This is a genomic window from Roseofilum capinflatum BLCC-M114 (genome assembly GCF_030068505.1).
Lineage (GTDB): Bacteria > Cyanobacteriota > Cyanobacteriia > Cyanobacteriales > Desertifilaceae > Roseofilum > Roseofilum capinflatum.
The window spans coordinates 63,336-121,006 of the sequence record NZ_JAQOSO010000102.1 but is presented as its reverse complement, the minus strand read 5'-3'; the positions used below and the strand labels follow the sequence as shown (position 1 = coordinate 121,006).

At 48.3% G+C, this 57,671-nt stretch carries 40 protein-coding genes (1 of these 40 only partly in view); 25 read left to right on the top strand and 15 right to left on the bottom strand.

What is annotated here, in order from left to right; translation table 11 throughout:
- Positions 1-181, bottom strand: partial view of an ammonium transporter gene (locus PMG25_RS20060; RefSeq protein WP_283768673.1) — the 5' portion only. Its footprint begins 1,376 nt before the window's first position; 181 of the gene's 1,557 nt are visible here — the first part of the coding sequence; it begins with the start codon at positions 179-181; its stop codon lies beyond the left edge, outside the window.
- A 260-nt stretch (positions 182-441) separates the two neighbouring features.
- Positions 442-960, bottom strand: a complete 519-nt coding sequence (gene purE, locus PMG25_RS20055; RefSeq protein WP_283768672.1) for a 5-(carboxyamino)imidazole ribonucleotide mutase — start codon at positions 958-960, stop codon at positions 442-444.
- A 63-nt stretch (positions 961-1,023) separates the two neighbouring features.
- On the opposite strand from purE, the gene PMG25_RS20050 reads away from it, so the two are divergent.
- The gene (locus tag PMG25_RS20050) at positions 1,024-2,022 is read left to right on the top strand and encodes an ROK family protein (RefSeq protein ID WP_283768671.1); all 999 of its coding nucleotides are present in this window, start codon (positions 1,024-1,026) and stop codon (positions 2,020-2,022) included.
- A 119-nt stretch (positions 2,023-2,141) separates the two neighbouring features.
- Here the strand turns inward: PMG25_RS20050 and PMG25_RS20045 are convergent, their stop codons facing one another.
- Positions 2,142-3,068, bottom strand: coding sequence for an NAD-dependent epimerase/dehydratase family protein (locus tag PMG25_RS20045; protein WP_283768670.1), 927 nt, complete (start codon positions 3,066-3,068; stop codon positions 2,142-2,144).
- A gap of 65 nt (positions 3,069-3,133) precedes the next feature.
- Complete coding sequence (locus PMG25_RS20040; protein WP_283768669.1) at positions 3,134-4,012, bottom strand: MBL fold metallo-hydrolase; 879 nt, start codon at positions 4,010-4,012, stop codon at positions 3,134-3,136.
- A 365-nt stretch (positions 4,013-4,377) separates the two neighbouring features.
- On the opposite strand from PMG25_RS20040, the gene PMG25_RS20035 reads away from it, so the two are divergent.
- The 7 genes from PMG25_RS20035 to PMG25_RS20005 all read left to right on the top strand — a co-directional run bounded on the left by PMG25_RS20035 (position 4,378) and on the right by PMG25_RS20005 (position 24,294).
- Complete coding sequence (locus PMG25_RS20035) at positions 4,378-14,595, top strand: DUF4114 domain-containing protein (protein ID WP_283768668.1); 10,218 nt, start codon at positions 4,378-4,380, stop codon at positions 14,593-14,595.
- Between the two features lie 290 nt (positions 14,596-14,885).
- On the top strand, positions 14,886-18,611 hold the full coding sequence (locus PMG25_RS20030; protein WP_283768667.1) for an RHS repeat domain-containing protein: 3,726 nt from the start codon (positions 14,886-14,888) through the stop codon (positions 18,609-18,611).
- 13 nt (positions 18,612-18,624) lie between these two features.
- A complete protein-coding gene (locus PMG25_RS20025; protein ID WP_430540980.1) occupies positions 18,625-19,062 on the top strand; it encodes an endonuclease domain-containing protein in 438 nt (145 codons plus the stop codon).
- A gap of 314 nt (positions 19,063-19,376) precedes the next feature.
- Positions 19,377-20,144, top strand: a complete 768-nt coding sequence (locus PMG25_RS20020; RefSeq protein ID WP_283768665.1) for a PEP-CTERM sorting domain-containing protein — start codon at positions 19,377-19,379, stop codon at positions 20,142-20,144.
- Between the two features lie 194 nt (positions 20,145-20,338).
- Positions 20,339-20,758 carry a retroviral-like aspartic protease family protein gene (locus PMG25_RS20015; protein WP_283768664.1) on the top strand — a complete coding sequence of 140 codons (420 nt, stop codon included), beginning with the start codon at positions 20,339-20,341 and terminating at the stop codon, positions 20,756-20,758.
- Positions 20,759-20,779: 21 nt separating this feature from the next.
- The gene (locus tag PMG25_RS20010) at positions 20,780-21,838 is read left to right on the top strand and encodes a GNAT family N-acetyltransferase (RefSeq protein ID WP_283768663.1); all 1,059 of its coding nucleotides are present in this window, start codon (positions 20,780-20,782) and stop codon (positions 21,836-21,838) included.
- Positions 21,839-21,942: 104 nt separating this feature from the next.
- The gene (locus tag PMG25_RS20005) at positions 21,943-24,294 is read left to right on the top strand and encodes a phosphodiester glycosidase family protein (protein ID WP_283768662.1); all 2,352 of its coding nucleotides are present in this window, start codon (positions 21,943-21,945) and stop codon (positions 24,292-24,294) included.
- Positions 24,295-24,308: 14 nt separating this feature from the next.
- On the opposite strand, the gene PMG25_RS20000 is transcribed toward PMG25_RS20005, so the two are convergent.
- The 4 genes from PMG25_RS20000 to PMG25_RS19985 all read right to left on the bottom strand — a co-directional run bounded on the left by PMG25_RS20000 (position 24,309) and on the right by PMG25_RS19985 (position 29,847).
- The gene (locus PMG25_RS20000; RefSeq protein WP_283768661.1) at positions 24,309-24,881 is read right to left on the bottom strand and encodes a TIGR04376 family protein; all 573 of its coding nucleotides are present in this window, start codon (positions 24,879-24,881) and stop codon (positions 24,309-24,311) included.
- An 82-nt stretch (positions 24,882-24,963) separates the two neighbouring features.
- Entirely contained in the window at positions 24,964-26,031 is a 1,068-nt protein-coding gene (locus PMG25_RS19995) for a hypothetical protein (protein ID WP_283768660.1), read from the bottom strand.
- Positions 26,032-26,429: 398 nt separating this feature from the next.
- Positions 26,430-28,430 carry an ATP-binding protein gene (locus PMG25_RS19990; RefSeq protein WP_283768659.1) on the bottom strand — a complete coding sequence of 667 codons (2,001 nt, stop codon included), beginning with the start codon at positions 28,428-28,430 and terminating at the stop codon, positions 26,430-26,432.
- Positions 28,431-28,542: 112 nt separating this feature from the next.
- Complete coding sequence (locus PMG25_RS19985; protein WP_283768658.1) at positions 28,543-29,847, bottom strand: Pvc16 family protein; 1,305 nt, start codon at positions 29,845-29,847, stop codon at positions 28,543-28,545.
- A gap of 375 nt (positions 29,848-30,222) precedes the next feature.
- Between PMG25_RS19985 and PMG25_RS19980 the strand changes: the two genes are divergently transcribed.
- The 7 genes from PMG25_RS19980 (at position 30,223) to PMG25_RS19950 (ending at position 35,128) form a co-directional block, all read left to right on the top strand.
- Positions 30,223-31,929, top strand: coding sequence for a phage tail sheath family protein (locus PMG25_RS19980; RefSeq protein WP_283768657.1), 1,707 nt, complete (start codon positions 30,223-30,225; stop codon positions 31,927-31,929).
- Between the two features lie 229 nt (positions 31,930-32,158).
- Positions 32,159-32,659, top strand: a complete 501-nt coding sequence (locus PMG25_RS19975; protein WP_283768656.1) for a phage tail protein — start codon at positions 32,159-32,161, stop codon at positions 32,657-32,659.
- A 393-nt stretch (positions 32,660-33,052) separates the two neighbouring features.
- Positions 33,053-33,553: a phage tail protein gene (locus tag PMG25_RS19970; protein WP_283768655.1), complete on the top strand. Its 501-nt coding sequence runs from the start codon at positions 33,053-33,055 to the stop codon at positions 33,551-33,553.
- 92 nt (positions 33,554-33,645) lie between these two features.
- A complete protein-coding gene (locus tag PMG25_RS19965) occupies positions 33,646-34,164 on the top strand; it encodes a phage tail protein (protein WP_283768654.1) in 519 nt (172 codons plus the stop codon).
- A gap of 190 nt (positions 34,165-34,354) precedes the next feature.
- Positions 34,355-34,660, top strand: coding sequence for a hypothetical protein (locus PMG25_RS19960; protein WP_283768653.1), 306 nt, complete (start codon positions 34,355-34,357; stop codon positions 34,658-34,660).
- Complete coding sequence (locus PMG25_RS19955) at positions 34,653-34,982, top strand: hypothetical protein (RefSeq protein ID WP_283768652.1); 330 nt, start codon at positions 34,653-34,655, stop codon at positions 34,980-34,982. The genes PMG25_RS19960 and PMG25_RS19955 overlap by 8 nt, the downstream gene beginning before the upstream one ends.
- On the top strand, positions 34,970-35,128 hold the full coding sequence (locus PMG25_RS19950) for a DUF6760 family protein (protein WP_347178887.1): 159 nt from the start codon (positions 34,970-34,972) through the stop codon (positions 35,126-35,128). The genes PMG25_RS19955 and PMG25_RS19950 overlap by 13 nt, the downstream gene beginning before the upstream one ends.
- A 35-nt stretch (positions 35,129-35,163) precedes the next feature.
- Here PMG25_RS19950 and fabI read toward each other — a convergent pair whose 3' ends face one another.
- On the bottom strand, positions 35,164-35,940 hold the full coding sequence (fabI, locus tag PMG25_RS19945; protein WP_347178886.1) for an enoyl-ACP reductase FabI: 777 nt from the start codon (positions 35,938-35,940) through the stop codon (positions 35,164-35,166).
- A gap of 340 nt (positions 35,941-36,280) precedes the next feature.
- Between fabI and ntcA the strand changes: the two genes are divergently transcribed.
- Positions 36,281-36,952, top strand: a complete 672-nt coding sequence (gene ntcA / locus PMG25_RS19940; protein WP_283768649.1) for a global nitrogen regulator NtcA — start codon at positions 36,281-36,283, stop codon at positions 36,950-36,952.
- Positions 36,953-37,040: 88 nt separating this feature from the next.
- Positions 37,041-38,546, top strand: coding sequence for a DUF3084 domain-containing protein (locus PMG25_RS19935; RefSeq protein WP_283768648.1), 1,506 nt, complete (start codon positions 37,041-37,043; stop codon positions 38,544-38,546).
- 3 nt (positions 38,547-38,549) lie between these two features.
- Here the strand turns inward: PMG25_RS19935 and PMG25_RS19930 are convergent, their stop codons facing one another.
- A complete protein-coding gene (locus PMG25_RS19930; protein ID WP_283768647.1) occupies positions 38,550-39,233 on the bottom strand; it encodes a GvpL/GvpF family gas vesicle protein in 684 nt (227 codons plus the stop codon).
- A 25-nt stretch (positions 39,234-39,258) separates the two neighbouring features.
- Entirely contained in the window at positions 39,259-40,671 is a 1,413-nt protein-coding gene (locus PMG25_RS19925; protein WP_283768646.1) for an amidase, read from the bottom strand.
- A gap of 309 nt (positions 40,672-40,980) precedes the next feature.
- Between PMG25_RS19925 and PMG25_RS19920 the strand changes: the two genes are divergently transcribed.
- Positions 40,981-41,565: a DUF3038 domain-containing protein gene (locus PMG25_RS19920; protein ID WP_283768645.1), complete on the top strand. Its 585-nt coding sequence runs from the start codon at positions 40,981-40,983 to the stop codon at positions 41,563-41,565.
- A 46-nt stretch (positions 41,566-41,611) separates the two neighbouring features.
- Complete coding sequence (locus PMG25_RS19915) at positions 41,612-42,961, top strand: DUF4335 domain-containing protein (protein WP_283768644.1); 1,350 nt, start codon at positions 41,612-41,614, stop codon at positions 42,959-42,961.
- A 121-nt stretch (positions 42,962-43,082) separates the two neighbouring features.
- On the opposite strand, the gene psbC is transcribed toward PMG25_RS19915, so the two are convergent.
- Together psbC and psbD are read right to left on the bottom strand one after the other, a co-directional pair.
- Positions 43,083-44,444 (bottom strand): photosystem II reaction center protein CP43, encoded by a 1,362-nt coding sequence (gene psbC / locus PMG25_RS19910; protein ID WP_347178885.1) that lies wholly within the window; start codon positions 44,442-44,444, stop codon positions 43,083-43,085.
- A gap of 134 nt (positions 44,445-44,578) precedes the next feature.
- Positions 44,579-45,637 carry a photosystem II D2 protein (photosystem q(a) protein) gene (gene psbD / locus PMG25_RS19905; RefSeq protein WP_283765204.1) on the bottom strand — a complete coding sequence of 353 codons (1,059 nt, stop codon included), beginning with the start codon at positions 45,635-45,637 and terminating at the stop codon, positions 44,579-44,581.
- A gap of 462 nt (positions 45,638-46,099) precedes the next feature.
- Here psbD and PMG25_RS19900 point away from each other — a divergent pair, with 462 nt between their 5' ends.
- The 4 genes from PMG25_RS19900 (at position 46,100) to PMG25_RS19885 (ending at position 49,743) form a co-directional block, all read left to right on the top strand.
- Entirely contained in the window at positions 46,100-46,672 is a 573-nt protein-coding gene (locus tag PMG25_RS19900; RefSeq protein WP_283768642.1) for a photosystem I assembly protein Ycf4, read from the top strand.
- 63 nt (positions 46,673-46,735) lie between these two features.
- The gene (locus PMG25_RS19895) at positions 46,736-47,461 is read left to right on the top strand and encodes a peptidylprolyl isomerase (RefSeq protein WP_283768641.1); all 726 of its coding nucleotides are present in this window, start codon (positions 46,736-46,738) and stop codon (positions 47,459-47,461) included.
- Between the two features lie 53 nt (positions 47,462-47,514).
- Positions 47,515-49,122 carry a flavin monoamine oxidase family protein gene (locus tag PMG25_RS19890; RefSeq protein ID WP_283768640.1) on the top strand — a complete coding sequence of 536 codons (1,608 nt, stop codon included), beginning with the start codon at positions 47,515-47,517 and terminating at the stop codon, positions 49,120-49,122.
- A gap of 147 nt (positions 49,123-49,269) precedes the next feature.
- Positions 49,270-49,743: a macro domain-containing protein gene (locus PMG25_RS19885; RefSeq protein ID WP_283768639.1), complete on the top strand. Its 474-nt coding sequence runs from the start codon at positions 49,270-49,272 to the stop codon at positions 49,741-49,743.
- A 50-nt stretch (positions 49,744-49,793) separates the two neighbouring features.
- Here PMG25_RS19885 and PMG25_RS19880 read toward each other — a convergent pair whose 3' ends face one another.
- Positions 49,794-50,339, bottom strand: coding sequence for a 2OG-Fe(II) oxygenase (locus PMG25_RS19880; protein ID WP_283768638.1), 546 nt, complete (start codon positions 50,337-50,339; stop codon positions 49,794-49,796).
- 141 nt (positions 50,340-50,480) lie between these two features.
- On the opposite strand from PMG25_RS19880, the gene grrM reads away from it, so the two are divergent.
- The gene (gene grrM, locus PMG25_RS19875; protein WP_283768637.1) at positions 50,481-51,635 is read left to right on the top strand and encodes a cyclophane-forming radical SAM/SPASM peptide maturase GrrM/OscB; all 1,155 of its coding nucleotides are present in this window, start codon (positions 50,481-50,483) and stop codon (positions 51,633-51,635) included.
- Positions 51,628-52,383: a class I SAM-dependent methyltransferase gene (locus PMG25_RS19870; protein WP_283768636.1), complete on the top strand. Its 756-nt coding sequence runs from the start codon at positions 51,628-51,630 to the stop codon at positions 52,381-52,383. The genes grrM and PMG25_RS19870 overlap by 8 nt, the downstream gene beginning before the upstream one ends.
- Here PMG25_RS19870 and PMG25_RS19865 read toward each other — a convergent pair.
- Positions 52,380-57,623 carry an Ig-like domain-containing protein gene (locus PMG25_RS19865; protein ID WP_283768635.1) on the bottom strand — a complete coding sequence of 1,748 codons (5,244 nt, stop codon included), beginning with the start codon at positions 57,621-57,623 and terminating at the stop codon, positions 52,380-52,382. The genes PMG25_RS19870 and PMG25_RS19865 overlap by 4 nt on opposite strands.
- Positions 57,624-57,671: the final 48 nt, after the last annotated feature.

The following is a 57,671-nucleotide window of genomic DNA, read 5'->3' as shown; positions in this document are numbered from 1 at the left end:
CCACAATAATGGCTGATAGGGGAATACAGGCGATCCAATTTAGAGCATTACGACCCAACAACAGGCGTAGGGCACTCAGTTGGGGCTGTTGCCTCCAGGACTTATTAGCCCAGAAGTTTGGGAGATTTTTCGGACTCCCTCCGATATCAAGGCGTTGAGTTTTCAATGATTGTCTTTCCATGAATTTCTTGATCTGAGAATTACCGCACGAAATTGGAGATGCAGCTTACTCATTGAGTAGGGGACGACAAATAGCCTTCCAGCTTTTCATAGAACCAGTCCAATGAAGATGAAGTCAAACTCAATGCCGATTTTAAGGTTTACTTAAGCTTGGCTACTCCTTGAATTGGTTCCGTAAATACGATAGATAGATTGCATCAATTCTGATGGGTTTATTCTGTATTACAGAATACTTTTTTCCAATTCAATTGAAAATTTATGTTACTTATTTTCTAAGTAATCTTCATATCCGAGTCGTTCTAATTGGGTTTGTTTCTCAATTACGGATTGATTAAGCTGGTGGCGATAGGCTTGAATCTTTTGCAGTAAGTGGGGTTGGTGGGTGGCTAAAATTTGGATGGCCAACAGTCCGGCATTCTGAGCGTTGCCGATCGCCACGGTGGCCACGGGAATGCCCCTGGGCATCTGAACAATGGAGTAGAGGGAGTCGAGTCCTTGCAGATGACGGGAGGCTACTGGTACACCAATGACCGGTAAAGGCGTTAATGAAGCCACCATTCCCGGCAAATGGGCCGCCCCTCCTGCCCCAGCAATAATTACCTTAATGCCCCGTTCGTGGGCTTGTTGGGCATAGGTAACCATCCGTTCGGGAGTGCGATGGGCGGAGACAATGGCTACTTCTGCGGGCACTTGAAAGTCTTCGCAGACGGCGATCGCCGCTTTCATCGTCGGCAGATCGGAATCACTGCCCATAATAATACCAACCAGAGGATCGGACATAAGCGTAGAGTCTTAAGATTCAGGATTTGATACGATGCAATATAGCGCTTAACGGAGGTCAAAATGAGCATTTATTTGGGCATCGACATTGGAGCAAGTACCGTAAAACTGGGATTATGGGATTCTGAAAACGGGGTGATTGGCGATCGCCTAGACAACCCTAGCCGCGCCTCCGAAGGCCCCGATGCCACCGTCAACGTGATTCAAGCGGCTGCTAAAGAAATCTTCAAAGTCAATAACATTAATTCAGATGAGGTTAAGGCGATCGGAGCATGTTGCCCCACGCCCATCGACCCTTCAGGCATGTGCGTTTATCCCACCAACATTGATCGCTCCTGGCAAGGCGTAAACGTCAAACAGAAACTCTCCGATACCTTCAACCTACCCACACTCCTCCTCAACGATGGCGATGCCGCCGCCTACCGAGAATACACCGTCAGAGAAGCCCAAAATAAAGCCTCCTCCTCCATGGCTCAGTTTATTACCGGAACTGGCTTAGGAGGAGCCTTAATCATCAACGGTAAAGTCATTTCCGCTCCTGGAGTCGCCGCCGAACTCGGTCATATCGTCACAGATACCAGCGAAAATGCCGACCTTTGTGGATGTGGAGCAACAGGATGTGCTGAAACCAGAGCCTCCTTACTCGGCCTCAGAAACATGGTCAAACACCGACAAGCCAAAGGCAACGTACCTGAAGCACTTCAAGGCGACCCCATGGAAGTCGCCAAAATCCTCCGCGAACTCGGTCAGTCCGACAACCCCCTACAAGATGTTACTGACATCTGGCATGAATACTTTACCAATCTCGGTAGAGCTGCCCGAAGCGTCCTCAATATTGTCGGCTGCGACCTGATTGTGATTTCCGGTGGAGCGCAAGAAAGACGCAATACCGCATCCGATTCTTCCTATGAACGATTTAAATCCGATGCCATTGGTTGGATTCGCCATGAAATTGACCACACCTTCCCCCATCTGAAAAACACCAGAGTCGAATGGTCAATTGATACCCTATCCGACAGCGCCGCCTATGGTGCAGCACAATACAGCGCTACCCACTGGTAATCGGTAATCGACATTGGTCACAAGCAATCCCCGTAGGGTGGGCAGGATAAAGCTTGTATATCTTCGGAAATATGGCTTATGTTCCTGCCCACCCTATCCGCTCATTTAGGTTTGCTATATTACAAAATTTGGTCATCTAGGGAAAAGTCCACCTCTAGTTTATCTTTACCTTGAGCCAGATAATCGGTTTCAAAGGAATCTTTTAATCCAGACACTAGGTCATATTTGGGCTGCCAATGGAGTTCAGTTTTGGCTTTGTGAATATCGGCGAAAAAGTGCTGAGAGCGCATGGGGAAGGCTTTGCGTTTGCCGAAGTCAAATTGTTTGGGATCGTAATGAACAATTTGGATATCTTCAGCAGATTTTCCACAGGCGATCGCACAAGCTTGGGCTAATCCATCAAAGGTGACGTAGCGATCGCCAGAAACATTATAAATTTGACCGATTGCCTGGGAATTGCCCAAAACCGCCATCATCGCTTGGGCTAAGTCGTAACAATGACCCAATTGGGTAATGGCATTCCCTGAACCGGGGATGGGAAGGGGGCGATCGCGCACAATGCGGTCAAAGAACCAAGCTTCTAAAGGATTATAATTCAACGGGCCGTAAATATAGGTGGGGCGAATAGAGGTAAACGGCAGTTGCTTTTCACTCAAGTATTTTTCCGTTTCAAACTTTCCTTTATGGCGGCTTTTCGGGTCTACCGGATCGCCTTCAATATGGGGCATTTGCTCCGATTTTAAGTAGACTCCAGCCGAACTCATATAGATAAAATGTTTCACCTTACCCGCGAATAAGTCCGCCAGGGGTTGAGTATCGCTCAGTTCCCGCCCATTATTGTCAAAAATGGCATCAAATTCTTCACCCGCAAGCTTATCTTGGATTTGGGCCTTATCCGTGCGATCGCCATGAATTTGAGTCACCCCTGCAACGGGAGCCGGTTTATTGCCTCGATTAAATAAGACCACTTCATGACCTTGGGCAACCAATAATTTTGTTAAATACACGCCAATAAACCGCGTGCCACCCATCACCAAAACTCGCATAGCGTTTCCTTGTTTTTACAGACTGTTTTTTAGATTCTAAGTTCTAGTTTATCATCACCTATTGCCTAGGGCGAAGTGCTGGCCATCCATTGCACGCACTTTTGAAGTTCAGCCTGCATCACCTCCACAGGAGCATGATAGCGGCGACCATGGCCGGGTAAAACCCACTCAAAGCGGTAAGCCGTGAGTTTTTTCATGGATTTGCGTAATTCTTCCCAGGAATACCAACAATGGCGACGAAAGGCAATGAGTTGTTGTAAAGAATATGACCAAGCCACATGATCGCCGCTAAACAGAAATTGATGGCGGTAGAGTAGCACGGTGTGTCCTTTGGTGTGACCGGGAACGGGGATAATCAGGAGATGGGGAGCGAGTTCGATCGGCTCTGTGCCTGTTAAGGGCTGTTCAATGCCTTGGGTGTCATCCGTGATATCATCTTCATGCAACAGGCGATCGCAGCCAAAGCGATCGTGGAATTTCTGGTGATCCGCCACATCATCCTTGTGGGTTAAATATAGCCAGCGTATCCCTCCCATGGCTTCAATTCGTTTCACTAGAGGGGGAGTGAACCGGGGAGAGTCTACCAAAATATTGCCGTCTGGATGCTGGATGAAATAACTCACTGCACCGAATGAGGATTCAGAATGATAGCCACAATGGTAGACATTATCGGCGATCGGTATCGGAAAAGTCTCTTGAGCGGCTTTAATATCTTGGGGTTTCTCCACCGTCCCAATAGAAGCAGTGGGACAAGCAAGCAGTGCTTGTAAGGCGTTTTGGCGATCGCCCCAATTCTCCGGTTGATGGTACACAGCCGATTGTCCATTATCGCGATAGAAGACTTGCGGAGCCATCCACCGACAGGTATCACAGTCAATACAAGTGCGATCGACAAAAAAATCTCCAGCTACATTTTCGGGTCTGCGTTCAGTTTGGGTTGCCATAATCTTTGAGTTCCTGAGTGCGTTTTGCTCATTGCATCTATTCCTAGCCTAGCAATCCCTTTTTCTTAATAGCACACAGTTATGCTATAAAAGTTACTTTGTTTTTTCCGAGATGTCACCACACAAGTATCTAGATTGCCAATTTTCGCGGATATAAATCCATAAAAATACGAGTTTTTAACGACTGCTTGTATATTTATTTTTACAAAAAAATCAAAAACACTAAAATTATTCTCCTGAAAAATGTAAAGTTTTATTACAAAATCCGCGATTTTGCATAAAATCGCCCCAAAAAAACTGAGTACCTTATAGAAGCCTCAGTAACTCTGCGGATTCTCTGTTTGTTCTGCATCAGGAGAAAACCCATGTCGCTGTTCGACCGATTGAGAAAAAAAAGCCCCAAGGATCGTTATCCCCAGGACTCTCAAACCTTTATTCTGGAACCGATTTTAACGCCGAGTGGCTTAGTTGATGGTTTTGAGGAAACCCCCGATCCCCTTCCCCTAGAGGGTTTAGAGGACTTTGAGGAATTGGAAACCCCGATAGAGGAGGTAGAGCCATCTGAACTCCCGGTTTCAGATGGAGAAGATTTAGGCGATTTAGAAGAGTTAGAAGAGCTGGAATTTATTTATGATTCAGAGCCTGAAGATATAGAAGAGGAGTTCAGTGAATCGGTAGACAGTGAAACCACGGAAACAGATACGGAAACACCAACACAAGTATCGTCGATTAAGGAGATTGAACAACCAGAACGTTTAGCTCGTGAGTCTGAGGAGGTTTCAGGGGATGGTCAAGAAGACGCAAAAACCGTCACCGAATCCCAAGAAGGGTTAGAGGCTGAGTCTGACGATCGCCAAGAAGAAGGGGAGGAAGAGGCAGAAACCCTTGAAGAGCAGACAGATCTAGAGCTTGTAGAAACTTCCAGTGTTGAACCCTCTTCCGAGCATTCAGGAGTGTTTACCGTAGGTGAGACGGGAAAAGTCAGCGTCAATTTCCTGTTTGATGGTGGCAAATATGAGGGAGAGGTTGGACTGTTTAGTTTAGCCAATATGGAGGAGCTAGAACCGGGTTCCGAGGCGTTTATCCAGGAAGCAACTGAGCGGGTAACCAGTGATTCTGAACGCGGTCATATTCTGATTTCCGATAGTACAGAAGGCGCTAAATTTAGCGGTCAGATGTATGAATCCCGCGATTGGAATCAGGGCGAGTATCAAGGGGTGAAAACCTTTGAGATGGAAGCAGGAGGAGAATATGGGTTGGTGGTTTCTCCGGATGGGGGGATTTCTGACGCGGCTGAAGAAGGTAGCCCTCTATACTTTTCTACCCATCCAGAGCATCAGGAACGGATCGCAGATATTACGGGACATGGACGAGCATTTGCCATTGAAGACTGGAAAGATGGAGACAGGAACGATCTCATTTTTCAGCTCACTGGAGCGACGGGAGATTTACCAGAGTTAGATGAAGTTATTGATTCCGAATTGGATTGGCGGGAAACCGAAACGGGTGAAGAAATTCTCGATCATCTCAATCAGGAATTTCATTCCGGAGTCTTCACCGTTGGCGAGTCGGGAGAAGTTGAAATTGACTTCCTCTTTGATGGCGGCAAATATCAAGGCGAGGTTTCCATTTTTAGCTTAGAGGGAATGGAAGAATTTGACCTGGACTCGAAGGAATTTATTGAAGAAGCCGCGCGTCGCAGTTTGTCCAATTCCACTGAAGGTCATATTGTCATTGTCGATAAGATTGAAGGGGCTAAGTTTGAAGGCCGTTTAGGAGAGCGATCTGACCACAGTGACGGGCAATATTTGGGCGTGAAAACTCTACAGATGAATGCTGGCGATCGCTTTGGCGTTATGCTAGTTCCCAACTCCTCGGTTAAGCATGTCTTTGAACGTCCCGATATTGAAGGATCGGCGCGTCCCCTATTCTCCATGGCAACCGCGAATCCTGATGACGGATTTCATGTGGGACAAATTGCCGATGTTACCGGAGAAGGCAAAACGTTTGTGATGGAAGATATCCGGCTAGATAAAGGCAAATCGGACGAAGATTACAATGATATTATCTTCCAGATTCGGGGCGCAACCGCCGAAGTCATTCAGATGGATGAATTAATCGATCCAGAGAATGATTGGCGAGAGTCAGAACTGGGACAAAAGATTGTTAACTATGCCTTGGAACAACCCCAATCTCCTGAAGTTTTTGCTCCCATTGCCGATATTGTTTTAACGTCAGGACATCCAGCACAAACCGTTAATCTTTCGCAAGTTTTTCAAGATGCCGATAGCACCAACTTAACCTATACGGTAGTTGAGGGCAATAGCGATACTGTTTCGGTCACTGTAAATAACCAAACTCTCCAGGTCAATCAAGGAGAAAAAACCGGAATTCATAATGTTGCTATTCGCGCCACAGATGAGTTGGGTAATTCAGCGATTCATTCCATGAAAGTGGTTACCAGTACCTTAACTCCAGAAGAGATTAATTCACTCAACACCACTTTAGGTCAACTCCAAAGCGCCATGAACTTAAATCCCCAGGATATTACCGTGGGATTAAGTAGTCCGGCAGGGGAGCGAGCCGTAGTTCAACTTTCTGGTATTGTCAATAGTCATCCGGGGTTAAGCGATATTTTTGCCGAGCCGCACTTCCTGCCTCAAATTGGCATTACTCCGGCGAATGTTGCCACCATGCAACAGTTTATGTTTGGTGAGGATTTAGCCTTAGATTTGAATCTAGATAATCCGGAAACTCCTGCCATTGAGACGTTAGCTGATGCTTTAAGCGATAGTGGCAACCCGAATTTAGACCTGTATCAAATCAATGGCGATCGCCTGGCAGCAGAATTAGCAAACCCAGAAGAAGCTACCCTGGTTACTCTCACTCCAGAAGGGGAGATTTTACCGGTAGAAGCTGAAGCGGAATCTGGCGATACTCTCACTGATGAATCTCCTGGAGAAACTGAAACGGAATCGGTTGATAATCCAGAGAATGAATTACCGGTAGACTCGGAATATATCTCAGAAGAAGAACCGGAAGAAAGCCAAGCAGAAGCTTTAGCCGAGTTCCTCGAAGAAGATGTAGAAACATCCCAGAAAATTTTGGACAGTGTGGCAGAATTAACCGCAGAAATTGAAGCCCAAACGGAAATTGATCCGGAAACTGAAGAGCCGGTTAATCCTCCACAGATTACCTCAGAGCAATTGCGGGAACATTTGATTGAAACCGTAGAGGTTGAAGTTGCGGATAAATTTATCAACTGGTGGGATAGTGCTACGGAAGAGACTGAGGATCTGTTAACGGAGGAAACCGTAGGAGAAGCTCTGGAAATTGAGCGAGAGCGCTTGCGGCAAGAACAAGGCTTAACTCAGGATTTGATTGACAACAGCGAGGGTTATTCTGACTTGCTGACGGCGGAAGTTAGCGAAACGGAATTACCCGATTATGATGTGGTTACCGAGCGGAGTCGAGGTGCGGATAATACGATTGAAATTCCTCAACCGGAAACCTTAGCCACTCGGTTAAGAAATGCGCCTCCTACACCCGTGGCAGTGATCGATCATGGATTTCATGGAGATGAAACAGTTGACGCTTTAACTTCGGTAAATCCTTTGGCTGAAGTTAAGCGCATGAATGCCAATAATTGGGTTGCTCGGTTAATTAAATTTGTGGATCAAGTGCAAGAGTCTGGCGAAAATCGTGGCATTGTTAACCTGAGTTTCGATTTAACCCAAATTGATGATGAGGGACGGGTAACGACTCGTTATGAACTGACTCCGGATGAGCAAATTGCGATTCAATATGCCTTGGAAAATAATGTTTTGTTGGTTGCTTCTGCTGGAAATACGGGCGGCGAAATGTCGGCTTTGGGGCGTGCTGCTCAACAGTTTGATAATATTATTACGGTGGGTGCGATTGATGTTTGGGGGAATCCAACGGACTATTCTGCCAGTGGAGAAGGTTTAACCTTGGTGGCTCCCGGTGGAGAGTTTGAAGGGGATCATAATGCCTTTGTGGGAACCTCAAAATCAGCCGCTTATGCGTCGGGTGCGGCATCTTTGGCTTGGGCAATTAATCCGGAGTTGAACTATCAACAAATCAAGCAGGTTTTGGTGCAAACGGCGGTAGATTTGCAGGCTCCGGGTTGGGATGCACAAACGGGTGCGGGGTTGCTGAATGTGGAGGAAGCAGTGCGGATGGCAGCGACGTTGCAAGCAACGACGTTGCGGAGTAAGGGTAAGCTGGAGATTACGAAGTTTGCCGGTGAAGATAGGGTAAAAGCGGCACTGCGGTTAGCGTCTCCGGAAACTCAAGCGGCGATCGCCCAACTCTTGCAGCAAAAACAAACTCTGGAAGCGCAACAGACGAGCAATACCAAGCTCTCGAAGCTCGAAAAGCAGGTGAAACAGAACACCCAAACGGCGCTGACGGAGTACCAGCAGATTACCACGGAAGCCGCCACCAAGGGCGCTCAGGCGCAGCAGGTGGCGACAGCACTGGAGTTAGCGCTGCAACATCAGGCGATCGAGCAAGGGCAAGTGGATGAGTTTACCGCCAATATTGAGCGGTTAACCCAGGAAATTGAGACGTTAAAGCAGCAGAAAACTGCCCTGGAGGACGAGTATGGGGTAAAAGAGCAGGAATTTGGCGATCGCATTCAGCAAGCCACTCAAGTGTTGCAGGAAGCACAAGGCGACTACAAGGCTGAAGTTGGCAACAGTCAAGCCCCTATTTCTGCCCAACAATTGCAAGGTGCAGCCATCTTTTATCGGCAAAAATCGGGTGAATTATCCCAAGCCATTCAGCAATATCAAAGTTTTGCTAATGCCGAAACCATTCTCAAGGATAAATATCTCTATCCTGCTCATTTAGCCCAACAAACTCGCGCAATTGTCGATCAACTGGCAGCCGCCTTAGATGCCCAAGCCGCCCGGTTAACCGATCCTAATAGTACAGAAGAGCAGGTAAAAGCAGGCTATCAAACCATTGCTAATCTCAGCGAACAAGTCCGGCAAAAGAGCCAAATGAGTGCCGACTGGCATCATGACGAGTTGCAGCAATTTAAGAACACCACTGGGTTGACAGGATTAATCAGTGGTGCATCGCGAGAAGATCATATTCGCCAGCGAGATTTGTTTGAAAAATTGGTCAGCCAAGCCTCAACTAATCATCAATCCTCCTCCTATTGGGGTGGTTTACCCAACGTGGCAGCAGATGCCATGGCGAGGGAAGTCGAAGCTCGTGAAATGCAATTGAAAGCCGAGCAAGATTTATGGGAATTGACTCAGGCAGACTCCGAGAAAGATATCGCCTTTGTTGAACTGAAATTACAGCAAGCGGAGGCAGAATTAGCCAAGTTTGAGACTAAACAAGCTGAAGCCGAAAACCTCGCTAGTCAAACCGAGCAGCGTGTCAAAGACTTGCAAGACGAATTAGAAACGTTGCAGGATAACTGGGCAACTGTCCAAAGTCAGTGGGAAGAGTATCTCGCGATTAACCGCGCCTTTTTACCGGCTGAAACCCAAAAGCTGATTGTGGAAAATCGCTTGCAAGATTTGCAGGATGAACAATTGCGTTTAGAGCAGTTGAAGACGGATATTCAGCAAGAGTTAGTCCAGAATAACTCGGAAGACTTACAAGCTCAGTTAGAGGAAGTCAATCGTTATCTAGAGGAACTGGAACAAGAGCAACTTTTGGCATCAGTTTATCAAACCAGTCTTGAATCCTCTATTTCCGGTTCTGGGGAAGTCAATACGCTGATTAATCGCCCCCAAGATTTGCAGGATAATTATGAGCAAGCTTGGGATAACTGGCAAGTGGCAATGGCTGCACAAAATTTAGCTGCAAGTGCTTTAGAAACCACCCAAACCTCTAATTTAGATGAGCGAGAAGTATTGACTCAGTTACGAGATGAACAGCAACTAAAACAAGCTGAATTAGATGAGGTGCTTTTACAGAAACAGCAACTCGAAGCCGAGCAACTCAAAGCACACCAAGACTTAGAGTTTACCACTGTCCAAATCCGCACTCAAGAATTATTGCTAGAAAGCTTAACCGCACGGGATCTAGCCTTAGCCGATGGAGAAGGATTTTACAACGATTTAGCGGGGGGATATCAGGATAAACTCTGGTATTGGAACGATCGCACCCAACAATATCAGTATAATGGCGCTGAAGCCACTTCTCATCAGCAATCATTGCAACATGCCTCCTTCTTAGCTGGAGAGCGCAACCGGGTATTTTCCCAGATGAATGAAGCGCGGCAACGGATTACCGAATTGCAACAACTTCAGGCACAACAAGCGGCGCAGAGAGACCAACTTTTGGCACAATCTGCACCCATTGAGAGTCAAATTCAAGGATTACAAACTGAATTGGCAGATTTGGATGCTGATATTGTGCCTTTAGCGGCGATCGTCGATCCATTAGTCGAACAAGAAGTTGAGCAACAAACGGCGTTAACAGAAGCCAGCAATAGCACAGATTCTGCCTTATCTGAATTTGTGCAAATGGCATCCGCCCAAGTTTCAGCTTACGAGCGCTTGCTACAAGTAGGAATCTTGCTCACCCCGGAAAATAAAGACTATTTTGCCACCGAAATTCAACCCCAAGTTGAAGCTTACATTGCCCAGTTGCGCCAGCAGGAACAAGCATTAGTGGCTGAAGGACTGAACTTAGGTTTGGATGAAGCAGCGAATAGCTTAGAAGAGCAACTGGAAAATGCCAAGCAAGCACTGATTCCCATTGACTTGAAGCAGCAACTCGATATTGCCCAAAAGTTGGACACTTACGAGACGAGAGTCGAAGCTTTAGAAGCACTTTTGGCTTCTGAAGATGCAGCCGATAAAGCGATTCAAGAAGATACTGTTGATGCCTATCAGCAGCTTGCAGATACGGTAGAGCAAGACTTACAGAAAGCGCTAACCCATTGGACAAGCCATTTTAAGGAAGCGGCTCAGTTCACTAAAGATTTAGTTAAAGAGCAGCGCAGGCTATCCCAAAAAGCAGACAACTTGGTGGATAAAATTACCACTGAGTTTGCCAATCCCCATGGCGAATACTATCGCAGTGAAACCGAGTTGCAGGAAGCGCTATCCATTTTATCGGTTGGCGTACAACGGGAAGGAGAACTGGAGCGAACTACCACACAAATGGCTCAAGATCTTGAGCGCTTGCAGGCACAGTTAGCACAAGATGAACAATTTTGGAACAAGATTGCGCCCATTGTGGCTGAGTATGGCATTGACTCCAAGCAGAAATTGCAAGAGTTGCTCAATGCGACGACTGCCGGTTCCCAGAATTATCAAAATCTGTTGGCACAAGCGAAGGCAAATTACTCTCAGTATTCAAATTCTGGGCATGTGGCTCTGCAACAAGCCAATTGGAATGAAGAGCAAGCGAAAATTCAATGGGATTTGAGTCGGAAAAATGGCCCCTATTGGTATGAAGATCGCTGGGTTTGTCGCAGGAATTTTTGGGGTAAAAAGAAATGTGGTTGGGAAACTATCACCCACATTGACTACCACTGGATCGCCTGGGAAAATCATGAAAATACGGGCAAAGCTTTGCGGCAAAAAGCCTTAAGTGACTTAACCGAAGCGCAGAGATGGCATCAAGAAATCCAGCGCTTAGAACCCTTAGCGCAAGCGTGGACAGAAGCTCATGCTGCGGCTAAAGATGCGGAGTTTGCGGTGACGGGAACGGAGAATTTTATTGCTGAGTTGCAAGCGGGACGGGAAAATATTGCCGATACGCAAGCACAGGCGGATCTGCTGAATTCTCTGCTGCCCATTTTGCAACAACAGTTACAGGATGCGGAGCGCAGTACGGATGTGGCTCGGTTGACGGTAGAGCAAGCATGGGATGAGTACGATCCGGCGGCACAAGACTACCGACAAGCCGTGGCTGAGGTGCTGGAAACTCAGGGAGAATGGGAACAACAGGCACTGCAAGCGAGCGATCGCCTCTCGAACATCGAAGCCTGGATCGATCGCGAAAGCCTTGCTCTAGGTACGGAGTTAACCCAGGTATTGGCGCTCAAACAGCAGCTAGAAAACCAACAGGATGCACTGGAAAACCGCATACTGGCAGCCACCGGAACGGAACTTACCGAGTTATCCGCAAAACTTGCCGATCTGCGATCGTCTCTCACTCAAGTCTCAAATAAAGCGGCTGTTCTCACCGCCCAACAGACGGCGCTGACGCAGAAACGCACCCTGGTGACTGCCCAGCATGAGGTGATTTCCGCCGAGCGCAACCTGCTCAATGCCTACCTCAAGAGTCCGGATGCAGATACGGATACCTTGCAACAACAGCTACTCGATGCACGGGCGGCTCTGGCGGAAGCTCAGGAGTTAGCCGAGCAAGCGGAAGCCAATAGCAAGGTGTTAACGACTCCGTTGCAAGAGTTACAACAGGATTTGCTGGCATACAATGATACTCATCTGCAAGCGGCGCGGGAGGCACAGGCACAGTTATCCCAGCTCTTGCAAGCGACGGAAGCCAATGCTAACTATACCTTGCAGGCTGCCCAGCAACAGCAGCGCGTCAACGATCTGGAGTTCCAGATTATCACCCGACTGCAAGAGGCAACGGCTGCCGGAAGTCAGGAAGCGAAGCATTTGCTGGATGTGGCTCAGTATCATAATTTGGCGACGGCTGCGGAAATTTACTTCCGTGACTATTCGGATTTGGCGAGCGATCGCGGCAGTAAATACGGATCGGCAGGAACCGATAATGATGTGGTTTTGGCACGGCAGTATCAGCAGGAAATGCTCTACTATCAGGGTTTGGAGGCACAAGCCCGCAACCAGGCAAACCACTTTAAGGCAGCAAAAGATGCGGCTCAAAGCCAGTTAGCGACTCTGGAAAACCAGCAAAATGCGGCTGCTGCGGAGTTAGCCCGGTTGAATGATGCCATTCTCCAGTCGAATCAGAGTATTGCCTTACACCAACAGGAATTGGCGATCGCCGAAGCGCGAGTAGAAGAGCTGGATCGCTTGCGCCAACAAACGGAAGATACGTTTATCCAGTTGGTGCGCTTAGAGCAGCTTAATCTGGCTCAAGCCCAGTTAGAGCAACAGTTTGCCGAGCAGCGTCAGCAGCAGATCGATACGGCGGTTGCAGATCGGCAGGAGCGTGATCGCCTGGAACTAGAGCGCCAGCGTCTCGAAGTCCAGTATCAGATCGAACAACTGAAACAAAAACAAGCGGATCTCGACTTGCACCAGGCACTCAACCAAGCGCGTCTCGATCTGGGCGAACCGGAACTCAAGCGCCCCCATAACCCGGCACAGTTGCAACAACTGACGCAACTGCAAGCGACTCTTGCGGCACTGCAAGGGCAAACCGCTACTCTGCCTCCAGACATCGACATTCTGTTAACCGAGGTGCAAGCGGAGATTGACGTAGCTCTGAAGGCTGAAGAAGCTGAAGCCATTCAGCCAACGCTGCTGGAGGCGATGAAAGTCCTCGTCGATCAGGCGGATCTTCATCAAGCGGAAATTGCCAAACTAGAGCAACAGGACTTACAAGACCGGATCTTGTTGCAAAGGGCACAAACGGACTTGCAGGGGGCGAGTCAGCAACTCTTGGAGGAACTGGAGCGATCGCAAAAACTCCAAGGGGAACGGGAAATCATCAATCCCCTGTACACCGAAGCCCTCACCAAAGTTGCCTATGCCGAGCAAGCGGTAGCCATGTCAGAAGAGATGGCACGCAACGCCAAAGATGCCCTCCAGCAAATTATTGACCAGCGCATTGCCCAACGCAAAGCCCGCAAGAAAGCCTTCTGGGGCGAACTCTTGGGCATGGTTTCCGGCATTGTCGGGCTACTGGGCACGATTCTCAGCTTTACCCCCCTCGCCCCCTTGGGCATCGCGCTCACGGCTGCCAGCGCCGGAATTAACGCGATTTGGGCGGCGGTTAACGGTGACTGGGCTGGGGCAATTTTCAGCGCGGTGATGGCTGGGGTGAATGCGCTCACGGCAGGTGCGGGGACGGTGTTCACCAGCATCAGTCAACAAACCGTACAGACGTTGCAAGTTCTGCAAAGCGTAGCTAATGGCGCGTTTAACGGATTCCGCTCCATTCAGTCCGGTGACAGTATCATGGGCTTCCTGCAAATTCTCGGTAGCGTCGCCAGTGGGGTTGTCGGTGGCTTGCAAGGAGCGATCGGTGCGGCGACAACCATGGCTGAGAAGATGTTGGTGCAAGTATTCAACAGCTTAAAAACGATTCCCCAAGCGATTTATGGCGGCATTAAATCCATTGAAAGTGGCGAATTGTTGGGTGGTATTCAAAGCTTGTTTAATGCGGCTGTCAGCTTGGGACAAAATTTCGCTGGAGTCTTCAATGATGTGGCGGCGGAAGCGTTTGAATATTTGGGCAAAGCTGGCAATACGGCGTTTGCCATTGGTAGTGCAATTGAGGAGGGAGGTATGACTTCTTGGCTTTCATCGATTAACAGTGTTTTGAATATTTGGGGGGATGATATTAAGGCGGCCATTGATGGCACTTGGGAACTGCCGAAGTTCCTGGGAAGTTTCGATCTCGGATCTAAGAGTGCTTGCAGTAATTAGATCCCCCCTTGCCCCCCCTTAGAAAGGGGGGAATAAAAAAGTCCCCCTTTCTAAGGGGGATTTAGGGGGATCTCCTCCTACCGGGAAAGGGCAAGATCCCCCCTAGCCCCCCTTGATAAGGGGGGAACAAGAAAAGCCCTCTGAATCAGGGGGGAATTAGAACCAGAAAAGTCCCCCTTTCTAAGGGGAATTTAGGGAGATCTCCTCCTACCGGAAAAGGCAAGATCCCCTCCTCTTAAGAAGGGGGGAACAAGACAAAAGTACACCATTCACACCATTACGAGGTTATTATGATTCCTGTTTCTTCTGTTGAAATCCAAACTCAAATTCTCGGTGCAGCGATCGCAATCATCGGTACAAACTTGAGCCTGCATTACAGCAGCGATCGCGCTCTTGGTCGCCAAGCCGCGTATACTCTCGATATTCCCTTGACGGGGAACGCTATACCGGAAGATTTGAAGCGGATTTTACTAGAAATTGAGTTCTTGGGAGACACTTCTCGTCAGTTCTTCAAACCTGAACCTTCCCAGCGCCATCAGTTTACTTGGAATGGCTGCGATGCTGAGGGGAATAAACGGACTGGAAAGCATCCGGCGACGGTACGCACGAGTCATATTTTCAAAGCGCCGAAGTTGCCTCACGTGCAAGAAAATACGACAACTTTAGGCGTTTGGGAGGCCAAAACAGTGGGGTTAGGTGGATGGACATTTAATGTTCATCACTATTACGATCGCGTCGGTAAGGTACTCTATTTGGGTAATGGAGAGCGCCGCACTGATGTTACAGCCATTTCCTCTGCTATACAGTACAGTATCGATCCCCCTAAATCCCCCTTGGAAAGGGGGACTCTCGCTAATGCCCCCCTTAAAAAGGGGGGTTGGGGGGATCTCAACGTACCTGATAACGGGTTTGCCATCCCTAGCGAGAGTGGGGGGTTATTGTATCTGTTTGATGAAAAAGGGACTCACCTGCAAACCGTGAATACCCTAACTCGTCAGGTGGTCTATCGCTTTGAGTATACGGAATCGGGATTATTGTCGGCGATCGCCAACACCCACGGTAAACAAGTCTCCATTAAACGGGATGAGCAAGGCAATCCAGTGGAAATCGTCTCGGAATATGGGGATTCCACTGCTTTATGTTTGAACTCTGACGGTTATTTGAATGCGATCGCCAATCCTGCGGGAGCCGTGTCTCAATTTGATTATACCCCCCTGGGACTGCTGACCCAGTTCAGCGATCCCAATGGTAATCTCTATCAGTTCGAGTATGACGATCTCGGTCTTTTGAGGAGTTATAACGAACCAGATGGTAGCTTCTTTATCTTGGAGAGAACCTTAACCGACCAAGGGTTTAAAGTCTCTCGCATTACCACCACTGGCAGGGAATCTACTTATCTCACTGAATCTCTGATTGGCGGAGGCGAGCGGCAAATTAATCAAGGATGCGGGGGTACGGGAGCGATCGTGGCAATTACGGATAAAAATGGTAATGAAACCATCACCTATCCCGACGGCACAATCCTCATCGAAGAAAAGCAAACCGATCCTCGCTTTGGTGACCTCGCTCCCCTGAGCAAACAGACGACATTTAAGACTCCGAGTGGTCGTGTGGCCACAGTTTCCAGTTCTCGCACGGTGGAATTGAGCAATCCTGATGATCCCTTGAGCATCCAAACCCTGACGGATACGGTAGAGTTTAACGGTCGTATTTCGACTACCACTTATGATGCGGTTAACCGCAAAATTTATTACAAATCTGCGGCCGGACGGCAAAGCGTTCTCACGTTAGACGAACAAGGACGGACGATCCAGAGCGAAATTCCTGGATTAGAACCCGTGCGGTTTAGTTATGGCGATCGCGGCCAACTCCTGTCTGTACAGCAAGGTGACCAGACTCTCCTCAGTTATCAATATGACCACAAGGGGCGGTTGTCGAGTCTCTGCAATGCGGAAGGCAATACCGTCCGCTATGTCTACGATGAAGCAGGACGGATTGTCGAGAGTATTCTGCCCAGTGGGAAAACCAATCGATTTGGCTATGATGCCAATGGTAATCTTACGGAGATTATTGTGCCCAGTGGCGCGGTGCATCGGTTGCAGTATAACGCGGTGAATGCAGAGGATGGGTATGTTCCGCCTGCGGTTTCGATCCCCTCCAACCTCCCCTTAACAAGGGGAAGCTATACCGAAAATTCCCCCCTTTCTAAGGGGGGTCAGGGGGGATCTCACTCCCACAACGAAGCCAAAAACGATCGCCTCAATTCCGAAAACCAGGGGGGAGCATATGCCAATACCTATGACTCCGAGCAGCAACTGACGAGTTCTCGGCTGCCGAGCGATCGCACCATTACCAGTCAATATAGCGATCGCGGATACTTGGAGCAAGCCAGCTATCCCGAAGCCACCATTGATGTGATTTATGAGCAAGACTCGGAGCGGGTGGCCAAGTTGGTACGCAGGCCTACCGATAACCGTCCCGCCCAGGAACTGTCCTTTAGCTATGATGATGGTTTAGTCAAAGAAATGACCTGGCGCGGTGTAGCGAATGGGTGCTATCGCTATCGTTACGACGAAGAGTTTCACCTGGTAGGAATGCAACTCGATGACCAACCAGAGATCCTCATGGAACGGGATGCGGATGGGTTGCTGATGCGACAAGGACGGTTGCAGATACACCGGGATGAGGCGACAGGTGCGCCGACTCGGATGACGGATGGTCGGATGGTGATCGATGTTGACTACGATACATTGGGTCGAGTTGTGTCTCGAACTCACCAAGTGAATGGGCGGGTCATTTATCAGTTACAGCTCAAATATGACGTGCTGAGTCGCATTATTGAGAAACAAGAAACGGTTGTTGGGAAAACCCAAACTCACCACTATACTTATGATGCTGACGGTCAACTCATTATCGTTCATCGGGATGGCGAACTGGTCGAGAACTATGTCTACGATGCCAACGGTAACCGGACTGAATGGCAACTTGGAACTGAACAGCATACCGCCAGTTATGACGCTCAAGACCGTTTAATTGAGTTAGACGGAACCCCCTATGAATTTGATGCCGATGGCTTCTTAATTCAGCGCGGCAATATGACGCTCAACTACAGCACGACTGGTGAACTCCTAGAAGTCAGTTGGCCGGATAAACCCGCGATTCAATACGCCTATGATAGTATGAATCGTCGCGTCGCACGGACAGATGAGAAGGGAACTGAGCAATATCTGTATGGCAATCTCGATCATCCCTTTCAGGTAACGGCAGTCCGCGATCGTTCTGGGGAGATTAGTGTTTATGAGTATGATGAATTTGGTTCCATGTTTGCGATCGAGCGGTCTGGTAGTTTGTACTATGTTGCTACCGATCAGTTAGGTACACCGCGAGTTGTTTCTGATATCAATGGTGAAGCGTTAAAGATTTTGGAGTACAAAAGCTTTGGTCACCAGCTTGGAGATAGTAATCTTGCTTTTGATTTGCCGATTAACTTTGCTGGTGGATTGAGAGAAGTTGATACAGATTTTGTGCGCTTTGGTTTCCGAGATTATGATTCTATAGCAAGTAAGTGGACTGCTAAAGACCCAATTGGGTTTGCTGCAAGAGAAGAAAATTTATATAGATATTCTATCAACGATCCCATCAATTCTCTTGATCCATCTGGTTTAGATCCTATTAATCCACTTGGCGGCCCTAATCCAGGAAATTATAAGAATTACAATCCACGGAATCAGCATAAAAAATGTGGCGATAAGAAAGTCAATCCGATTGAAAAGATCAAACCACCTAGACCCGCTCAAGATCAGCTAGATCGACAAAAGCCCCCATTTGCAAGACACAAAAGTGTTATGGATAAGATCAATCAGTTTTTAAAAATTTGGGGCAAAAAAGGATGGCCACCCATACGCAAATGGGGCTCTAGATTAGCTATAGGTGTAATACTTGCGGATGATGTTGTTGGAGTATGGGAAGATGAATGGTTAATACCAATTTTGTATCCGTATGCCAGTGAAGATTAGAGATATAGGGGAGATTGTGACCTTCAAACCGAACAACTGCCACTTACCATACAACCCAAAAATCACGTCCATTGCCAAACAAATGCGGCAAAATCCAACTCCCGCAGAACGGCAACTCTGGACATTCTTGCGAACCTTTCCCCGGCGATTTTTACGACAGCGCCCCATTGACAATTTCATCGTTGATTTTTATTGCGCGTCCTTAAAACTCGTCATCGAAGTTGATGGAGATAGTCATTACACTGAACAAGGTAAAGCGTCCGATGCCGAACGAACTCAAATCTTGCAAGGATATGGCTTAACCGTCATCCGATTTACCAACGAACAAGTGTTAACTAACTTTGAAGGAGTCTGCACCCAGCTACTAAGTTTTGTTTCTCAATCTCCCCCCTTGTTAAGGGGGGCAGGGGGGGATCTAACCGCTAACAGCGAAGGGAAAAACCTTCAATAATCTCTACTCAGGAATATCCTTAATAGAGATGATATTAGTGAGTTTCCTGGCATTTGATCCCCCCAACCCCCCTTAATAAGGGGGGCTATATAGGAAAAAATCTCCCCCCTTGTTAAGGGGGGCAGGGGGGGATCTAACCGTTAACAGCGAAGGGAAAAACCTTCAATAATCTCTACTCAGGAATATCCTTAATAGAGATGATATTAGTGAGTTTCCTGGCATTTGATCCCCCCAACCCCCCTTAATAAGGGGGGCTAGATCAGAAACATTCTCCCCCCTTTCCCCATCAACCTTTAACCTTGAGGAATCATCCCATGAACATCATCAAAACCCTATCCATCCTTCTTTTTGGCAATACCATCCTCGGTATTGCCTCCCCAGCGCAAGCTTGGATCTATAAATATCCATCTTCACCAGATTTCAACCCCCCAGAAGATTTGATTGATAATGTACTCAATCAAATTGCACAATCATCAGGTATATCTGTTTCTGCATTAGAAATCGTAGGGGCAGAATATGTGACTTGGACTAATGCATGTATGGGTTTTAGAGGAAATCTGCCTTTACCTGTATGTAGTTTTAAAAAGATAGCACCAAGTGGTTGGATTACTACAATACAAAGCAGTCAACAACGGTGGTCTTATCACAAGTCAAGATTAGCCCAACATTACCAGTGGAACGTTAATCCAGATACTCAAAACTGGGTTTACTCCATGACTGACTTCAGCTATTCGCCTTTTAATCCCATCATCTGGGATTTTGAAGACGAGAACTATCCCTTTTTCAATCCTTCCTCTGTTCAAGCACTCCAGTACACCACCGTGAATGAGTCCTTCACCATTGATGTCAAACCAGACAGCAATATCTTTAATCCTGGAGCCACTCAAGGATTAAGGTTGGGTATCGATATCCCAGAAGTGTTCAATCCTGAAAACTACAGACGGAGCGTCAGCTACCAAGTGGAAGTTCTAGCGGACTCCACTCCCCAACCCGTCCCTGAACCGGGGACTGTTGGAACTCTCGCCTTTCTGGGACTTTTGGGATTAAAAGCGATAGGTTCTCGCAAGCGTAAAGACGTTTAAAGAGAGAGCCGAGAAACCGGGTTTCTCAATCAAGATTTTGGTTGAGAGCCAAAAATTATCGCAGAAACCCGGTTTCTTTATTGGGGGCGATCGCCTCTAAAAATCTGAAATTATTGTAATATTTTGTACCTTTACAAAAACAGAGTGTAAAATAAAAAGAGTTAACCCTAATCAACTCGATTAATCACAATACAATGGGAAAAGTATTTACCAACCTCACCGTCACTAATCGCGCCGACGAAATTTTAGCAGAAGCTGGAGTAATTGCTGAAGCTCAAATCCGGTCAATTACCCTGAAAAATGTACTCGTCGATACTGGAGCGACAACCTTATGCTTGCCAGAAGAGGCGATCGCCCAACTCGGACTCAAACTCCTGCGAGAAGTCGATGTTGCCACAGCCATGGGAATTGGCAAAGCTGGGATTTACCGCGATGCGACCCTCTCAATCGGCGATCGCCAAGGAACCTTTGAATGTCTAGCATTACCCGGAGGTCGAGACCCCCTCTTAGGGGTTGTTCCCTTGGAATTATTAGGACTAGAAATAGACTTAAATAATCAAACCCTAAAAACCTTACCCATTAGTCCCACAGAAACCTATTTAACGATTTTGTAACCCATCTACCCAGACAAAACCATGACTTACACTTGTCGCCTAGCTACCCCAGAAGATACTGCAAAAATTGCCCCTCTCATGGCAGCCTTTAGCCAAGAAAGAGCGGACATTGACCCTACGCGGACTCTCAAACCTGACTTCAACTTTGAAAACTATATTTCTGACCGAATTGCCAAACCGTTACACTACTTTTGGCTCCTGGAACATACCGAACCCAAAGTACCGAACTACAGCGCCATAGTCGGCTATCTTTTTGTCTACGCACAAGACGAAGCACCCCCTCCCGATCTGCCGGAAGAACTCGCAACTCGCTACCTAGAAAATCGCATCCACGAACCCCGTCGCGTCGGTACAGCTTTAGCCTTCTATATCCATCCCAGACATCGCAAACCCAAGGCTATTAAACAACTGATTGAAGCGGGAATTCAACAAGCCAAAGACCTAAAAGTAAGCGATCTAGATGTGCAAGTAGGAGCCGATCGCAAAGGACTGCAAGCTCTCCTAGAACGCTGTGGCTTTACCCGCACTGCCGTTCAGTACACCTGTCACTTTAATCTCTCTCCCGATGAGGAATTACCCAGCCTCCATCCGCCCCATCCGAAGCAAAATCCGGTCAGTATCCCCGAATTCGATGCCCTTCCCCTCCGAGATCCGCAAACCCAGGAACTCGTTACCAACGCTGAAGGAAAACCTGTTTTTCTCAAACCCTTACGAAATGAAGCCGGGGAACTGTTAACAACAACCCAAGGACTCCCGGTTTATCCCACACCCGTGCAAGATCCGCAAACCCAAGCTTGGGTATTCGATCGCTCCGGAGAATTAGTCACCTGTCCCCTTTTACTCGGCGATCGAGGACAAATCGTTGAATATCAAGGTATTCCTCAATATCGCCCTCCCGTTTATGACATGAATCAGGGACAAGTAACCTTGAAACAAGATCGCGAAGGTCGCTATCTCTTTTGCGAACCGGAACGAGACTCCCAAGGCCATCTTATTTTCGATCCCAACGGGAAACCTGTATACAAACCGGAAACTGTTGCCAGTCAGTTACCCTCAATGCTCCCCCTAAATCACTCTTAAAACCCATAAACGCTATAGAATATGATGTATGACAATGAGTAAGGGCTTTCCTACAGGCATGAACTGACCCGCTTCGCAAAAAAGTTTTAATTTGTAATTGCAAGATGTCTTCCTTTCCCGACACCCTCAATCACTGGGCTTTTCCTTTTATCCAAGCATTGCGCGATCGCCGCATTGTCAATGGATTCCCTGACGGGACATTTCGCCCTGATCGCTCCATGACTCGCGCTGAATATGCCGTTATTCTGCAAGCTGCCCTACAACAACCCAAAAAAAGACCCTACACGCCGTTTATCGATGTTGGAGCCAATTTTTGGGCGACTCCAGCCATCATTTGGGCTTACGAGACCAACTTTATCTCAGGGTTTCCCGGTCGTCGATTTGGCCCCCAATCTAATATTACCCGGATTCAGATTATCGTCTCTTTGGTCAGTGGGTTGCGGGTGCATACCCTCGTCGATCAAACCCAACCCATCGCTCCCCTGGAGGAGATTTATCAGGATGCCTCTAGTGTGCCCCAATATGGACGGGAGGCCCTGCACTTAGCCACCCGCGCTAACCTGGTGGTGAACTATCCCGATCTGAGGGTTTTCCACCCCAACCGGGACGCAACCCGCGCAGAAGTGGCGGCATTTTTCTATCAGTCTTTAGTGCTGTTGGGTAAGGTTGAACCGATTCCCTCAGATTACCTCTTAGAAGTGTTGCCGGTTGGCCCGATTCGGGAGGGAAGCCGAATTTCCATTAATGGCAAAACCCGTGCTGCCACCTGGAATCAATGGAGTGATGGTTTATCGGTGCGAACGGCGATCGCCGATGCTGGGTTGATTCAGGGTATGGGAATTGACCTAATGAATACGGAGAACCCCAGCCAACAACCGATTCAATGGTACTCTCCCCCCATTCCCCTGCCCGCACAACGCCATCATCATTATCGTCATCTGGAGATTACCGACTGGCGAAAACAGCAGTCGTTTACCCTCGGTATTAACGGGGATACGTTGGTGATGACCAAGCCGATGACGAATGTGACTGGGATACACACGGAACCGATTTTGAACGGCGAACAGGCGATCGGTTTACGTCTGAAACTTAACCTCACCCAACCCACTGCCTATCAACTGAGCCAAGATACCTTTGATTGGCAAGTGACCCTGAATGCAGCGATTACCCAAACCCTTTTAGACGACTATCAAAATCCTGCAACGGTTACCCCAGAGAGCGATAATGCTCCGCATCGCTGGCGCGATCGCCCCTCCTCCGAAGAAGTCAACGAAGGGGAAGTGGTTGCTGATACCTCCCAACCCTTACGCCCCACCCTTACCGCCGATCCTCAGCATCTGTTAATTCAAGGCAACCTGCCCCCCGGACTCTCCGTAAAAGCCATTACCCAAACCCGTCCCTATACCTTAATTCTGGAAATTCGCCCCGATATTCCCCGCGATCGTAATATTATCTGGTTGCCGGGACTGCGCTGGAAAGAAGAGTACATCACATTAGGTTCCCATCAATTTCCAGTTACCTCCTTAACCCTGTCTCCAAATACAACTCCGAAACTCAATTTAGAGCCGATTTGGACGTATGCCCATACCATGGAAGGCACAACTCCGTTATTAAAAATGGGGGAATTGTGTCAAACATTAGCGGCCATTAATGCAGGCTTTTTTAACCGCAATAATCGATTACCCTTGGGTGCGATTCGTTGGCAGGGAACCTGGTATTCTGGCCCCATCTTGAATCGGGGAGCGATCGCCTGGGATAATCAGGGCAATTATGCCATTGACCGCCTCATATTAGAAGAAGCAATTACCACATCAACCGGGGCACGCTTTCCCTTAGTCGTTCTCAATAGTGGCTATGTTAAAGGCGGAATTTCTCGCTTTACTTCCCAGTGGGGCAAGACTTACACCCCCTTAACAGCAGGAGAAATTATCATCGTTGTTGAGAATAACCAAGTGACTCGCCATGTAGAAATTGCGGAAGAAACAGATATTCCCGATACAGGATACTTATTGGTGTTGCGATCGCTCTCCAGCGCCCAAGCCAGCCTCACCCCCGGCACAACCGTAACCCTAGAAAGTAACACCAACCCAGCTAACTTTAACACCTTTCCCCATATTATCGGCGGCGGCCCCTTACTGATCAAAAATCAACAAATTGTCGTCGATGCTGAATCAGAAGGATTTAGCCGTGCCTTCGCCCAACAATCAGCCATTCGCAGCGTTTTCGGCATCACGAACTCCGGTAAATTTATGCTCGTCACCATCCATAACCGCATCGGAGGATTAGGAGCCAGCTTAACCGAAACCGCCCAACTGATGCAGAAACTCGGAGCCATTCACGCCTTAAATTTAGATGGGGGCAGTTCCACCAGTTTAATGTTGGGCGGGCAAATGATTAACCGTCCCCCATCCACCGCCGCTAGAGTGCATAACGGCTTAGGCCTTTTCAGCACCTAATTGTTAATTATTAATTATTTCTTCATCTGATCTTTCAAATCTTGTAATTCCTGATCCGCTTCCCAACGGCGAAATTCCTCTTCCAAAGGATCGGGACTACTACCAATGCGAGTATAACCCTGATTCCAACCCGGAGGAGAACTGGTTGTTTTTTCACTCGCACTTGCTTGCGCCTCCATTTTCATCACCCTAGCGTGAACCTCTTCCTTACGCTTCTTAATCTCCTGATATAACTCCTTCGCCTTCACAATTCTCTGTTTACAGCCTTGCATTTTTCCCCATAACTGATTCCCTTTGTGCAACAGAGCATTTTCCCGTTCTTCGGCTGCCTGAGCTAAATCCATCCGCCCTTTATCCCTCGCCTTTTGTACCCAACCATGCCAACGCTGAATTTCCTGAGCCGTTGCCATAATTTCTTCTTGGGCTTGTTTTTCCTGACGCTGTAAATCCACAATTAGGCGCAGGGTATCTTCCTGTTGCTCGTGGAGTTGATCTTCTAAAATTGATAACTCCAATTGGGGATGATTCCGAAGAAACTCATCCAAACGATCTTCTAAAAAGCGATTGACATCATCAAAAATACCCACCGTTTTATCCTCCTCTGCTGATATGGCTGATATGATCGTAAACCCGTTTTAGGGGCTTCCTTCACCAACAATCGAGTAACTCTCAAAACTTCTGACCGACAAACACCGATCGCACTTCGCCATTACGCCGAACGATCGCCTCTTGATTGACAATATCCACCAACATCCATCCACTTGAACCAATCATTTCCCCCACCTGAAACCGGCGAGACATGCCATCAATCTCAAATAAAGCTGCCGAGCGATCGCCTAATTCTAGAATTCCCGTCAGCATCAAATTGCCTTCAGGATTATTCGTCACATTAGGCGGAACCGGTGACGGTGAAGGAGAAGGCGAAACTCCATCATCAGTCGGACTCGGTGATGGTGCTGCCACCTCTGGAGAAGGCACAGGAGCAGGAGTCGGTTGATACACGGGAATATATACCCGCTCCAAAACCTGAGTCGGAGGGGATGGAATGCTCTCTGGTAATTGTGGCTCAGAGGCACTCTCTGGTTCAGCCTCCTGATTTTGGCTTAACTGATCCTTCAACTTCAAAGAGCGCTGCATATAATTGGCAAACTCCTCATCCGCTAAAGCAGTGGAGGGCACATCAACCGGAACCATGGGTTCCGGAGTCGGTTGGCCAGAGGGCAATAACTGGGCCCACTGTTGGCGTAGCCCTTGCCCAGTCTGGCTGCTGGAGATCCACCAACCCAGGGGAAGAGCGATCGCCGCCCCCAACCCAACTAACAGCAAACGATCCCACCAAGGTTGAACCGTCGGAGCAGCAGCAGGAGTCGGAAGCACCTCTTCCTGCTCGAATACCGTTGGATCTGAATGCTCTGGCAAATCTGCCCATTCTATCTCCGAGGTTTCCTCCGCAGGAGGACTGATAGGATTCTCCTCTACCGTCGTCAAGGTATTCATCTGATTCTCGGTTGGAGGCATACGGGTTAAACTGGCCAATTCTGGGGAGATCTGAGCCAGATTTTCGGCGATCGCCTGGGGTAACTTCATCGAAGGAATATCCAGAGGTTCGAGAGAAACCGATTCCGGTTGCACCGGTTCCTTCGGCAGAGCGCCACCGCGATCTAACACGCGGTCAATATCTTCAAACAAATCATCCATCAACCCATTGACTTCTTGTTCCATTGACCAAGAAGCCATATGGATAGAATCCGAATTCAAATCAGACTCGTTATCGCGTTTGTAAACATCCTGATCCATAGCAGGGGGTTCGTTCAATGTCTTGGCTCGATGGGTAGCAATGATTTTCTGCCCTCACTTTAACATGATGCCAATCTCAATTAAAAAATACAAATCACAGATCCCATTCTCCCCATCTCCCTCCCCCTGCATCCCCATTTGCTGCAAAAAAAACCCCCTTAGCAGGGGAGCCAAGGGGAATCATCAGGGTGCATCTACCATACCACTATCCCTAAGTTGGTCTTCTGAATCCGGAAAGAGTAACAAAAAATTTTTTCAACAACGCCAACAGACTCTACAGCGCTTCGCGCGGTAATAGGTAATGGGTAATAGGTTCTCTTGAAGGTCATGATAACAGGCTAAGGTTTAGCGATCCATCCTTTCACTTCACTATCGAGCAAAGGTTTTTCCAGTTTCACATATTCACTTTTGGCTGCCTGCAAAATATGTTTCATTTGTACCGGTTCATCCTCTTCTGCGGCTAAAAATGCAGCATTCAGGGCAATATTACGGATATTTCCCCCGGAAATACTCAGTTTTCCTAATTTGTTCATATCGAGATCTTGAGTCGGCGTTTCTGGGGGGAAGATTCTGCGCCAAATTTCTGCCCGTTGTTTGATATCAGGAAAGTTAAAGGGGACAATAAACCGGATGCGTCGCATGAAGGCATTATCTAAGGCTCCTTTGAGGTTAGTGGTGAGAATAGCGAGACCTTGATAAGCTTCCATCCGTTGCAACAGATAGCTGACTTCAATATTCGCGTGGCGATCGTGGGAATCTTTGACTTCTGAACGTTTTCCAAACAGAGCATCAGCTTCATCAAATAATAGTATGGTTCCCCCACTTTCTGCCGCATCAAACACGCGGCGCAGGTTTTTTTCGGTTTCGCCAATGTATTTACTAACCACGGAACTGAGGTCAATTTTATATAAGTCTAATTTTAGGGTATTTGCAAGCACTTCGGCTGCTGTGGTTTTCCCGGTTCCACTGGGGCCAGAAAATAGGGCACTGATGCCTAAACCGCGTCCACTTTTGCGCCGAAAGCCCCAATTTTCATAGACTTTTGCCCGTTGGCGCAGGTGAGCGGCCATGGTTTTTAGGGTTTGCGTTTGCGTATCTGGAAGTACCAGATCTTCCCAGGTGGCTTGGACTTCGATGCGTTGGGCTAGGTCGTCCATGCGGGGGCGGGCTTGGTGGCGACAGGCGCTCCAGAGTTCACGGGTAATGATTTCGGGGGGTTGGCTGCGGTGTTTACTGAGGGTATGGGCGCAGATGGTTTGAATTTGGGTACTGGTGAGGTTGAATTGGGAGATTAGGGTTTGCACTTGGCCGTTAAGTTCGATACCCCAAGAGTCGAGGTGAGTTTGCCAATATTGGGATTGTTGGCTGAGGGTGGGTTTGTGGACTTCGAGGTTAATGATGGAGCGGTTGGGGATGGAGAGGCGATCGCCACTCGTCAGAATCACCGGCGTGCTAATCTCTTGAATAAGCTTGATTAGGGCGAGGTTTTGGTTCAGGGGAGTGGACAGGCGATCGCAGTTAATCAACAGCGCATACCCTTTCAGAAAGGCTTCCCGATGCCATAATCTCAGCAGTTGATGGACATCATGAGGACTAGAGGGAAGTTGAGCCGGATCGAGATGATGGAGGGTTAAATTGAGGCTGGAAAATGCGGTAGCGGCGATCGCCTGTTTACTCTGACTATCTTCCCCACATAATTGTACCAAGGGAAACTCCTGCCCATTAGCCGCACCCACCCAGGTATCCACCAACGTTTGGATCAACTCATGGTCATGTTCCATTAAGGATACAGATATTTCCAGCGATCGGATCAACGCTTCAAGCTGCAACGGTTGGGTTTTTATTCCCGCCAAATAATGCAGAATACTCTCATCAATTCTTAGGGGACTGAGGGTAAACGACGGCCCCGCTCCCAATTCAATTAAGCGCCAATACCGTAAGGGAGATTCCGGAGTTAAGGCGCTCCAATGGGGGCGATCCAACAGTTTCAGCGCCAACCCAAACGTCGGGTAAGATTTCTGCCCCGTTCCTTGTAAGTGGCTCAACCATTCTAAAAACTGTTCATCTAACTCTGCACCCGCACACAAGAGTAAAATATCCCGTTCAAAACTGGAAAGATTAAACGTACTGCACAACTGATCCAGGGCAAACTCAGACTCCTCTAGATCGGGAATGGATTCACCTTCCTCTGTGACGACCTCCCTAGTAGAAGATTCCTTACTCATTTTGTCATTTTCATGTCGGACGAAGTCCGAAATCCTGGTTTGCAGTTGTGCCAACGCTTGGATTAAAGCCTGTTGATTTTCGTTTTGCCAGGTGGTGTTGAATAAATCAGTCACGGTTTATAGCGCTTCGCGCGGTAATAGGGAATAGGGAATGGGGAATAGGGAATAGGGAATGTCTTCCCCGTCTCCCCATTCCCACAACCAGAGAAGAAAGCGCTGTATGAAATCATTCCAAGGTGAGAATGGGGCCGATATATTGTTCATAGGTGGGACTATTGGGATCGAGATCCACATCTAATAAGCTCTCTGCACCGTCAACTTGAATGCGAACAAAATAGTCTCCAGGTTGTACGTTGCTGATGGGAATGATTGGGGTGCGGGTATTGTCGCGAATGGGGGTACTGTTGAAGAGATAGGCGATCGCACTTTCGCTAGAATATTCATTCAGCATCAGCACTACTCGCTGACCCGGCCCAATGGTGAGGTTAGTGCGAATAATCACTTTACCCAAGCGTCGGTCTTCTTCCGTTCCTTCTATGTCTACCAGTTCATAACCCAGAAAACTCGGCCGGATCACAAACGGAAAAACATTAGATTCCACTTTTTGAATGGGTTCAGTCGTGGCACTGCGACGGGGACGAGAGCGACCATTTTGAGAGGGAAGGGAGGGAAGTTGGGGATGAATCACTTGCAGGGACTGAACTCCGGCCCGCAAATGGCTATTGGGAACCAGACGCAGGGGAAGACTTAATTCGGTGTCGTTGATAATTTGCGGAGTCACTTCCGCTTGATTGATCCGCACTTGGGTGACGGAATGGGAAAGGAATCGTCCGCGAATACGGAGGGTACTGTTGGCTAAAATCGGCATATATTTGCCCGTGGTATTGACGACTTGATCGACCATGGGTTGTTTGGGGAAGGGGCCGCCGATCATGCGGCGATCGCGCACTGGTAGTGCAGATTTAGCCGATACATCGCTTTCAATCAGAATCACACTAATTTTATAGACCACCGATAAAGCATGGGGAGTCTGGAAAAAGACCGACCAAATTTTCGAGAGTTCATCCGTAGAAACAGAGATGAATTCCGCCCGAATTTGTTCAATTTGGTCAGCTAAATCCGACCCTTCTAAGTAGTCAAACGTCGGATCGTTAATCGTTTCCTGAATCATTTGCGGTGTAAAAACCAATTGGTCTTCTAGCGCACGAGCCACACACCCTAAAAGTCGTTGCGGTTCTAATTCTGCATCATTCCCATAACAAGAAATCACGTAAAATAAATCTAGGGCGGCTTGCCTGCGCTTAACCATATCCCCCCGTCTTTGAAAGTTGGGAGTATCTTGATTTGTTAGAGCCGGATTGCGTTTGATGTGGTATAAATAAAGATTAACCCCAGTCTCTGGGATACCGCCCCCCGCACCATCCGGGCGCACCGTAGTTACCCTAGAACCATCCACATCCGTTTGTATCGCTTGTTGAATAATGCGCTGCATGGTCGCTGTGGCCGTGGCGATCGCTAAATAATTAGCCATTCAATTCACTCACTCGCTTCAATTCTCTAGCCATTCCGGAGTTAAACTCTGCCCCAGAATAACTCATGGGGTCTTAGCCGCTATCTTAGCCTAGGATCGGTCATCGATCTATGGATTAAGTTTTATCCTTTTTTATGGATATTTTTACTCAATTGTTATCAATTATTAAGAAGAGTTAAAAAAAGTAAACCTTCAAAAAAATCTCTTAAAGAACTAGCCATTTAGAATTCCGTTATTGTATCGTTGCAGTTATCGTGGTCAAGAGTTATTTAGGAAAAACTCCCTATTTTTTTTGATTTTGATCTCCGTTTTTGGATAAAGTCATCTCTTAACCGGAAATCTCCACAGTAACTTGGTATTCGGAAGGAATCCATTATGGCGAGACTTGATTATTACGCTCCCGGTGTTTATATCGAAGAAGTCAATCGCGGCAGTCGTCCCATAGAAGGGGTTCCGACTGCTGTGGGAGGCTTCGTCGGTTTTACCGAAGACATCCGAGGGGGCGCAGAACCCTTTAAACCCATGTTGGTCACCACCTGGGATCAATATCTACAATACTTTGGCCGACCCAACTCCGATGGGTTTACCGACTTTGGAGCCTATCTCCCCTTAAGCGTCTATGGATGGTTCCTCAATGGCGGCGGCCGTTGCTGGATCGTCAGCATCGGCACGCGCTTACCCGGTTCCCCAGAACCCGAAGCCACCGAAACCGGAACCAGCATTACGAACCGGGGAAATCGACCCTCCCTCAAGTTTTCCATCCGTCCCGGTTCCGATATAACCACCACAGGCGAGAATGTCTCTAGCCTTGTCCCCGTGGATCGCTCCGTTCGGGTACAAATTATGGACGGAGAACCCAAACCGCCACCGGAAGAGTCAGAAGCTTCTAGCACAACCATCACCGCCAATACCGGGGAATTTTTCACCGTAGTCGTCGCCCAAGGAGATGAAGAACTCGAACGGTTTGAAAACTTGACCATGAATCCCCAAATCGAGACTTCTGTGGCCAATTATGTAGTGACAGCCTTAGAAGAATCGGAATATATCGCGGCAGTAGACCTGTCCATTACTGGCTCGCCCCTTGCCCGGCGACCCAGTAATGGAGTGTATGAAATCAGTCCTCCCCTGGTGATGCCTCCCCCCGATCGCTTCTCCCAACACATCGAAGGGGTAAGAGATGACCGCACCGGGGTTCGCGGACTCTTCGAGATTGACGAAGTGACGATCATGGCTTGCCCCGATCTGATGAAAGTCTACGAAGCGGGACTGATCAATATTGACCAACTCCACGGCATCATGGATGTCATGGTCAGCCTCTGTGAAGGCGCAGCCGATGGCGATATTCCCAATGCTCCCAACCGGATGGTGATTCTCGATCCCCCCCCAGACCGGGTAAAACCCCAAGAAATCAGTCGTTGGCTGCGGGAAGAATTTAATCGCCGCTCCCAGTTTGCCGCCCTCTATTATCCCTGGATTCGGGTTCCCAATCCCAGAAATGCTGGTCGCCCGGTGGCTATTCCTCCCAGTGGCTATATGGCCGGGGTTTGGTCTCGCACCGATGAAACGCGAGGCGTGTATAAAGCCCCCGCCAACGAAGTGCCCAGAGGGGTGATGGGTTTAGCCTACGATTGTAATTTCCGAGAACAGGAACTGCTCAACCCGGCCGGAATTAACTGTATCCGTCCCTTCCCCAGCCGAGGCATTCGGGTTTGGGGAGCCAGAACTTTGGTTGAGCCGGATAATATTCAATGGCGCTATATCAACGTTCGCCGCTTGATGAGCTACATCGAGAAATCCATCGAGAATGGAATGCAATGGGTCGTGTTTGAACCCAATGATGAGGACTTGTGGCAACGGGTTAAACGGACGATTACCAGCTTCTTAACCGATTTGTGGCGATCGGGCGCATTGATGGGCGGAAGTGCCGAGCAAGCCTTCTATGTCAAATGTGATGCCGATATCAATACCCCCCAAAGTATGATGCTCGGTCGATTGTATGTAGAAGTCGGTATTGCTCCCGTGCGACCGGCTGAATTTGTCATCTTCCGCATCAGTCAGTGGACGGCTGAAGGCGAAGGTTGATCCCCCCCCTCATCCCCCAACCCCTTCTCCCGCAGGCGCTGCCCTGCTTGCCCTGCTTGCCCTGAGCGAAGTCGAAGGGAGCGTAGCCGAAGGGAGCGAAGTCGAAGGGAGAAGGGGTGAATAAAGTCCCTCTCCCGTGGGAGAGGGATTTAGGGAGAGGGCATCTCATTTGAAAATGCTATACATGCATTCAAATTCCTAAACATATCAGTAAAAGGACAGTGACACCATGCCTCCCGTTTATACAACGACAGCCAACCGATTTTACCTAAACTTTGAAGGCTTAGAAGAATTAGAAGTCAAAAGTATGGCAGCTCTAACCTATGAAGGTAAAGTAACCGGTGGAGACAAACCCATTCACAGTGGTAGAAAAGGTGGAGCCAGACATACCACGATCGCCGGTTATGAAACCAACCCCTCCATGACCATTGAAGTTTATGTCAATGATGATACCCAAGGCGCAGCACGGCGATTATTTGACTGGTTTATAGAAGTCATGCCCAAAGAAGAAGGGGGCGGTGGCAATTGGGCCAATAGTCGTAAATCCGGTTCGCTGGTTGTCTACGATCCTAGTAATAAGGAAGTTCTACGATGGAATCTAGACCGAGCTTGGATTAAAAAGTATTCAGTTTCTGATGTCGATGCGACTTCCGGGGAATTGGTCATGGAAACCTATGAGTTTGTGGCTGAGAGAATCACCAAAGTTGTCGCCATGTCACAAGCAGCTTAGTGGATGGTTTCATCTAAAATGATGCAATATAGCAAACCTAAATGAATTATGTAATGGCTGCCCCTCATCCCCCTACCCCCTTCTCCCGCAGGAGAAGGGGAAAAGTCCCTCTCCCGTGGGAGAGGGATTTAGGGAGAGGGCTTTTTCTATTTCACAACTCAAATGGACTTGCTATAGCAAACCTAAATGAATTATGTAATGGCTGCCCCTCATCCCCCAGCCCCTTCTCCCGCAGGAGAAGGGGAGCAGAAGTCCCTCTCCCACGGGAGAGGGATATAGGGAGAGGGCATTACCCAACATCTAAAGTACCCAATGAGCTGCATCAAGGCACTAGAAACTTAACCTCTGTACCTTTTTCCGTTTCTCCTAACTATCTAAAGAGGATATTCAACTATGGAATATTTAACCCAAGCCCGGTTTTATTTTGAATTGAAAGGCATTACCACCCTACAATTACAAAAAGTCAGTGGCATTTCCATGAGCATTGAACCCGCAGCCGAAGGACAAGCCATTTATGCTGGCAAAAATGTGGCCGCTGGAACCCAGATTACCCCTTCTCATGTAAGCTATGAGAATATGACCTTAGAGTTTGTCACAACAGTAGAAAATGATGCGCTCATTAACTGGTATACCAGCTCCCATCCCTCATCCATGACTGGGGGTACAACTACTGCTGTACAAGAAGTTGGCGATGCTTCTTTGATTATGTATAAGCAGGATGGGAAGGAAGGCGCAAGGTATAATATTATGGATGCTATTCCTGCTAAATATACGACAACTCAAGCCGGCGCTGACAGCAGTGATTTATTTAAGGAAACGATAGAAATTAGCCATACTGGAATTAGAAAAGTCCCGACGGAAGGAACACAGATTGCACCAGTGCCAACAGTATAATTACAAAAGATGACAAAAAAGACAGGGTATTTTAATACCTTGTCTTATGGGTTTCATTGCCAGTATCTTATGGATCGTAAGCTTAAACAGAAATGGCACAAAGTAAAGATGCTTTTAAGAATAGACTGAAGTACCCTGAAATTCTGACGGCCTGCCGGTTTTACGTGGAATTGCTGTTAGATGGCTCAAAGGATGGGGTAGATGGACTATTTATGGAGTGTAAAGGATTTAAGGTTGCTCAAGAAGTAGTAGAATTTACAGAAATTTTTCCCGAACCTTGGGGCAAAGCCAAGCGAGGCAGATTGTATACCTCTAAACTGCCTGGTGCGAAAAAAACGGTAGATAATATTAGCCTTAGACGCGGATTAAGTAGCTCAGAAACCCTTTGGAATTGGCTGAATGCAGTACAACAAGGAAATTGGTCTAGGCAGCGCCGCAGTGGGTCGATCGCCGTTTATCGCCAAAATGGAGAGATTGGCGCTCTGTTTCAGTTTGAAAATGCTTGGCCGATTAGCTATAGTGTCACGGATAACACGGCTTCGAGTTCAGAACTCGCTTGCGAAGAGTTGGAAATGGCTTGTGAGGTGTTTAAGCGGGTTTCGCCCCCGTAGGCAATTAACAATTAACAATTAACAATTAACAATGATGAGTGTTGAAGCGTTATAAGAATTAAACAGACTCAAGTGATTTTATAGGCGATCGCGCCCTCTCCCTATATCCCTCTCCCAGGGGAGAGGGACTGGATTTTCTGGGGGATGAGGGCAAAATCAGGTCTATATACCGATCAATTCAAAGGACTCTATGCTGCAAACTGAGTTTGATTTTACGTTGCCGAAAGGCTATTTAGACTCTGAAGGTAATCTACACCGTCAGGGAAAGATGCGCTTATCTCGTGCGATGGATGAGATTATCCCGATGCGCGATCCGAGGGTGATGGATAATCCAGCTTATGCGACGGTGATCATTTTGGCGCGGGTGATTATTCAGTTGGGGACGTTGCAGGAAATTTCCCCGGCTGTGGTAGAAAATATGTTTGCTGTGGATTTAAGTTATCTTCAGGATTTTTATCGTCAGATTAATGAGTTGGAACCGGTAGAGAATGACTGAAGAAAGGGATGATTTCATGGGGTTTAGCTTTGTCTTACCGAAAGGGTTGGTGGATGAGCAAGGAAATTTGCATCGAGAAGGGGCGATCCGTTTAGCGACAGGACAAGATGAAATAATGGGCGATCGCCACCCGAACCTCTCCGACTACCCAGATTATCGCACTCTCGTCATGCTCTCGCGCACCATAGAGAAGCTCGGTACACTCACATCCGTAACGCCAGAAGCCTTAGAAAACCTATTTCTCGTCGATTTAGATTACCTGCTCGATTTATACAACACCATTAACCCAGCAGAAGCTGAATTAGTCCTATCGGGGGAGTAACCGGCTACCCCCTACCCCAGTTGTATCGGGAGGTAGCCTTTATCGCCTTTCATTTTCACTGGTCTAGGGCAGAAATTTTAGCCCTCGACCATCAGGAACGTCAGCAATGGGTCGTACAAATTGCCGGGATGTTAAATCCCGAATAAAATTGCGCTCCTCATTTTTGACCGATTCACTCCCATCACATGCCCATAATTTCATATCCAGCATCCACATAGATCACCTGTCCCGTAATCCCACTAGCCAGGTCACTACAGAGAAAAGCAGCCGTATTTCCCACTTCCGTTTGCGTCACAGTCCGTCGTAGGGGAGCAATTTCTTCCACATGCTTAATCATATCCAAAATACCCCCCACGGCTGAAGAAGCTAACGTGCGAATGGGCCCAGAAGAAATAGCATTGACGCGAATATTTTTTGGCCCCAACTCAGCAGCCAAATAGCGCACACTCATTTCCAAACCCGATTTGGCTATACCCATGACATTGTAATTGGGAATCACCTTTACCCCTCCCAAATAGCTCAGGGTAACAATAGAACCCCCTTCAGCCATGCAAGTCTTGGCTTGAGCGCACAACTGAGTTAAAGAATAGGTGCTAATTTCCATTGCTTTCAGAAACCCAGAGCGCGTCGTATCGCTAAAGTCTCCCGTGAGTTCATCTTTACCCGCAAAGGCCAAAGAATGAACCAGAATATCCAGATGGCCCCATTCTTTTTTCACCGTCTCGAACATCTCGGCCACCTGATCGTCATTTTGCACATCACAGGGCAGAAATAGACTGGGATTGAGGGGAGAAACTAAATCTTGGACTTTTTTGCGGTAGCGGTCTTTTTCGTCCGGTAAATAGGTAATTCCTAAGTTAGCCCCCGCTTGATGGAGTTGTTGGGTAATTCCCCAAGCGATGGAGCGGTTATTGGCAACCCCTAAAATGAGCGCGTTTTTTCCAGTTAAATTGAGCATGATGGTTTGATCGTCAATAGAATCTAGCTGAGATATCCCAAAAGAGGTCATCGTACACTCTTTTGGGTCTATTGGCATCATCTCATACAGACTGACTGCCCGATCTGGGTGGGCAGAGATTTTTTGGGGTCGAGTTTTCCACGAATGGGTCTAGATTCGTTAAACTCATACCAATCCATCCCGGATTAAGATAACACCTTGATTTAAAAACTCCGTTAAATTTGTTTTAAGGCCAGTGGTGGGAGGTGATACACTGCTCACCAGATCACTTGGTTGGAGAGCGAGATTGCTCCGCAACGCTATCGCGATCGCACAGTCACACATTACGAAGTAAAGCAATATGGTACTCAGTGATGACAAACCCCTAGCGGCTATGTTTCGCCAAATGAGTGGCGGTGGTTTTCCTCCAGTGGTGGAAAGCTTTGAGCGTGGTAAAACCATCTTTTTTCCGGGCGATCCAGCCGAGCGGGTTTATTTCCTGCTCAAAGGAGCGGTTAAGCTCTCTAGAGTTTATGAGGCTGGAGAGGAGATTACTGTAGCCCTCCTGCGGGAAAATAGTGTCTTCGGGGTGTTGTCCTTAATTACCGGCCATCGCTCCGACCGATTTTATCATGCTGTGGCCTTTACCCCAGTAGAATTGCTTTCTCTGCCCATCGATCGGGTAGAGAAGACGATTAAACAAAATCCAGAGCTGTCGATGGTGATGCTGCAAGGTCTTTCTTCTCGGATCTTACAAACGGAGATGATGATTGAGACATTGGCTCACCGGGATATGGGATCGCGACTGGTGAGTTTTTTGTTGATTTTATGTCGAGATTTTGGGGTTCCTTCCGAGGATGGAATTACGATCGATCTAAAGCTCTCTCATCAGGCGATCGCCGAGGCGATCGGCTCTACGCGAGTCACGGTTACCCGTTTGCTGGGTGATTTACGAGCGGAAAAGATGATTTCTATCCATAAGAAGAAGATTACGGTACATAATCCAGTAGTTCTGAGTCAACAGTTTGCTTAAATTGAACACCCATGTAAATTCTGACGGTTTGGGCGATCGCCTTTACTCTGATGGGATAGGCTGGATCTTGGATTGTCTGTAGCTACCCATGACTATTGGCATTATTCTAATTGTCTCGATTTTATTTTTAGGGGGTTTACTCGCTACCCTGGGCGATCGCCTGGGGACAAAGGTGGGTAAAGCCAGGTTAAGTTTATTTAATCTTCGCCCCCGACAAACTGCCGTTTTAGTAACCATTGTTACGGGTACTTTGATTTCTGGGTCAACCCTAGGCATTCTCTTTGCTATGAGTCAGCCTTTGCGCCGAGGGATTTTTGAGTATGATGAAACCCAGCGTAAACTGCGTCAAGCTCGTCGAGAACTCCAATCAACTCAAGCGCAAAAGGCCCAGATTGAAATTGACCTCGCTCAGGCTCGAGCAGAACGGGAACTGGTACAAGAAAATTTAGATAATCTCAATGCCAGTTTGCAGACAGTGATTGCCCAAAAATCGGCCACCGAGGAAAACTTGGACAAAACTCAAGCCCAGTTAAGGGAGATTCAAGCCAATTTTGAGAAAACCCAAGTTCAGTTACAGCAGGTCATGGGAAAATTTCAACAAGCCCAAGATCAACTGCAAAGAGTCAATGTTCAAACCGAAACGCTACGATCAGAATTAGAGCAACTGAGATCCGAGCGGGAAGAATTAATTCGTCAGCAAAATGAGGTTAAGTCCCAAATTGCACAACGAGATGAAGAAATTGCTGAACGCAATGAGTTAATTGCCCAGCGAGATGAGGAGATCGAAAACCGCGATCGGGAAATTGAGGATCGCAATCAAGTCATTGAAGAGCGAGAGGAGCGATTAAAAGAACTCGAAAATCAACAGAAATTTTTAGAGCGACAAGTGAGGATCTTTGAACAATATTATCAAGATTATCAAGATTTACGTCAAGGAAACTTGGCTTTATTGCGCGGACAAATCCTGGCTTCTGTGGTCGTAGAAATTCTTGATCCCCAAGGTTCTGTACAAGCGGTTAATCGGTTATTGGAAATTGCCAATCAATCGGCTAGAGAACAGGTGAAACCAGGAACAGGCCAACTCAATGAGCAAGTCATTCAAGTCACTGAAGACCAAGTAAAACAGTTGCAAGAACGAATTGCTGATGGTCAAGAATATGTGGTTCGGTTGTTGTCGGCAGGCAACTATATTCGCGGCGAATCGAATGTGGAAATTTTTGCGGATGTGGCCTTAAATCAAGTAGTATTTGAATCTGGAGAAGTGATCGCCACTGGCATAACCAATGGCGCGACCATGAGTGAAGAGGAATTAATCGAACAAATTGGAATTTTGATCGAATCTTGTCGCTTTCGGGCCCGTCGAGGAGGGATTTTAGAAAGCCGCTTACAAGTGGGCGATGGTTCGCCGGAAACCTTGATGAATTTTGTAGAGAAAATTCAAGAAAACCCGACCCGAATCACCATTCAAGCGATCGCCTCGGAAACTACCTATACAGCCGGCCCCCTGCGGATTGATTTAGTCGCTTTTGAAGAGAATGAGGAAGTCTTTCGGACTTCCTCCCCAATGCTTAGGCAGAATGTTCAAGAACCGTAAAGCTTATCCCGCTAAAAAATCGTAGGGTGGGATCGGATCGCTCAAGTGTAAATCCCAATCGGGGCATAGCTCTTGCCAGGTTAATAAGTGTTGGTCTAAGGGCGATCGCCCATTCTTGTCTCCTAACCAAAACAGTTCTCGTTTTTCGTCTTCGGATTCAGGAATAATAGCCTCTGGATAGAGCGCCAGCACTTGCTCCGTCAGCCTATCCCATTGTTCCTCTTGCCGGTTTTGATACTCTTGCTGCTCCTGATAGCGGCGTTTCTTGGCCAGAAAGTAGGCTTTTCCCTTTTGTTCCTTCTCTAAGGGGGGAAGCTCTAGGGGTTTGGGAAACGCCTTTAAGATATATTCCCCTTTCCCTTCCAAGGTATGGAGCCTTTTCAGATACTGGTCTTGATGGGTGCTGAGATGCTCTTCTAGGGCCGGGCGATCGCGGAAACAATGGTAAAATTTCAGAGGTAAAATCGTAGTCTTGGCAAATAAATCACAGACCACGACCCCATAATGAATATAAGCTTGCTCTAGAAGTCCATCATCTTGAACCAGCGCCTCCATTTTAGTCGGCGACATCCGTGGCTCAGTAATAGCCGCTAACTGGGGAGTGCCCACCAGCTCTAAATCACCCACCAATCCTGGAGGCAGTTCTAGAGCCGTAGAGGGTGTTTTAATCAAGGCGTAAGTATACATGATCGTCTATAACCCATCCCCGCAATCATATCTCCCTTTGTCCATAGGAAGAGGGACGATATTGACCCCAATTATAAATCGGTTCTAACTGAGCCGCTAAGGATAAAAGAGTAGCTTCTGCACCCGGTTTGCCCACCAGTTGTACACTCAGGGGTAAACCCCGATCGCCAAACCCCACAGGAAGAGCGATCGCCGGTTGTCCCGTAGCATTAAAGGGAGCGCACGGAGCAACCCAATGGGTAACTTTTTCAAAGGCTTGAGCCGGGTCTAAACCAGCCCATTCTCCCACTTTAATCGGCGGATGCAAATAAACCGGCAACAGTAAAACATCATAGCAATCCCAAAAGGCCACAATCCGACGGCTAATCCTCTGCATTTGACCAACTGCTTGCAGGTATTGACCCGCGTTCACCGTACCAGAGGCTAACCATTGATTGATCGGCTCCAACAGTTGCAGAGGCAAACCAGAAGCAGCGACTCCAGACTGCCAAATGGTGGTAAAAGGTTCTTTTATATCAGCAACTGCCGGACAAGCTTCTTCTAAGTGATGACCCAGATCGGCTAAGACCTTGGCCGTATCAGTCACGGCTTGTTGATACTCTGGGGTAGCCAAACCAAAGTCAGATAGGTTAGGACTAAAGGCAATTCGCAGAGAAGAAAGAGGCTTTTGGTAACTTTGGGCAAAGGGAATCGGAGGATCGGGCAACCAATAGGGGTCTCCCGTGATATAACCCGCCATGGCATCGAGTAAAGTGGCCGTATCAGCAATGTTGCGGGCTAAAACCCCATTGGTTCCTAAACCGTGGAGACTATCGCCGAGGGGAGCGAAGGAAATTCTACCCCGCGAGGGCTTTAAACCGACAACTCCACAACAGGCGGCAGGCCCCCGGACTGAACCGCCGCCATCCGATCCATGGGCAATGGGACATAAGCCAGCAGCTAAGGCAGACGAAGCGCCCCCACTAGAGCCTCCAGAGGTATGCTCTAGGTTCCACGGGTTACGGGTAGGAGGAAAGCCGGGGGGTTCGGTAAAGGGCATGGAACCGACTTGAGAGGTGGCAGTTTTACCGAGGAGAATAAATCCAGCCTCTCGCAGTTTGGTAACGATGCCATCATCTTCGGTGGCCATTTCGTTTTTTAGGGCAGCCACTCCAAAACAACAGCGCACGTCTTTGACTCGTTTGAGGTCTTTGACGGGAATGGGAACGCCAAAGAAAGGGGGGAGATCCGTGGGATGTTGAGCCAGGATTTCCGTTTTCGCTTTAGCATCGGCGATCGCCTCTTCACCCATGACAGTAAAGTAGCTACCCAGTTGGCCGTCATAGGTGGCGATACGGTCGAGATAGAGTTCAACTAATTCTAGGGGAGAAACTTGTTTGCTGCGGATCAGTTGGGCCTGTTCTGTGGCTGGAGTAAAGGCGAGGTCGGTTGCATTCATGATGGTTAGGGTTGAGATTGGTATTCTCGCAAGCAGATTCTTTATTATGGGGAGTTGTAGTCATTGGTGTGGCGATCGCTTGGCCAGTTTACCAATTGTCCTATCTCAGACGCAGGTCTAATTTTTATTTGATCCGGAGCCGTCTTTTATCTAGGGGAACAAGAGTCAATAGATGCACCCTGATTCCTATCTCACCCCCAGTTCTTAGCGGCTGGGGGTTTTTTATTCACAACGCCCCATTCTGCAAAAACTGGTTTCCAAACCTGTAACACTCACACTAGAATCAATACCATCCCCTATGCTTAAAGTATGCCTTCACCCGTGAAGTCGCCTAAATCAACGTCCCCATTGTCTCAATTGCCCTTGGATCAAACTCCCGATCCAGAGCAACTTGACAATATCAAAGCCCAATTAGATCTGATTTTACTGGCATTGGAGGCCTTGGCGGGAATTGGCTCCGAAGCCATGTTACAAGCAGCGAGTAAACTCAATTTACAAGGGGTAAGCGATCGCGTTAGCTTGTGGCGTTTACGTCAAGCGAGTCCCTTACGCAAAGGGAGTGGAGGCCGGAAAAAACTGGATGTGGAAGAGGCGCGATCGCTGGTGTTAATCTGTTGTGAATTAGCCCAAAATCACCAAGAACTCATTCGCCGTGCCGTCGGACTCCTAGAACAACTCACCGCCGAAGATCGCCCCCTGCATACCCTTGCCCTCCTAGGAGACTATCTAGACACCTTTACCAACACCTATCAAGAGCGAATGCTCGATGGAGAAGACATCCCCCCCGACGAGCTGACCCCCTTAGCCCTCAAACTCCTGATCGATCTACTCTTCTACTCCAGTCCCGGAGGCCCCCGTCGTCTCTGGTTAGCCCTCCTAGACCGCTCCCTGTAGCTTCATTTTTAATTTCTAATTTTTAATTTTTAATTGAATTGACCCCATGAGTTCCTCCGTCATTCGACGCTATACCCCACCCACCTGCACCCTAGAAATTATCGGTCAATCCTCTGCGCTCTCTAGATGGACGAAACAACCGATAATCAAAAACCTGCGCTTTCGGTTACACTTCGATGACCCACGGGAAGGAATGGAGGCGAAAATCACCCTTAAAGGCGATCGCACCCAACTCGAAACCCTCTGTGATACCGTCACTACCACGGTGCAAAATCTCCTCACCCAGTCTCCCCCAACCGAACCCAAAACCCTCACCCAACATCAGCTTAACCTGGGCCCCCTCGGAGAGGATAACCAGAATCTCACCGTTACCCTTAGCGCTCTGCAACTGTTCGATCTGGCCACGGCGATCGAGCAATATAACTTAGATCTCGTTGCCCTCCCTGAAGCAGTTGAAACCCCCAAACCCATCACCCAACCCAACCATCCCCTAAGATTTGCAGCCAGCTTACTCCTAGGTATTGGCATTACCGCCACCAGTGTCATGGTGTTTAAAAACTTGTATCCCTATCCAGAATCAAGCTTTGAAACCGCCACTCAACCCCAGAGCCAACAGACTCCTCAAAACCCAGAAATTTATGATAATCCCTCGATCGCCCAATCCCCCAGCGTTCCCCTTGCTCCGGTCGAGGTTCCTTCACCCTCACCCTCACCCATGACCTCCGATGAAAAACTGCCTCCTCCTCCCCCTGTTGGTGGTGTGACTTCTGAATCGTCTAGCCCATCGGCAACGCCCGAAATTTCCCCATCCCAACCCGCCAATAGAACCGCATCAGCCCCCCCTCCTGCTCCCAATTTTCCGCCCCCTGAGCCGGTCTTAAGTCCCCCTTCCCAGGACATTCCTATCCCCCCTCCAGCAGCGATCGCACAACCAGAATCAACCCCTATTTTGCCTGCTCCTGAAGCAGAAATCCCCGCCCTTGCCCCTGCACCCTCCCTAGAGCGTCCCCCCACAGAACTCGACGAGGTTATTCCCCCCACAGAAGCTCAAAGCGCCTCCCCTCCCGTAGACCTGAGCGCCAGGGGAGAAAATAACCTATTTGATAATATCCCCCAAGTCGCTGAAGCCCGGCGTTATTTTGAAGAACGCTGGACTCCACCAGAAAGTTTAAATAAAACGATTGAATATAATATTATGCTCAATTCCGATGGCACCGTTCGAGGAATTGCTCCCCTCGGAGAAACCGCAGCCACCTACCTCGATCGCACCGGAATGCCCTTACTCGGTGAACCCTTAGTTTCTCCCTTAGAAGGAAATCTACAACCCCGTTTGCGTGTTGTCTTAAATCCCGATGGTACAGTACAAACCTTCTTACAATCTCCTCCTGGCAATTAAAAATTAAGGGCACTCTTCTCCGGATTTGGATTAACTAAAAAAAAGAGAGAGGATCTAATCCCTCTCTCTCTTTTTTTATCAAAAACTAAAATTAGCTTTTGTATCTAAGGTTAACCCATGATTAATCCAGGTCACCCATAGACAGAACTGGCTCATTGTCGCGGTCAATTCCTTTTTCAAAGCCAGCCGCAGCCGCACGAGCGCGACCCGCGTGCCACAGGTGACCAATGAAGAGGAAGAAAGCAAAAATGAAGTGAGAACCAGCCAACCAAGCACGGGGGTTAACATAGTTGAACCCGTTCGGCTCAGTAATAATTCCACCTACAGAGTTGATGGAACCGTTCGGTGCATGAGTCATATACTCAGCAGCACGACGCAGTTGCCAAGGTTGGATATCATTTTTCAGTTTGTTGAGATCCAAACCATTGGGCCCACGCAGAGGCTCTAACCAGGGGCCTTGGAAGTCCCAGAAACGCATGGTTTCACCACCGAAGATGATTTCACCGGTAGGAGAGCGCATCAGGTATTTACCGAGACCAGTGGGGCCTTGTGCGGAACCAATATTAGCTCCTAACTGTTGGTCACGAGCTAAGAAGACAAAGGACTGAGCTTGAGAGGCTTCAGCATTGGTGGGGCCGTAGAATTCGCTGGGATAGGCCGTGTTGTTAAACCAAACATAGGCAGCAGCGATAAAGCCCATCAGGGATAGGGCAGCTAGGCTGTAGGACAGATAAGCTTCACCCGACCAGATGAAAGCACGACGGGCCCAACCAAAAGGCTTGGTGAGAATATGCCAAATACCACCGGAGATACAAATCAAGCCAATCCAGATATGACCGCCGATGATATCTTCCATGTTAGCTACCCCAATGATCCAGCCTTCACCACCAAAGGGAGCATTGACGAGATAGCCAAAGATTACGGCTGGGTTAAGGGTGGGGTTACTAATGATCCGTACCGCACCGCCACCAGGGGCCCAACTGTCATAAACACCACCAAAGAACATGGCTTTGAAGACCAACAATAAGGCTCCTAATCCTAAGAGGATTAAGTGGTAGCCAATGATGTTGGTCATTTGGTTTTTATCTCTCCAGTCATAGCCGAAGAAAGAAGAGTATTCTTCTAGGGTTTCGGGGCCACGAACGGCATGATAAATTCCACCTAAACCTAAGACGGCAGAAGAAATCAGGTGCAGAACACCGACTACAAAGTAGGGGAAGGTGTCTACAATTTCGCCACCAGGGCCAACACCCCAACCGAGGGTGGCTAGGTGAGGAAGGAGGATAGCGCCTTGTTCATACAAGGGCTTTTCAGGAATGAAGTGGGCGACTTCAAACAGGGTCATTGCGCCAGTCCAGAAGACAATCAGACCGGCGTGGGCAACATGAGCGCCCAGCAGTTTACCGGATAGGTTAATTAAACGGGCGTTACCAGCCCACCAAGCGAAACCGGTGGATTCTTGGTCACGACCGCCCATTACCATTGAAGGATTAAAGGTGGTTTGCACGCTAGTCGAACCTCTTGTTCTACTCTCTACGATCTAGGTCAAAAAAGGGGTATTGATCAAAGGATGTGAGTCATTATCTCTGATTTAGGGATAATGACCACAAGTTTATTTTACAGAGCATTACCGCGAGGAAGAACCTCTTCGGGGAAGGTAAAGAACTGATGGGGTTGGTCAGCCGGAGCCATCCAAGCCCGAATGCCTTCGTTCAACAAGATATTCTTGGTGTAGAAGGTTTCAAATTCTGGGTCTTCTGCTGCTCTGAGTTCTTGAGATACGAAGTCATAAGCTCGCAGGTTCAGACCTAAGCCCACAATGCCCACGGCACTCATCCATAGACCGGTTACCGGTACAAAGAGCATGAAGAAGTGCAACCAACGTTTGTTGGAGAAGGCGATACCGAAGATTTGGCTCCAGAACCGGTTGGCGGTGACCATGGAGTAGGTTTCTTCGGCTTGGGTGGGTTCAAAAGCCCGGAAGGTGTTGGCTTTGTCTCCATCCTGGAACAGGGTGTTTTCGACGGTGGCTCCGTGGATGGCACAGAGTAAGGCTCCGCCGAGAATGCCGGCTACTCCCATCATGTGGAAGGGGTTGAGCGTCCAGTTGTGGAATCCTTGTAGGAAGAGGATGAACCGGAAGATGGCTGCGACTCCAAAACTGGGGGCGAAGAACCAGCTCGATTGTCCCAAGGGGTACATGAGGAATACGCTGACGAATACGGCGATGGGGCCGCTGAAGGCGATCGCATTATAAGGGCGAATGCCGACCAAACGGGCGATCTCGAATTGCCGCAGCATGAACCCAATCAGGGCAAAGGCTCCATGGAGGGCTACGAAGGGCCAGAGTCCGCCGAGCTGACACCAGCGAGCGAAGTTTCCTTGAGCTTCTGGGCCCCAGAGGAACAGCAGGGAGTGTCCCATGCTGTCTGCGGGACTCGATACGGCTACGGTGAGGAAGTTAGCGCCTTCGAGGTAGGAAGAAGCCAGTCCGTGGGTGTACCAGGAGGTAACAAAGGTGGTTCCGGTGAGCCAACCGCCGATGGAGAGGTAGGCGCAGGGGAACAGTAGAAGTCCTGACCATCCGATGAAGACGAAGCGATCGCGCTTTAGCCAGTCGTCGAGGACATCAAACCATCCTCTTTCACTGGGGGCGCGTCCGACTGCGATTGTCATTGAGCAAATCCTCTGACGTTACAAATTTAAATCAATTGCAGGGGATGAATTCCCAAAGGTTCCCTGAGCGGATTTTCAAGGGATTGACCACTTGGTGGTAAAATCCTTGAGTGTCTTTTCCTATAGAGGTTCAGACCTCTCCACTTTCAGGAACAGCCATTACTTTAATTAATTTGCCACTGGAGCTTTTACTCAGGGGCAAATTAATCTTTCTTAACATACCACAAGAAAGCAGAAAAGGCATCCAACTCCTTAAGGAGATTGGATTTTCCGCATAATATCTATAATAAACAATCTGAGGATTTTTACAATATGTCACACATATTCTCAGATTCTCTCAGAATAGAGAGGGGCTAGATGAGAGTTCCAAAGCGATCGCCTCCTTTCCATGCTGGACAAAGATTAAGGTAGAATCAGAAAGCACTCTTAATTTGGTATAGCGATCCAACTTCACCCAGACCTATGACGGCACAAGGAACCTCCACACCAACCAACAAAAAAGTTTTACACCAATCGATTCTCGGTTCGCGCCGACTGAGTAATTATGCTTGGGCAATTATTATTTCTATGGGCGCAACTGGCTTTTTACTGGCCGGAATATCGAGCTACACACAAATCAACCTCATCCCCTTTAGTAACCCCACTGAGCTAGTGTTTGTGCCTCAAGGCTTGGTGATGGGCTTATATGGTAGTGCAGGATTATTGCTGGCTTTGTATCTATGGCTGGTGATTCTGTGGGATGTGGGCGGCGGATATAACGAATTTAATACCGAAACGGGTAAGGCTCAAATCTTTCGTTGGGGTTTTCCTGGCAAAAATCGCCAACTTGATTTGACTTATCCCTTAGAAGATATTCAAGCCGTGGGCGTGATTATCAAAGAAGGACTCAATCCCCAACGGAAAATTTATCTGCGCGTCAAAGGAAAAGGTAATATTCCCTTAACCCGTGTGGGACAACCCATAAGCCTCTCAGATCTAGAAAACCAAGCTGCTGAGTTAGCCCGATTTTTAGAAGTACCTTTAGAAGGACTCTAAAAACTCCTGGCCGGTAGAATCTATGAGTAGCCTTGGTAACAGAAATTAAATCAATCTTATTCTATGCAACTTAGACCAAAATATTGGGTCATCTCGCTGATGCTCTTGAGTACATTGGCGATCGCCGGATGCAGTGGTAACCTCTCTGCTCCGGAATCGGATGGCTCCCCCACAGCCCCAGACGTTACCGCTTCCCCGGTTTCGAGTCCCGATCGCCCCTTTGAGGGGCTACCGACCTTGAACGGTCAAGCAACGGTAGCAATGACCGTTAACGGCTCCCCCATTACGATCAATGTCGATGGTACAAAAGCCCCAGTCACAGCCGGGAATTTTGTCGATTTAGTCGAGCGCGGATTTTATGATGGCTTGACCTTCCATCGGGTGGTGCGGGAGCCTCAACCCTTTGTGGTTCAAGGGGGCGATCCCCTAGGCAATGGAACCGGTGGATTTATCGATCCAGCAACGGGAGAAGAGCGGCAAATTCCCCTAGAAATCACCCCGGAAGGCGAGAGTGAACCGATTTATGGTCAGACCTTTCCGGCAGCTCAAATTACCAAACCTCCAGCACTTCAGCATACCCGTGGGGCAGTAGCGATGGCCCGATCGCAATTTCCCGATTCTGCCTCCTCCCAGTTTTATTTCACCTTGTCCGATCTCTCCTTTCTAGATGGCAATTATGCCGTATTCGGCTATGTTACCGAAGGCATGGACGCAATCGATCAAATTCAAGAAGGCGATCGTATAGAATCTGCTAAAGTCACCCAGGGTTTGGAAAACTTAAAACGGTAGTTGAATCAAGGGAAAGATCAAACGACCTATTCCCCATTCCCTATTCCCTAAATATGGCACGCAATCGATTATTCAGTCTATTCACTCGCGCCTTGCGTTTGGCCGCACAATCCAATCGCCGTGGAATTCCCCTTGATGAATGGTCAGAAATACAACAGCATCAGAACCGCCAAAGTCTAAAACGGCGTTCATTTCTCAAAAGTGCCGGAATCTTTGGCGGTGGAATGCTCTTGGCTGCTGGAGGTCAATCTCCCGGTGTTAATTTTTGGGCGCAAGATGTAACTGACCCCAAAATTGCCATTATTGGAGCGGGGATGGCGGGTTTGAGTGCTGCCTACCACCTGAAAAAAGCAGGCTACCGCGCCACCCTTTACGAAGCCTCAAATCGCGTCGGTGGCAGAATGTATACCGTTAAAGATGTGGTCGGTAAAGGTCTCTGGGTAAACTTGGGTGCTGAGTATATCAATAGCGACCATGAGGATATGCTGGCCCTAGCCCAAGAATTCCAGATTCCTTTGCTCGATCGCTTTGTCCCTGAAGAATTGGCTCTCAAAGATCTCTATTATTTTGATGGGCAAACGATCTCCGAAGCCAAACTCGCTGAAGCGCTTCTCCCCGTTGCCGAGCGAATTGCTGTTGATAGCGATCGCCTGGATGAAGATTGGGAGAATGTCAGTATTGAATTAGATGCGCTCTCGGTGGCTGAATATGGCGATCGTATCGGCCTATCAGGATGGTTGCAAGAATTCATCGAACTCGTCATGATTACTGAGATGGGACTCGAAGCCGATGACATCACAGCCCTGAACCTGATCTGGTTGCTTCCTACTGTGGATGAGCAAGGCAATGTAGAATCAACTGGATATTCCGATGAACGATATCTAGTTCAAAATGGCACGCAAGCGATTACCGATGCCCTGGCAGGAGAATTACAGAATCAAATTGAGACAGGAATGGCCTTAGAATCCATTCGGCAGCAGGGAGAGCGATTTAGACTCACCTTCAACTCTACCGATGTAGACGCAGATATCGTCGTTCTCGCCATTCCCTTTAGCGTTCTTCGTTCCGTTCCCATGGGTGTATCCTTGCCCCAGACCTTGCGCCAGTTTATCGACGAGGTAGGTTACGCCAATAATGTGAAAGTGACGGTCGGCCATAACCAACCCGTCTGGCGAGACCAAGGATTAAGCGGTCTGGGATATACCGATCTGCCCTTGCAAACCTTTTTTGAAGCTTCGCAACTGCAACAGTCTGAACTGGGAGCAATGACCTATTATCTGGGAGGAGATATTGGTTGGGAGAGTCAGCGCTACAGCGTTGAAGAGAATGCTCGTCTCTATACCGAAATGCTCGATCCTTTCATTCCTAATCTACTCAAAAGCTACAACGGAAAGGCCGCTCGCCTCCATTGGCCGACCTATGGTTATGCTTTAGGCAGCTATGCTTGCTTTAAGCCAAGGCAGTATACAGGATTTGCTCAACATCACGTTTACATCGAGGGCGAAGACGAGCAAAACGTTCATCACGGGCGCTTGATTTTTGCTGGAGAACATACCAGTGATGAACATCAAGGCTATATGAATGGTGCGGCACAGTCGGGACGTTTAGCCGCGAAAACAGTGTTAAGGCAGTTGGGAGTTATGGGATCTTCAAGCGCTTGAGTGCGATCGAGTTAGTCATCAGCACATCGTAGGTAAGGGGATTCCTAAGCTAAAGTGTTTTAAAGTACAATATAAATAGTATAAGTACAGCCTCGCACTTTATATTCTTACTCATTACTGGGGCAGCGCCCAGCGCTGTAGTAAAGCATGAAACTTGACATTGTTCTGGGGGATATACTCAATCAACCTGTGGATGTTATCGTCAATCCTTGGAATCGGAATCTGATTCCCTGGTGGTTACTTTTGCCTCAAGGCGTGTCTGGAGCCATTAAGAAAAAAGGGGGAACCTCACCCTTTAAGGAATTAGGGAAAATGGGGCCAATTCCTTTGGGTGAAGCGAGGGTAACCCATGCAGGTAATCTTCCGTTCAAAGCTATTATTCATGTGGCTGGAATTAATCTTTTCTGGGTGGCAACGGATTATTCAGTACGTGCCTCGACCCATTTTGCTATGACTGAAGTGATTCAAGGGGGTTATAAATCTGTCGCTTTTCCCCTGATTGGATCAGGATCGGGTAATCGGGGTAAAGAATGGAGTAAGTCGATTATGATGGATGAATTCAAGACGATTGACTATGATGGCCAGGTGATTGTGGTGGAATATAAAAAACCCCTATCTTGATGACAACTATTTACCCATTACCTATTACCCTTCTGCCGTGCGAAGCTAGATTAGTGACTGTAGACAATATCGGTGCGTAATACATACTTGATTCCCTGTTCGACTAGACATCCTTTATGCCATAATCGATGCTCGAAAATTAAGGCATGACCGATTTTAGGGGTAATCTTAATCCGGTCTTGTCGAAACTGGGTTTCACCTCCTTGAAAGTCTTCGCTCAGGAAGATCAATAGGGTGAATAAGGTTTCATTGCCCTCTACAGTTTGACGACCATCTTGGTGAATTTTAAAGTTCTGGCCTGGGGTATATCGATAGAAACGGAAATAGGGAGATAGACTAATCGCTTGTTTGCCTTCATAGATGGGTAAGGAATAGGAAGCGAGTTTATGCCATAATTCTTGGGCTAGGGATGGTGAATAGTCATTGACTCTGTGATTATTTCTAATGTTCGGTAAATGTTGCCGACCTTCATGGACTTGAATATCGGCTTCGGAGTAGCCCATTTTTTCAGATTGATCGATGAGTTGACTACATTCTTGTACAGATAGCAGGGATTCAAGGATCAAGATATTTTTGCTCAGTTCGATTATTTTCATATGATTCAGTAGGACTGCTGGCCAGTCTACTATAGTTAGACCTTAACTTCTGGGAGTGTGAACGGAACCATCAAGTTGTGGGATGTGGATTAGGATGATTTTGTACAATGGAGTCACCCTAAACCCCGATTAACCGAGAATATGTTGGATTTATCTAACTTTGGCCCCTTAGATTTAGTGATTCTGCAAACCACGTCCTTTTGTAACCTGGATTGCGACTATTGCTATTTACCCGATCGCCATCTCAAAAACCAGTTTTCTCTGGATCTGATTGAACCGGTGTTTCGGCGCATCTTCGAGAGTCCGTTTGTGGGAGATCGCTTTACCGTCTGTTGGCACGCAGGGGAACCCCTAGCTGTGCCGATTTCGTTCTATGAAACTGCCCTCGCTCAGATTGCAGAACTGGATCGAACTTTAAATTATACCGGGTGTAAAATTGGGCAATCCGTGCAAACCAACGCCACCTTAATTACTCCCGCTTGGTGTGACCTCTTCAAGCGCTATAACGTGCAAGTGGGGGTGAGCATTGACGGCCCCGATTTTATCCATGATGCCCATCGCAAAACCCGCACGGGACTGGGAACCCATCACAGCACCATGCGCGGCATTCGCCACCTGCAAGAACAGGACGTGCCGTTTAACATTATCACCGTGATTACGGAAGATTCCCTTGACCATGCTGATGAGCTGTTTGAATTTTTCATGGATAACGGTCTCACGGATGTGGGCTTTAATATCGAAGAATTAGAGGGGGTACACCAGTCCTCATCCCTCGCCAATACGGACGCTAGAAAGCGCTATAAGACGTTTATTCGCCGATTTTGGGATTTGACGGCCCAAAGCGGCGGAGAATTGAAGCTACGGGAATTTGAGCGGATTTGTAGTTTGATTTATAGTGGCGATCGCATCCCCAGAAGCGGTTTAACCACTCCCTTCGTAATTCTCAATGTCGATCATCAGGGCAATTTTTCCACCTTCGACCCCGAACTGTTAGCCATCAAAACCGCAGAATACGGTGATTTTATCCTCGGCAATGTCCTCACCGATAGCTTAGAATCCGTGTGCGAGAGTGAAAAATTCCAACGCATCTATGGCGATATTACGGCTGGGGTCGAACTGTGTCAAAATACTTGTCAATATTATGGCTTGTGTGGCGGCGGTTCTGCCAGTAATAAATATTGGGAAAACAAAACCTTTCGCTCCTCGCAAACCATGGCCTGTCAATATTACGAACAAATGATGACCGATTTAGTGGTTGAACGGTTAGAGGATTCTTTAGGATTAACTCATGTCTGATTTTCATCCCGTCTTTTGGCAATTACACAGTGACCTTCCTAGACAAGGCCCCGGTAATTTTGAAGCGACAAAACAGGCCTTTTCTCGTCTGAGTGCTTTACCTGACTGTCCCCAGATTTTAGATGTGGGGTGCGGCCCAGGACAACAAACCCTCGATCTGGCCACCCTGAGCCAAGGTAAGATTACTGCGGTGGATTTCTATCAACCCTATCTCGATGAGCTGAAGCAAAGATTTGAGAGTCAGGGATGGGGAGAGCGCTTAGAAGTTGTCTGTGCAGATATGGCCGACCTCCCCTTTGCAGCAGAATCTTTCGATCTGATTTGGTCAGAAGGAGCCATCTATATCATGGGGTTCGATCGCGGGTTGAGCAAGTGGCGATCGCTCCTCAAACCCGGAGGATACCTAGCCGTCACCGAAATTAGTTGGTTAAAACCTAATCCTCCCGCACCCGTCAAGGAATTTTGGCAAGAAGGCTATCCCTCCATGAGAACCCTAGAGGAAAATCAAGCCGCCATGGAAACGGCCGGTTATACCCTGGTTGATACGTTTACCTTACCCGAAAGTGCTTGGTGGACAGATTACTATACGCCCTTGGAGAACAAAATTAAGCAGCTCAAAATCGAGTATCAGAATGACTCAGAAGCCTTGCAAGTTTTAGAGGGCGAACAACAAGAAATAGACCTCTATCGCCAGTACAGTCAATATTACGGCTACGTTTTTTATATTGGACAAATCCAAAAGAATTAAACCAAACCAATATCCACAGGAATAATGGCTGGAATTACTTCTTCTGGAGTGACACCATTGATAATGCCTAAGACTTGATTGGTTTGAGTGATTTTAATAATTGTTGTATTGTTCAAACTCTCTAAGGTGACATCGGCTAAACTGAGTCCTCCTGTGAGACCAATAAAGTCTACACCTACTTGGAAATCTCCGACAATATCGGCTGAAGGAATATCATTGGCAACTGCTCCAGTGCGAAGGACAAATAGATCAATTCCTTCTCCACCAAAGAGGATATCTTGGCCTAAATCACCACTGAGGGTATCTTCTCCTTGATTTCCATAAAGGGTATCTTCCTGTTGTCCTCCAAATAGGATGTCATTACCCGCTCCACCAGAGAGGATGTCTCGATGTTGGTTTCCGAGGAGGGAGTCGTTATCGAGGTCACCAAATAAAACGTCGTTATCGCGATCGCCGTTTAAGGTATCGTTATCCTTGCCTCCATACAAGACATCATTTTGTTGTCCCCCATGTATCCAGTCGGCTTCAGTGCAACCATAGAGGGTATCGTTATCTTGGTTGCCGAACATATAATCACTGCCCCGATCGCCCGATACAATATCATTACCGCGATCGCCACTGATGAGATCATCATCTCGGCCTCCCCAGACCCAATCATCCTGTTGTCCTGCGAAAATGGTATCCCGTTCCGTACCCCCAAACATGAAGTCGCTGGCCAGGTTACCAAACAGAATATCAAAACCGCGATCGCCTGACACCACATCCCGACCCCGATCTCCAAACATGGAGTCATCATGTTGTCCTCCAAACATGAGGTCGGTTTGTTGTCCCCCATGCATGGTATCGTTGCCACGCCCGCCAAACAGCAGGTCATAGCAGGTATTCCCCATCAGGGAGTCATCCCCATCATCACCGGATATCGTGTCATTATGGCGATCGCCAAATACCGTATCCTCATGTTGACCACCGAACACCACATCATGGCCTTGTCCTGCGTGGACGACATCTCGGTTTTGGTCGCCATAAATCCAATCTCGGTGCATTCCGCCCATCAGGGAATCATTGCCCAGATTCCCCCGTACTGTATCGTTGCCTAAGTCTCCAAAGACCGTATCCGGGTGTTGCCCCCCAAACAGAATATCCCAGCCGCGACCGCCGTGAATGGTGTCGCTATTGAGACCTCCAAAGATAATATCCTGGTTGAAATGGCCCATGAGGGAATCATAGCCTTCTTCACCAAAGACCCAATCATTATCGCGATCGCCGATGGCCGTATCATTGCCCAATCCGCCCAACAGCCAATCATTCTGCTGACCGCCAAACTGAATATCATCCCCTGGGCCGCCAAAGATCGTATCGTTATCTTGGTCGCCCAGAAGAAGATCAGCACCTTCCTGACCCAGAAGAATATCATGATATCTGCCCCCATAAGCGGTATCATTACCCGTCCCAGCAAACACCGTATCATCCCCTTGATAAGCCATGATCAAGTCATAGCCACCATAGCCATAGATGCGGTTATTCACATGATCGGCTCGCAACAATTCCGCCTGTTCAGTGCCGAAAAAGTTTTCTTCGGCGATCGTATAATTCACCCGCGCTTCCGAAGGGGCATAAAACTCCCAAGGCTGATCGATACAATCCAGATGGGCCCCGATTCCTAGAATTGCCCCCCAGTCAAATCCCAAAAACGACAGGGTTGAAGTAGTCTCTATCACTTCAGTAATGGTTTGCCCAGCGCTTGATGGCACAAAACTGCCAATTGGAATAAACGGTGGCACACCTCCATCCGGTTGGGGAGTCACCCCTGCTGTTTCTCCCACCACAGGCAGGGTAATCACCCCAGGAACCGCGCTCACATTACCCCGTTCATCCGTGGTCAGAAATGTAAACGTAGCATCTCCGGTAAAATTCGGATTAGGAACAAACGTCAGTTGACTCGCTTGCTCTGGAGTGAGCAGTTGTCCCGCGACAACCGGTTCGCCATTCAGGAATAACGTCCCCTGTTCTGGCGTGGGTGGAGTCCCAATCGTAAAGAAAGAAACAATTCCATCCGGGTCTGAACCCGTCAGAGTTGGTACAGACGCGGGTTCGGTAGTGCCTTGAGCGATGGGTTCACTGGTGGCTGGATTCGCCACAGGAGGAGCTGTCGGCCCTGCCCCGATAATGGGGATGGTAACCGTCGCTGGGGCACTCTCATTGCCATCATTATCAATGGCGGTGAATGTAAATTCTGCATCCCCCGTGTAGTTAGGATTGGGGTCAAAGACCAGTTGCGCCGCTTGCTCTGGAGTAAAGGTTTGTCCCGGTTTTACCGGTTCTCCCTTGTACAACAGAGTTCCCTGTTCTGGGGGAATGATTGACCCCAGTTTTAAGAAAGCCACATTTCCATCGGGGTCAGTTCCCAGGAGGCTAGTGACTGGACTGGGAGTATTATTCGGAACAGGATTATTCGGAGTTGAAGAGGCGATCGGGGGCAGTCCCGGTGTTGCCCCTTGAATGGGTAGAATAACCTTAGCTGGAGTCGGATCTGTATTGCCCTTAGTATCCGTCACCGTATACTCAAACGTCGCATCTCCAGTAAACCCAGGAGTCGGGTCAAAAACTAACTGTCCAGCCTGCTGTGGCGTAAACGTTTGCCCTGGCCGCACTGGCTCCCCATTGTAGAACAAAGTCCCTTCCTCTGGACTTGGCAAATTCGTTACCGTAAAGAACGAGACATCACCATCTGGGTCAGTCCCAATCAACGTCGGAACTGGACTCGGTTCATCATTTGGACGTACTGGCCCACTCCTATCCACCGCCTCCGGTGGGTTAGTTATTGTTGCCGCTTCAATAGGTAGCGTAACAGTCGCTGGTGTTGGGTCAGTATTACCCGCCTCATCTGTCGTCGTATAGTTAAACGTCGCATCCCCAGTAAAATTCGGGTTGGGGTCAAACACCAGTTGTCCAGCTTGTTCTGGAGTAAACTTATCGCCCGGTTTAACCGGTTCCCCATTATAAAACAGAGTCCCCTGCTCAGGAGTCGGCACACTGGTTACCGTGAAGAACGAAACATCATTATCCGGGTCAGTTGCCGTCAAAGTAGGAACCGGACTTGGCTCATCATTCGGACGCACCGGCCCATTCTTATCCTGCGCCTCTGGCGGGTTAGTAGTGGTCGGCCCTACAAATGGCAAGGTAACCGTTGCTGGTGTGGGGTCAGTATTACCCGTTGTATCCGTCACCGTATAGTTAAAAGTAGCATCCCCAGTAAAGTTGGGGTTCGGGTCAAACACCAGTTGCCCTGCTTGCTCTGGAGTAAACGTATCACCCGGTTTCACCGGTTCCCCGTTGTAGAACAGAGTCCCCTGACTCGCCGGCGGAATGGTGGTTACCGTGAAGAATGAAACATCACCATCTGGGTCTGTTCCGGTCAACGTCGGAACTGGCGAAGGCTCATCATTGGGTCGATTTTCTGTGATTTTATCTTGCGCTGCTGGCGGGTTAGTGGGAGTAGGAGCCGTAAAAGGCAGGGTAACCGTCGCTGGCGTGGGGTCAGTATTACCCGTTGTATCCGTCACCGTATAGTTAAACGTCGCATCCCCAGTGAAATTAGGGTTGGGGTCAAACACCAGTTGTCCAGCTTGCTCTGGAGTAAACGTATCACCCGGTTTAACCGGTTCCCCATTATAAAACAGAGTGCCTTGCTCAGGAGTCGGCACACTCGTCACTGTAAAGAAAGAAATATCATTATCTGGGTCAGTTCCTGTCAAAGTTGGAACTGGACTTGGCTCATCATTGGGACGTACCGGCCCATTCTTATCCTGCGCCTCTGGCGGGTTAGTCGTCGTTGGCCCTACAAATGGCAGGGTAACCGTCGCTGGCGTGGGGTCAGTATTACCCGTTGTATCCGTCACCGTATAGTTAAACGTCGCATCCCCAGTGAAATTGGGATTGGGGTCGAATATCAGTTGTCCAGCTTGCTCTGGGGTAAACGTATCACCCGGTTTAACCGGTTCCCCGTTGTAGAACAGAGTCCCCTGACTCGCCGGCGGAATAGTCGTTACCGTAAAGAACGAAACATCACCATCCGGGTCAGTCCCCGTCAGCGTCGGAACCGGAGACGGTTCATCATTGGGTCGAGTTTCTGTGGTTTTATCCTGTGCCTCTGGTGGGTTAGTAGGAGTTGCCGCTACTAAAGGCAGGGTTACCGTTGCTGGCGTGGGGTCAGTATTACCCGCTTCATCAGTCACCGTGTAGTTAAACGTCGCATCCCCCGTAAAGTTGGGGTTCGGGTCAAACACCAGTTGTCCAGCCTGTTCTGGAGTAAACGCATCACCCGGTTTAACCGGTTCCCCATTGTAGAATAGGGTTCCCTGACTCGCTGGCGGAATACTCGTTACCGTGAAGAACGAGACATCATTATCCGGGTCTGTCCCGGTGAGTGTCGGCACCGGAGAAGGTTCGTCATTCGGACGCACCGGCCCATTCTTATCCTGCGCCTCTGGGGGAGATGTGGGGGTTGGTTCGACTACTGGGATGGTAACTGTAGCTGGAGTTGCGTCGGTATTACCATTGTTATCGGTTGCCGTGTAGTTAAAGGTGACATTGCCAGTGAAGGTGGGGTTGGGGTTAAATACCAGTTGCGCTGCTTCCTCTGGAGTCAGTTGTTGGTTAGCCGTAACTGGGTTGCCATTGAGTAAAAGCTGCCCTTCACTGGGATCGGGAATACTGGTGATAGTAAACGATGTAATGGTATCCCCAACATCTGGATCGGTTGCTGTCAGAGTGGGAACTGGAGCAGGTTCATCATTCGGAATTGTTTCAGATAGCTTATTTTGAGTATCTGGTGGGTTATTGCTTACATTGGTCACCGTGGGGGTAACGGTGCCTTCGTTATTGGTTTCGTTACTTTCGGCGATGGTGTTGTTGGGGTCAACCACTGCCGTGTTGGTGAAGGGGTCACTGGCGGCGGCGGTGACCGTACCGATGATTTCCAGGGTGGCCGTGCTACCGGCGGTGAGAGAGCCTCCGGTGAAGGTGACGACTCCTCCCGTTTCACTGGCACTGAAGCCAGCTTGGGTGGTGGCATTGGAGTAGGTGAAGCCGGTGGGGAGGGTGTCTTGAACTTCGATACCGGTGACATCAGCGCCAGGGTTGGCGTTGCTGACGACTAGGGTGTAGGTGAGGGGGTCTCCGGCACTGACGTTGCTGCTGCTGGCGGTTTTGGTGATGCTCAGGTCGGGGGGAGTGGTCACCGTGGGGGTAACGGTGCCTTCGTTATTGGTTTCGTTACTTTCGGCGAT

Excerpts from the sequence above, each read along its gene's own strand:
- purE (WP_283768672.1), bottom strand. The coding sequence starts at position 960 with ATGTCCGATCCTCTGGTTGGTATTATTATGGGCAGTGATTCCGATCTG.
- PMG25_RS20050 (WP_283768671.1), top strand. The coding sequence starts at position 1,024 with ATGAGCATTTATTTGGGCATCGACATTGGAGCAAGTACCGTAAAACTG.
- PMG25_RS20045 (WP_283768670.1), bottom strand. The coding sequence starts at position 3,068 with ATGCGAGTTTTGGTGATGGGTGGCACGCGGTTTATTGGCGTGTATTTA.
- PMG25_RS20040 (WP_283768669.1), bottom strand. The coding sequence starts at position 4,012 with ATGGCAACCCAAACTGAACGCAGACCCGAAAATGTAGCTGGAGATTTT.
- PMG25_RS20035 (WP_283768668.1), top strand. The coding sequence starts at position 4,378 with ATGTCGCTGTTCGACCGATTGAGAAAAAAAAGCCCCAAGGATCGTTAT.
- PMG25_RS20030 (WP_283768667.1), top strand. The coding sequence starts at position 14,886 with ATGATTCCTGTTTCTTCTGTTGAAATCCAAACTCAAATTCTCGGTGCA.
- PMG25_RS20020 (WP_283768665.1), top strand. The coding sequence starts at position 19,377 with ATGAACATCATCAAAACCCTATCCATCCTTCTTTTTGGCAATACCATC.
- PMG25_RS20015 (WP_283768664.1), top strand. The coding sequence starts at position 20,339 with ATGGGAAAAGTATTTACCAACCTCACCGTCACTAATCGCGCCGACGAA.
- PMG25_RS20010 (WP_283768663.1), top strand. The coding sequence starts at position 20,780 with ATGACTTACACTTGTCGCCTAGCTACCCCAGAAGATACTGCAAAAATT.
- PMG25_RS20005 (WP_283768662.1), top strand. The coding sequence starts at position 21,943 with ATGTCTTCCTTTCCCGACACCCTCAATCACTGGGCTTTTCCTTTTATC.
- PMG25_RS19995 (WP_283768660.1), bottom strand. The coding sequence starts at position 26,031 with ATGGCTTCTTGGTCAATGGAACAAGAAGTCAATGGGTTGATGGATGAT.
- PMG25_RS19985 (WP_283768658.1), bottom strand. The coding sequence starts at position 29,847 with ATGGCTAATTATTTAGCGATCGCCACGGCCACAGCGACCATGCAGCGC.
- PMG25_RS19980 (WP_283768657.1), top strand. The coding sequence starts at position 30,223 with ATGGCGAGACTTGATTATTACGCTCCCGGTGTTTATATCGAAGAAGTC.
- PMG25_RS19975 (WP_283768656.1), top strand. The coding sequence starts at position 32,159 with ATGCCTCCCGTTTATACAACGACAGCCAACCGATTTTACCTAAACTTT.
- PMG25_RS19970 (WP_283768655.1), top strand. The coding sequence starts at position 33,053 with ATGGAATATTTAACCCAAGCCCGGTTTTATTTTGAATTGAAAGGCATT.
- PMG25_RS19965 (WP_283768654.1), top strand. The coding sequence starts at position 33,646 with ATGGCACAAAGTAAAGATGCTTTTAAGAATAGACTGAAGTACCCTGAA.
- PMG25_RS19960 (WP_283768653.1), top strand. The coding sequence starts at position 34,355 with ATGCTGCAAACTGAGTTTGATTTTACGTTGCCGAAAGGCTATTTAGAC.
- PMG25_RS19955 (WP_283768652.1), top strand. The coding sequence starts at position 34,653 with ATGACTGAAGAAAGGGATGATTTCATGGGGTTTAGCTTTGTCTTACCG.
- fabI (WP_347178886.1), bottom strand. The coding sequence starts at position 35,940 with ATGCTCAATTTAACTGGAAAAAACGCGCTCATTTTAGGGGTTGCCAAT.
- ntcA (WP_283768649.1), top strand. The coding sequence starts at position 36,281 with ATGGTACTCAGTGATGACAAACCCCTAGCGGCTATGTTTCGCCAAATG.
- PMG25_RS19935 (WP_283768648.1), top strand. The coding sequence starts at position 37,041 with ATGACTATTGGCATTATTCTAATTGTCTCGATTTTATTTTTAGGGGGT.
- PMG25_RS19930 (WP_283768647.1), bottom strand. The coding sequence starts at position 39,233 with ATGTATACTTACGCCTTGATTAAAACACCCTCTACGGCTCTAGAACTG.
- PMG25_RS19925 (WP_283768646.1), bottom strand. The coding sequence starts at position 40,671 with ATGAATGCAACCGACCTCGCCTTTACTCCAGCCACAGAACAGGCCCAA.
- PMG25_RS19920 (WP_283768645.1), top strand. The coding sequence starts at position 40,981 with ATGCCTTCACCCGTGAAGTCGCCTAAATCAACGTCCCCATTGTCTCAA.
- PMG25_RS19915 (WP_283768644.1), top strand. The coding sequence starts at position 41,612 with ATGAGTTCCTCCGTCATTCGACGCTATACCCCACCCACCTGCACCCTA.
- psbC (WP_347178885.1), bottom strand. The coding sequence starts at position 44,444 with ATGGTAATGGGCGGTCGTGACCAAGAATCCACCGGTTTCGCTTGGTGG.
- psbD (WP_283765204.1), bottom strand. The coding sequence starts at position 45,637 with ATGACAATCGCAGTCGGACGCGCCCCCAGTGAAAGAGGATGGTTTGAT.
- PMG25_RS19900 (WP_283768642.1), top strand. The coding sequence starts at position 46,100 with ATGACGGCACAAGGAACCTCCACACCAACCAACAAAAAAGTTTTACAC.
- PMG25_RS19895 (WP_283768641.1), top strand. The coding sequence starts at position 46,736 with ATGCAACTTAGACCAAAATATTGGGTCATCTCGCTGATGCTCTTGAGT.
- PMG25_RS19890 (WP_283768640.1), top strand. The coding sequence starts at position 47,515 with ATGGCACGCAATCGATTATTCAGTCTATTCACTCGCGCCTTGCGTTTG.
- PMG25_RS19885 (WP_283768639.1), top strand. The coding sequence starts at position 49,270 with ATGAAACTTGACATTGTTCTGGGGGATATACTCAATCAACCTGTGGAT.
- PMG25_RS19880 (WP_283768638.1), bottom strand. The coding sequence starts at position 50,339 with ATGAAAATAATCGAACTGAGCAAAAATATCTTGATCCTTGAATCCCTG.
- grrM (WP_283768637.1), top strand. The coding sequence starts at position 50,481 with ATGTTGGATTTATCTAACTTTGGCCCCTTAGATTTAGTGATTCTGCAA.
- PMG25_RS19870 (WP_283768636.1), top strand. The coding sequence starts at position 51,628 with ATGTCTGATTTTCATCCCGTCTTTTGGCAATTACACAGTGACCTTCCT.